This is a genomic window from Mucilaginibacter sp. A5337 (assembly GCF_059690695.1).
The window spans coordinates 1-55,530 of sequence record NZ_JCAWEC010000004.1 but is presented as its reverse complement, the minus strand read 5'-3'; the positions used below and the strand labels follow the sequence as shown (position 1 = coordinate 55,530).

The window sequence follows — 55,530 nt, the reverse complement described above, 5'->3', positions numbered from 1 at the left end:
ATGAGCTTTTTATTTAATGCGGATGGGGAATTTATCAATGGCCAAGATTTGAAACTGCCATTGTAATCTGCTGCCAAAAATCAGGCAAAATTTCGTGATGAAATATAATGGTGATCATTAAGCCGCTTAGTGCACCATAAAAGTGGGCATCATGGTTGATCTGATCGCGTGAGTATTTCGAGGCGTAATGACAATATACAAGATATAACACACCAAATATTACAGCGGGGATAGGAATTGGTATTGGTAATATTACCATCCGGGCCAGTGGGTTATATAATATGGCACTAAAAATAACCGCACTTACTGCCCCTGAAGCTCCAAGACTGTAATAACTGTAATGATCTTTGTGTTTGAGCACAGTAGGCATATCGCTTAAAATTAAGCTCACAGTATACAATATGGCAAATTGAACGTGCCCTAACAGCGGTTCAAGTCCAAAAGCAAAAAAGTAAAACGACAGCATATTGAAAAACAAATGCATCCAATCACGGTGAATAAGCCCGCTGGTGATAATAGTGTGGATATCCTTACCGCGCGAAACGGTATAAGGATGCAGCATCATGCGCCCATAAAGGTTATTGTTTGAAAAGGCTAAGAGCGAGGTAATAATTGTTATTGCGAAAATAGCACAGGCCACCGGGGCCGTTTGTAAATATTCCATTTATTTAAGGTCGAGTTTGGTATTAGTTAAAAGCCTGCCCACCGGGTAGCGCATAAAAGTTTTTTCAAAATAAGGCGAATTGCGGTAAACAAAGAATAATTGCGCACCGGCATTTTTGGCCAGTTGCGGATCTTTTGCTTTCGCATCTTCCAGTTTCTGTTTAATTGAGGGATCTTTTTTTAGCAGATCAGCAGCAATATCTTCAAAAACATAATCTGAAAAATACTCCTTTTCGCCCAGCACCGAATCAAAAAAGTTCCAGGCAAAAAACGAGTCGACACCCTGCGGTTCCAGCGTTTCCATGATATAACGGTTTATTGGCTGATTAGTATACACCACATAATCCCCGGTATAAAATTTAACCGGCATATCCACCGGGTTAAGCTTTACGCCGGTATGCAGATAATGCCCCTCAAATGGTCGCGCAGGTGTTTTCAAATCGGCTATATAATACATTTGTAGATTAAGCGTGGTGTCATGTGCCAGCTGTTTCATCTGCACGCCGTTTAGCTTAAACAAATCAATTACCTTGCCCCAGGCCTGCGGAATTACATAAGCCGCCGGTTTATCGGCAGTGGCTGTAACCTTATAAGTATTAAAATATTTGATGGTTTTGGTGTAAGGTTTATCGCGATCATAATACAGCCTTGGCAATCCGCTCACTCCGCTGGTTTTATGGCCAGCCTCGTAGCCTTTAAAGGTAATGGTATCAACCTTGTCCATATCAACCGCCCAGCTTAATGCAAAAGTTTTTTGATTGGTTACCTGCTCATCGGCTTTGCGTTTCAGTTCACCAATTAGCTTGGCATCGCGTTGATTAATTTCAATAAGATGCTGCATAAAATCATAGGTAGCATACACACGCTTATCAAAAGGTTTAAGCATGTGCGTTTCGGTGATATAGCTGATGATGTTATGCTGGGCTGTAAAACCGGTAGCAAAGCGCGGGGTTTCCAAAAAACTCACAATGCCCGAATCAGGTAAACCCTCTTCACCCGCGCCGTAAGGGATCATTTCATAGCCATTCTTTTTCATTTTGCTGTACAAGTACGGGGTAAGCGTTTTAGTGGTATAATCGGCCAGGATAGGGTTTTGTTTCTCCTTTTGCGTTTCAATCAATGTCATTACGTATTGATAGTCGGCGCCATCACTGGTGTGATTATCTAAGAAGATTTCGGGCTTCCAGGTGGTCAGTATCTGTGTAAAGGCTAATACATTGCGGCTATCGGCCTTTATAAAATCGCGGTTTAAATCAAGATTACGATAGTTACCCCTAAAACCGTAGGCCAATGGGCCATTCTGGCTTACACGGCTCACACCGCGGTTAAGGTTACCGTCTATATTATATAGTGCGATAAGGCAGATCACTACATCTTTTGGGAGTGTATTATTTTTCAGCATATCACGCACCAGCATCATACTGGCGTCAATCCCTTCCGGCTCGCCGGGATGGATACCGTTATTGATTAGTAACACCCGTTTGTTTTGCTTTTTTATAACTGCCGGATCAAATACCTTATCTTTTGAAAGTACAACAAGTGTTAAGGGTTTACCTACATCAGTGGTGCCATAATTGATAAGCTTCATTTGCTCCGGGTACAGCTTATTTAACTTTTGATAGTAATCAATTACCTGGGCATAGGTAGCAGTATAATTTTTATCCTTACTTAACTCAAACGGGGTGAGCTGAGCTTTGGCAGATAAGGTAATAAAACAGGCAATTAAAGCGACGAAAACTATCTTCATGAGTAAATACGTTGCTCAAATATAGTTTAAGAATGCCAATTAGGCGTGCAGGTACACAATAATATTACTGATCGGGAATAGTGCCCCAGCCATCAAACTCACAATCAAATTTATAACCAAGATTACACATCTGACTAATCCATGCTGCAACAACAGCATCTTTCATTTTTATTTTGGTTGTCCATCCGGTGACAATGAATAATTTTTTATCCCCTTCAGAAACGCCGTATTTTACCTGGTAGTTTAAATTGGATAATTCCAGCGCAAATGCCTCCGCTTTTTGATAAGTATTGGTATAAAAGAAAAACTCAAGCATCAGTTCCCTGTCCTCGTCAACATTTAACTCCCTGAGCTTTTCCATAAGTACCGGCAGCATATTAAGCTGCGTCGTCGATTTTTCTTCGAACGCTTCTGTCGATACAAATTGTCCGTTGTCCTTTTTTCCGAAAAAGCTGAATAATCCCATGAGGATATATGTTTTACTTATAATGCAGCTATCTCAGCCTGCACTTTCTTTGGCAAACTTTTAACTACTTCATTATAGGAATGGTCTATCATTTCGCAGAGTTGTTTGCGTGTGAGGGAGCCATTCATTTGCACCGTATTCCACATTTTTTTATTCATATGGTAGCCGGGCTGTACTTCAGGGTGACGTTCACGAAGTTCAACAGCCCATTCGGGGTCGCATTTAACATTGAACCTCTCGCCGGTTTGCAAACCAGTTAATAAAAAGATCTTTTCAGCGATTTTAAAAACCAGGGTATCTTCTCCAAAAGGGAAACCCTCGGTAGCGCCCGGCTTTTGCAGGCAATAGTCACGCAACTCTTCTATGTTCACCGTCTGAAATTTCTGACAAGTTTGGTGTATGATACAGTATTGCCAAAGTTATACTTAAAGCCAAGGGTAAACATGGCAAACTGATCAGGAGCGTTATTTTTAAACTTCTGCGGATTGTCATTATATCCATCCAGTCCCTCACCAAAAGCATAACTATGCTGATAACCGAGCGTTATGGTATAACCTACCTGGTCATAATCATCATATATTTTAAATTCATAACCAAAGCGTAAAGGCACCATAAGGTTAACGCTTTTATCTTTCCCGGGGAAAACATAGGTATTCGGGCCGTTATACAGATAAAGATTGGTACGTTGAATGTCCTTCATCTTGTTGAATATTGCGCCAATTCCGGCACCACCATAAAAATTTTTAATAACATTTAAAAAACCACTGTTATCATAATCAATTATTTCGCCCAACTGCAGGTCGGCATGGAGTACCAGGGCTTTATAATTGTTTTTTGAATAGCGGCCAAACTGATCTTTATCCGGCGTACGCCCACCACCTTCAAGTGTACCAAACTGAAATTCAAGGCTCATAGGTACATAAGGGCTGTAATTATAGGTTAAATTCAGGCTTCCCCCCGGATGCCAAACCTGCTTGTTAAGATCATCAAACCCCCGGCCATAGCTTGCGCCAAAACCAGCACCCCATTCATAATAGTTAAAACCACTTTGCGCTTTCGCCATAACCGAGGCAAAAACCAAAACAAAAAGCAGAAAATGTTTTTTCAATGTATAATTTTAATCAATATTTACAATTGGTGATGGTGTTAGCCGCCTCCTAAATTTTTACTAATATAAAAGCTTTATATGAATTTTAGCTCATTCATTAAGTTCACTGTAGCCGAGCGTTTTTTGCGCTATGTTACCATTGATACACAATCGGATCCCACTTCTGTTTCATTTCCATCAACAGAAAAGCAAAAAGATCTTGGCCGGATGCTGGTTGATGAGTTGTTGGCCATAGGGCTAACCGATGCGCATTTGGATGAGTATGGATATGTTTACGCAACTATACCCTCCAATACTGACAAGCAAGTTCCTGTTATCTGCTTTTGTTCGCACATGGATACTGCGCCAGATTGCAGCGGCAAAGATGTGAAACCCATTGTTCATAAAAACTACCGGGGGCAGGATTTAATATTGCCGGATGACGATACCCAGGTAATCCGCATGGCAGAATATGAAGACCTGAAAAATCAAATTGGCAACGATGTAATAACTGCCAGCGGCACAACACTGCTTGGCGCTGATAATAAAGCCGGTGTAGCCGAAATTATGGATGCCTGCTACCAGCTCATGAACCACCCCGAAATTAAACATGGTGATATCCGTATTTTATTTACTCCCGATGAAGAGGTTGGTCATGGCGTTGATCACGTGGACATCGCCAAGCTTGGCGCGTTTGCCGCTTATACTATGGATGGAGAGAGTGCGGGCAATATGGAGAATGAAACTTTTTCGGCCGATGGTGCAAGGCTTACCATTAATGGCGTAAGCTCACACCCGGGATTTGCAAAAGGCAAAATGGAAAGCGCCATTAAAATTGCCGGCCAAATTATTGCCGCCCTGCCCGATGAGCTTTCGCCGGAGCATACCGAGGGCATGCAAGGCTTTGTGCACCCGGTAGGTATGGAGGGCCACGTTGAAACCGCTACTATCGACTTTATAATCCGCGATTTTGATGAAGCCAAACTTGCAGATCATGTGGAGGTTATCCATAAAACAGCAACCGAAGTGCTAAAGAAATTCCCGGGTTCAACGTTTGATATTGCCGTGAGCCAGCAATACCGCAATATGAAAGGCATACTTGACCAGCACCCGCAAATTGTTGATTATGCCATGGAGGCCATAAACCGCACCGGTTTAACTGCCAAATTATGCAGCATTCGCGGCGGCACTGACGGTTCAAGGCTTTCGTTTATGGGGTTACCCTGCCCCAACATTTTTGCCGGGGAACATGCTTTCCACAGCAGGCATGAATGGGTATCGGTACAGGACATGCAAAAGGCAGTTGAAACCATTTTACACTTGTGCATGATCTGGGAGGAAAAAAGTTAGTATGAAGTCGAAAGTCTTAAGTTCTAAGTCGAAAGTGTGTTTTTGACATCGGGCTTAAGACTAACTGCTTTAACAAAATCGTAATTATTAACACGCAGCTAAATTTAAAAATGTACACGATACGTACCGCTACCATAAATGATGTAGAAACTATCCGCAATATTGCTGATAAAACCTGGTGGGTAACCTACAGCCCTATACTCGAGCGCGAACAGATAGCCTTTATGCTGGGCGAAATTTATTCGACAGAAAAAATAACCAAGCAGGTTAAAGAAAATCAGCAAACTTTCCTCCTGTTGGAAGAAGAAGGTAGACCGGTAGCATTTGCCGCCTATTCCCCCCGCGAAGAAGATTCTGAGATCTACAAACTGCATAAACTTTATTGCCTGCCCGAAACCCAGGGCAAAGGCTACGGTAAGGTATTAATTAACGAGGTAGCAAAAAAAACCAAAGATGCCGGCAAGCAAACGCTTGAACTAAATGTGAACAGGTATAATAATGCCAAGTCATTTTACGAAAAGATGGGATTTGCAGTAGCTTATGAAGAAGATATAGCTATTGGTAAATACTGGATGAATGATTATGTGATGCGGAAAGAACTGTAGTTGATTGCTATTTAGCGGGTAGGGTTTTCAAAAGTTCTTTAGCGGGTACCACTTTGAAACTGCCATCAATTTCGCCAATGATAAGACTTTTACCTTTTTCGGCAGAAGTTTCAACTAATTTTCTTATGGCTATATTCATGCCTTTCAACACTTTGGCTTCCAATTCATTTATATCCATGTTGATATTTATTTTAGTTCTCATTTGCCTGGCTTAAAATTATTTCCCAAACATCGAGTTTAGCTATAGAAGGCTTTGAATTTTCTATGCCTCTTGCTACAAGCTCCGGACCTGTATCCATGTTTTTTATCACCAACCATGTTAACCAGCGGTATATACAAAGATATTAAATTTCTTATTCCCCTGTAGTACCTACGCTCAATCACATCTATAGGAATGTTATGCCCGCCTTCATTCACACGTGTAGCTACCCTTTGCATCGCTATTTGTGGCGAACTTAGCCAAAAGAACAATAAAGTAACTTCGTATCCTTTTTGCCGGGCTTTTTTAACAAAGGAAACATAACTCCGGGTTGAAAGCGTAGTTTCGAAAGCAAAATCAACTTCCCGACTTAGCAATTCGTCAATTCGCTGTAACATGATTCGGCCTGCTTCAAGTGCAACGCTTTCCGGGTTAAAGGGAGAAAGCCCAGCTGCAATATTATCAGCATTTACAAACTCATTGCAGTTAAGCAATTCGGGCAAAACCGTGTAGCTTGCAGTAGTTTTACCGGCACCGTTGCAACCTGCTATGATGTATAAATTGGGCATTTGTTTTAAAATAGTTTCAATTAATCCTCCTTAAATATAGCATACATATGCTTATCCATCACCTCACCATTTTTAATGATCGATCTCCTCAACACGGCCTCCTTTAAATAACCAGCCTTTTCAAGTAGCCGCATAGATGCTGTGTTTTTATCATACACCCCGGCTTCAATACGTATCAGCGGAAAGTACTCAAATGCATAAGTGGTTACCAGTTTTACAGCCGCAGTCACAATACCTTTACCCCAGTATTGCTCACCAAGCCAGTAGCCTATCTCTGCAGTGATGCGGCTTTCATCATTAAACGGTTCAATACCGATACCGCCGCAGGCTTCGCCGTTAATCACTATGGCAAAACTTGTTAATGGTTGCTGATCTTTTACCAGATTCACCCAAAACAAAGCATCATTCAGTGTATACGGATGCGGGAACCTATCGCGCAAAAAAGCTGCTACTTTTGCATTGTCTGCGTGGTGTTGAAGCGATACTTCATCTCCCTGTTGCCATGCCCTCAATAAAAATCCGTTGCCCTGTAGTTCCATTTGTAACAATAAAATGCTTAAAAATAGCAATCATTGGCTAAACTGCTAAATTGCATGCTTTATTGAGATATGAAGAAACTTTTAAGCTTATTGTTCCTGATGCCGGTAGCAGGTGCTTTTGCACAAAAGCTGGACACCCTTACCATCGAAAAAATTATGCGCGACCCGAAATGGATTGGGGTATCCCCCTCCAATGTTCGCTGGGCTAACGATAGTAAAAAGATCTACTTTAAATGGGATGATGATGCTTCGGGTGATGCGCGTTTATATGCTGTTAACCCGGCTGATAACAGGGTGCAAAAGGTTAGCATTGCCGAACAGCGTGATCTGGCACCGGGCGGCGAATGGAATAAAAAGCATACTCAAAAGGTATTCAGTAAAAATGGCGACTTGTTTTTATACGATGTAAAAAGCAATAAAACCACCCGCTTAACCAATACCGTAGGGCAGGAAGACAGCCCTGCTTTTAACGGTGATGAAACAAAGATTATCTATAAAGAAGATAGCAATCTCTTTGCCCTGAACCTGAATGGCGGTAGCCTGGTACAGCTTACCAACTTTGTAAGGGCGGCAAGTGATAAAAAAAACAAGGATAAACCTAACGAGCAGGAGCAGTGGCTCAAAAAACAACAGCTTGAACTGTTTGATATCATCAAAAAAGAAGCGAAAGATGATAAAAAAGACTCAACAGAAACAGCATTACTCAAACCTGATAAATTAAAAGAAATTGCCTTTGGCGAAAAAAGGCTGAGCGCCGTGCAGATCAGCCCCGATGGCCGTTTTATAACTTACAACCTTACCAAACGTGCCGAAGGGGTTCAGAATGCTATCGTAACAAATTATGTTACCGCATCAGGCTTTACCGAGGATATTCCTAACCGCTCAAAGGTTGGCCGGCCTTCATCAACTTCAGAGACTTTTATTTACGATAAGCGCCGCGAGGCCGTTTACCCGGTTATTACATCAGAGATTCCCGGTATTAAAGATCTGCCCGATTATTTAAAAGATTACCCCGAAGAATTAAAAGCCCGCCAAAAGGAAAATGCCGACAGGCCGGTAAATATCGACGGTGTTTTATGGAACCAAAACGGCAGCAATGCGGTGGTTATTATCTCGGCACAGGATAATAAAGATTGCTGGATCATGCGCCTCGACCCGGTAACCGGGAAACTCAACCAGCTTGATCGTCAGCGCGATGAAGCCTGGATAGGCGGGCCGGGTATTGATGATCCCGGAAATACAGGTTTTATTGACGACACCCATTTTTATTACCAAAGCGAGGCCAGTGGCTACTCACATATTTATGTGGTTGATGTAACCAGCGGTGCAAAAAAACAGCTTACCAACGGCAAATGGGAAGTGCAAACCTTACAGCTAAGCAACGATAAAAAAACATTTTACTTTACTGCCAATATAGATCATCCGGGCATAACCCATTTTTACAGGATCCCGGTTGGCGGAGGAACCCCGGTTAAAATTACCGGTATGAAAGGGGGTAACGAGGTAACGCTTTCTCCGGATGAAAAATGGCTGGCCATCAGGTATTCTTATTCCAACCGCCCCTGGGAGTTATATATCCAGGCTAATAAGCCGGGGGCAAAAGCAATCAAGCTAACCAACTCGGTTTCGGCCGAGTACCTGTCGTACCCATGGCGCGACCCGGAGATCATCTCCTTTAAAAACCGCTATGGTACCGATGTTTATGCACGCCTGTATCAGCCAAAAAAATCCGATCCTGCAAAACCGGCCGTAGTTTTTGTACACGGTGCAGGCTACCTGCAAAACGTTACCTATTCATGGAGTTATTATTTCCGTGAGTTTATGTTCAATAACATGCTGGCCGATAATGGATATACCGTACTGGATATCGATTATACCGCAAGCGCAGGCTATGGCAGGGATTTTCGGACCGGCATTTATCGCCACATGGGCGGCAAGGACTTAACAGACCAGGTTGACGGTGTAAAACTACTGGTTGAAAAATATGGTGTAAATCCGAAGCATGTAGGCTTGTATGGTGGGTCATACGGCGGCTTTATTACCCTGATGGGTATGTTTACCGAGCCTGATGTTTTTGCAGCAGGCGGCGCTATCCGCTCCGTTACCGATTGGGCCCACTATAACCATGAGTATACATCGAACATATTGAATGAGCCTTTTACCGACGAGCTGTCATACCGCAAAAGCTCGCCTATTTACTTTGCTAATGGTTTAAAAGGTAACCTGCTGATGTTACATGGCATGATAGACCAAAATGTAAACTACCAGGATATCATTCGCCTTACCCAAAAACTAATAGAATTACACAAAGAAAACTGGGAACTGGCTTCATACCCTGTAGAAGATCACGGCTTTGAAGAACCCAGCAGCTGGACCGATGAGTATAAACGGATTTATAAGTTATTTGAAGGGACTTTGAAGAAATAATTGTTATCATGAAAAAACTACCAATTTTACTCGGGTTGTTTCTTTTTGCATGTTCAACGCAGCCGATACAACAAGCAAAATTGGTCACGATGCCGGCACTGTACCCTGCGAAAAACTACTCAAGCAAACTTTATGACGAACCTTTCTTTAATGAAGAACATTTTAAGTATGTATTAAACAAGCAAAAGGGAGATTCTTTAAAACGTATTTATACATCAGAAACGACAATTACTGACGGTAAAGCCAAACAGTTTTTCAGAAGCGGTGATGTGACCCTCAACAAAGACACGTTGATTTTTATATTGACTGACACTCCTTTCTCAAATGGTCGTTACGAGTTGAGATTTGTTAAATCACCAGGCGTATTTAATGCTAAATACTATCAAACTTTTTCAATTACTGATAGCTCATACAAAAAACCTGTTTTTGAGGTAATAAACAAAAATTTGATCCTTGATAAAGGCACTTACGCAAAGGGCGACCTGCTGAAAGGTAAGTTTTCATTTCAGATAGCGGTATCACATACGTGGGAAAGCAAATATGTCGATACTATATCTGTGTACGGATTTGTAAAAGCAATTGTAAAGTAGCCTTATCTTGCGTTCATCTATAAACAAGCACAAGACTATAATAAATCTAAAATTCATCATAAATTTTTAATTATAATGCAGTTTATAAGATGAGCATTTACAACAAACTGATCAAAGAGCATTATATATCAAATTGGGGAAGCAATTTTGAAGAGAGGATATGGACAAAGGGACCTATCAAAGAATTTGATAATAAACTTACAATTTTAGAATTTAAACCAACAGGCAAGAGGAAAATGTGGACTTATGCAACATGCGGGATGTCGGCATTTACCCATGAAAAGCCTGTTGAATTACATTTGTTCTCCGCTGCTCAGGATAACTCGATATTAGAGTTGTTGACAAGCGTGGTTTACTACCACAATATATATCAAAATTTAAATTTGGGAGATACAATTAATTTCGGCAGGGCCTGGCAGGGAGATTCTGAATGTAGTTACGGCTTCATTTCTTTGCCTTATCTTGATGGACCTGATCTCGAACGGTTTTATCCGGATAATAGCGATAGAGCAATTTTTTGTTATTGGCTTATCCCTATAACACTACAGGAGCGAAATTATAAAATACAAAATGGCTTGGAAGAATTAGAAGAGAAGTTGGAGGAAAGCCAATTTAATTATCTTGATAGTAATAGACGGAGCGTCGTATAATAAAACGTCTAAACTTGCGCGGGCTACAAACAACCGCAAAGACTTACGAAGTTTCAAAAACGTCGTAAGTCTGCAAGCATTAACATTGGGTTACTTAGTCCCTTTGCCTTTTTTATTTTGTGAGGCGTCCTGGGTGTCCTTAACCTCTTTCAAAAGCCGGAGCTTCATAAAAATCACCACTACACCAACAATGATGGCCCCTGCCATTACAGGGTAATTGTGGGTTGTAAGCATCTTATAGGCAACAATAAAGCACAAGGCTACACCCATGGTGTAAAGCACATTGAGCACTAATTTAAAGCCCATTATTAGTACACGTTTAATTCAGGATCAATTTCGGCCTGCCACGCAAGGATACCGCCCCTTAAGTTCGACAGGTTGGTAAAGCCAAGCTGCTCCAGCTGCATAATTGCGGCTGCGCTACGTTTACCGCTGCGGCACATTACTACTACTGGTTTATCTTTACTTATCTTTTCTGATTCTATCACTACGCCGCCGAGCGGTATAAGTTGTCCGCCAAGGTTTGAAGTTTCGTATTCAAAATCTTCCCTAACGTCAATCAGTTGAAAGTCTTCGCCTTTGTCAATTTTTTCTTTTAGTTCCTGTACGGTTATCTCGTTCATGTTAAATGTAATTATAATCCAAAGGTAGTTTTTTTCTTAATCAAATATTTAGGCTTGTTATTTGTAACAATCAAAGTGTATGAGCGTTTCATATATGTTTACACAATAATTACTTAATGAAAAAAGTTACACGCTTTTTCTGGTTCTGTTCAGGAGCACATATCGATACCTTAAAAAAGTACCCTATCGAGCATAATAAGTATGTTGGTATTGGGGCAACTATATTTTTCACCGCTTTGTTTGCGGCTTTATCCGGCGGCTATGCCATGTACTTTGTTTTTAATGGTGATGGTTTTGCTGTAGGCTTTGCTATACTATTTGGTTTGCTTTGGGGAACGGCCATTTTTAATATGGACCGTTACATTGTATCCAGTATTAACAAAGAAGGTACAACCAATCAGCAGATTTTGCAGGCATCGCCGCGTATTTTGCTGGCCATTATGATTGGTATCGTAATATCGCGTCCGCTTGAGCTCAAGATCTTTGATAAAGAAATTCGCCAGAAACTAAAAACCGCCTATTTAAAAGGGCAACGCAGTAAGATTGATACCCTCGAAAAAACCTACATGCAGAAGTATGCCATGGAGCTGGGTAAAAATACCGATCTAAAAAAGGAAAAGGATTCGCTTGAACGGGATATTAACCGCTCACGCTACCAGCTTAACCAGGAAGTTTTTGGCGATAAAACCAACCAAACATCGGGCATCACCGGTTACGGAACTTACGCCAAACAAAAACAATCTGTACTGGAAGAAAAAGAAGCCCGCCTCAAAACTGTTACTGATAATTTAGGGCAGATGGATCAGTACCTGAGCGCTCGTAAGGATTATGAGGGCCTAAACAGTACACGCCTCTTTACCGAACATCAACTGGATAGCCTGGCCAGCATTGCAGGTTTCTCTGACCGTAACTGGGCATTGGGCCAACTCACTTACACGGAAAACGGGAAGCGCGACCTGGATACCTACCTGGCTATCTCATTTATTGGGTACCTTTTTATTTTGTTTGAATGCTTGCCGGTGTTTGTAAAGCTGATGTCGCCCAAGGGACCTTATGATACAGCCATAGCCAAAACCGCTGAAGCCAATATTCATCTGGCCGAACGGGACAAGGAACGGGATATGGCAGTTACGGATAATATTTATGACCATAACCTGGATACGGATATCCAGCGGCGAAAAAAGATCATTACCTCACAATCTGATTATGATTTTGAGCGGCATAGCTATGAGTAAATTATGAATGCGGAGACACATAATTGTGTCTCCCGATCTACAAAGCGTCTCTGTATAGTTCAGAGACGCAATTATGCGTCTCTACGTTATTTTTTGCAATTCCCGGCCTAATCCCTCATCTTGCACAACATATCATCAACCTATGTTTGAGCAATTTTCCCATTCAAACTTTCATCTCATCTGCGATAAGCTTGCTGCTAATGACCCTGATCTTGCCCTGATCATTCAAAATCATGGCTATCCGCCCTTATGGTCGCGGCCCAACAGTTTTGAAACATTAGTGCATATTATTTTGGAGCAGCAGGTATCGCTGGCATCTGCATTATCGGCCTTAAATAAATTAAGGGAACGGGTGCAGCAAATTACCCCAACCCGGGTGCTGCTCCTTACCGATGAGGAATTTCGCGCATGCTATGTAAGCCGGCAAAAAACTATCTACATAAAATACCTTGCCGAAGCCATTGTAAACGGACAAATTAACCTTGCCGAAATGGAACAAATGCCTGATGACATTATCCGCGCCAAACTAACCGCCCTTAAAGGCATCGGCAACTGGACAACAGATGTGTACCTCATGTTTGTGCTGCAACACGCCGACGTTTTCCCTATAGGAGATCTTGCGGCTGTTAACGCGCTAAAAAGGGTAAAAAACTTGCCAAAAGATACATCAAGAGAAGAATTGTTATTGGTAACCGAACAATGGAAACCTTACCGCACCGTTGCATCAATGTTGTTATGGCATTATTACCTGTCGTCGCCACGGCCTCCGAGGACCTAGTAAGCCAACAAGCTCTCCATACTCTCCTGCAGTCTTGCCTTTGCCAAAAACTGATCTTCCAATGCTTTGCTCATCGGGATAGCGGTATCCAAACTGCCGCAGCGCATTACCGGGGCGTCAAGGTATTTAAAACAATGCTCGGCAATGTGGGCGGCAATTTCGGCGCCGAAGCCGTTGGTTAGGGTATCTTCATGTAAAATCAGCACCCGACCGTTTTTTTTAACGCTGGCTTCAACAGCTTCCTGGTCCCAGGGTTGAAGGCTGCGCAGGTCGATGATCTCTATGGATTGATCGGGATGCTTGTCCGCATATTCCAAAGCCCAGTGCACGCCAAGACCAAATGTTATGATAGTGGCTTTATCGCCTTGTTTAATTACATTGGCTTTGCCAATCTCAATCATTACATCATTATCGGGTACATCTGCATTGATGCTGCGGTACAGGTATTTATGTTCAAAATAAATTACGGGGTTAGGATCATCAATGGCGGCAAGCAACAGCGCTTTGGCATCTGCCGGGAAGGCAGGATAAACAACTTTCAAACCGGGCGTTTTGGTAAACCAGGCTTCATTACTTTGTGAGTGGAATGGCCCTGCTCCGGTTCCGGCACCTGCGGGCATCCGGATCACCACGTCAACGCCCTGTGCCCAGCGGTAATGCGTTTTGGCCAGGTTATTAATGATTTGATTAAAGCCGCACGTGACAAAATCAGCAAACTGCATTTCAACTACCGCCTTGTAGCCGTTAAGGGCAAGCCCCATCCCTGCGCCAACAATTGCAGATTCGCAAATAGGCGTATTACGAACGCGGGCTTTGCCAAACTCTTCCACAAAGCCCTGTGTAATTTTAAAAGCTCCGCCGTATTCGGCAATGTCCTGCCCCATGATCACCAGGTTGGGATGTTTGCGCATGGCTTGTTTAAGGCCATCGCTAATGGCATCTATATAGCGCTTATTAGTAACAGGCGAAGCGTTTGGCTGTACAAGCGGGAAACTGTAAGGCTTATACATATCCTGTACCTCAGTGGCTACATCAGGTATAATATCAGCTTCGGAGTAAACCTTTTCAATTTCGGTTTCAATCAATGCCGCAAACTCCTTACGGATCACAGGGATCATGTCCTTTAGCAAAACCCCTTCGGCAAGCAGGTATTTTTCAAAATTTGCTACCGGATCTTTCCCCGCCCACCACTCAAACAAGTTATTGGGCACGTATTTAGTGCCCGATGCTTCTTCGTGGCCGCGCATCCTGAAAGTCATACATTCCAGCAAAACAGGGCGCGGGTTTTCACGAATAGCTTTATTAAGCGTAGTTATGGTGTTATAAACTTCAAGCAGGTTATTGCCGTCAATACGGCGGCCTTCAATACCGTAGCCTATGGCCTTATCAACCAGTTCGCGGCAGTTATACTGCTCATTTGTTGGAGTAGAAAGAGCGTAGCCATTGTTTTCGATCAGGAATATTACCGGCAGCTTCCAAACCGAGGCTATATTGAGTGCCTCGTGAAAATCACCTTCACTGGTAGCACCTTCGCCGGTAAAAACAAGTGTTGATTTCTTTTTGCCCGATAATACATCGGCTAAGGCAATACCGTCGGCCAGTGCAAGCTGCGGCCCCAGGTGCGATATCATACCGATGATCTTATATTCCTGGGTGCCGAAATGAAAAGAGCGGTCGCGCCCTTTGGTAAAGCCCGAAGGTTTGCCCTGCCATTGCGCCATTAAGCGCGAAAGCGGAATGTTTCTTGAAGTAAAAACGCCGAGGTTGCGGTGCATGGGCAAAATATACTCGTCGGTATTCATGGCCAGGGTGCTGCCAACAGCTATGGCTTCCTGGCCAATACCCGAAAACCATTTGCCAATGCGCCCCTGCCTTAGCAGGATCAGCATCTTCTCTTCAACCATGCGCGGGAACAGCAATTTTTTGTAAAATGCCAGCAAAGTATCATTATCGAGGTTTTTCCTGTCAAAAATCATAACGTAAAACTACTGAAGTTTTTAAAACTTTGTATGTTTGATGATACTATCAAAAAACTATGAAGCGCACCTCTGTTTTCATCATTATACTACTGCTCATGATCGGCTTCGCGGCCAGTTCGCAGGATTTTTTCTTATTGCCACATAATTTTTACGTTCATAAAGGCGATAAGCTTAACCTGCATTTACTGAGCGGGAACGAGTTTAAACCTGAAAATGAATTTAAATATGCCACGGCTAAGGCAACCAAGTTTATGCTTTACGAAGGCTCAAAAAAAACAGATCTTTCAAAAATCACTAACCAGGCCGATAGCAGTCTGCTTACTTATGAGCTGCAAAACTCGGGCCTTGCCCTTTTTGAGTTGGTTAGGAATGATGAAACGGAATCGGAAAGGAATAAATTTATCAGGGCGCTTGAAAGCGAAGGGCTTGATAAAATGGCCGAAGAAGCAAGGGCCAGCAGTCAGCAGTATTTTGTTGAAAGGTACCACCAGTCAACAAAAACGCTTATTTCTGTTGATAAGGCCAATGGTAAGGATTTCGATAAACCCCTGGGCGAAGATTACGAAATTGTGATCCAGCAAAACCCTTATAAAGCCGCCTATGGCGATGATGTAACAGCACAGGTGCTTTTTAGGGGTAAACCAATGAAAGACGCTGTTGTAATTCAGTATGTACGTACGATTAACGGCACTATAATTCCGCAAAAATTGTTAAGTGATAGTAACGGTTTGGTGTTTTTTAAACTAAGCCGCGAAGGAGTTTATATGATCAGCTCAACCCATGTTGAGCCATCGCAGGATAAAAAGGCCGATTATGAAAACTGGACTACCACGTTCACTTTTGCCTTCAGTAATACGGATGACGTACCTAATTCATACCGGGAGTTTGGCTTTGGGAACAAACATTAATGAGTAGCAGTTTTAAGTAGCAGCGGCAGTTATTTAACGGAGGGAATGAGTTTTACTCCTGTTGTATAACTGCCGCTGTGCTTCATGTTCCATCAGGGTCTCTCGCAGATTTAAGTTTACCCACAAAATTGTTTTGTCGTTTAATCAGCAAGTGTTTTGTTTTGCCCCTCTGAGGCAAAGGGTATTTCTATCATTTTTTATGCTACAAACCTTTTGCACCTCTGGTGCAGCTATCCTAAGACACCTTTGATTAACACCTAATTATGTTATAAAGCCATGCCGGCCCCAGCGGGGCCACGTGTTTATAGCCTAAAAAAGCAGATTTATGGCTCCGTAGGTGCCCCCTATTGAAATTTCAGATTGGTGATTTTGTGGGTTAACTTAAACTCGCAGAGGACCCTGAGGTTCGCCGCGTTCAAAACATCTAATAGATATTTTGAACAGCGATCTGCATGACGTATACATCAGGGTCCTCTGCGAGAGACCCTGATGGGACGGTGAAGAATATTTTTTATATGTCATCACAATTTTTTTCTGGATTTCCCTGATGGTTACACGCAATGACATAACTGCCGCTGTGCTTTTAAAACTCCACGTGTGCTCTTAGTGAAAACACGTTTACAGGCCCCCTGTCTTTATTATAGGCAGGGTTCAGTAAAAACTGGTATCCTGGTGTAAGCCAGAATTTCTTTTGATAAGCGTTTATTTTATAATCAAGCTCGGCAATAAATTCTGTGCCGTAGTTAAGCTTGCCATCGCCAATGATAAAACCATAACCTCCGGCAGCAAGATAATCGCGATGGGCATTTGAGATACCGTTAGCCACAAAAGCCAGGCCTAATTCGTCATCGCCACGGTTCCATGAACTGCCCTTAAGCACACCGCCAAAGCTTAGCGAGCGGTCAATTTCGGTAAAATACCAGGTTTCGGTTTTACCGTTATTGTAACTCACCTTGGCAAATACCCCAAAATCTTTGGTTAAATACTGGTCGGCACTGATGCCGAAACCATATTTGTGCCTGCCCCAGGCATGGGTAGTATCAACATTAGGTGCAGTCGGACTTAGCGCCAAAGCCTGGCGATAGTCGCCCATTTTACCGTTGTTCCTGAAACCGAGGATCCTGAATGTGCCTTTCTGGCCATTTAAGGTATAGCGCTTTTCGTACTCTAAAGTTTGGGTATTGGCCTTCCCTACTTTCTGATCCCAGATAGCGCCATTAGCAGTGGTGGTCGACATAGTGAAGGCGAAACGCAATGTCCAGTTTGGCTGTCCTAATTCAGTATGTACGCCTAAAACGTAGCCACGGGTGTTGGCCGGATAATCCCATGCTCCGTTATCCATCAAGCTCCAGTTCATGAATTGCGTACGCGGGTCATGACTAAATTCGTTGCCGTCATAAAAATCGGCCATGCCAAATTTACCTACGGTAACCGAAAAATAGCGTTTGCTTTTTAACCCGGCTAACTGGTTGGCATCATCGCTTATGGTATCTTTATCCTTACCCCATTCAAAGTTTTGGGTAAAATATAACCGGGCGATATAGATCTTAGGCTCGGCACCACCTACACGAAAAGTTTCGCCATTGGGAAAGCCTGCTGCTCCCAAAGTTTTGCTCAGGCCGGCTCCACCCGAAAGCTCAGGGTTAAAATATGCTTCAGCACCTTTCCAAAGCCTTGCACCGCCAAAAAGTGTGGTGGTAATAGAGCTTTGCGTTTCCTCGCCGGTAAGCAAGCTGTTATCGCCGGTATAATCAGCATGGAATGATGGTTTGTACTGGGTAATTACCGTTTGCTGGAAATGGAAGTTGAACCGTTGACGTTTAACTGTATCCTGCCCAAAAGTAATGGCAGCAATAAACACGGGTATTATAGTAAATATAAGTTTCTTCATGGGGTATCAAAATTTGGCGCAAAAGTAAGCTTTCGCGTTAACTATGAACCACATTCTTGAAAAAACTGTTTCAAATAATCTTCCATAAAAGCATGTCTTTGCGCTGCAATCGCTTTTCCGGCGGGCGTATTCATCTTATCCTTAAGCAATAGCAGCTTTTCGTAAAAATGATTAATAGTTGGGGCGGTTGTATTTTTATATTCTTCTTTGGTCATGCTAAGGTTTGGCTTAATTTCGGGATTATACAGTTCACGGCCCTTAAAGCCACCATAGGTAAAAGCGCGGGCAATGCCGATGGCGCCAATTGCGTCAAGCCTGTCTGCATCCTGCACTACCGCTAACTCCGGCGAATGAAATGACTTTTGATCAAAGCTGGCCTTGAACGACATGTGCCTGATGATTTGCTGTACATGTTCAATTACAGCAACATCAACATTCATGCTTTGCAGATAGTTACCGGCCGTGCGCGGGCCAATCTCTTCATCGCCGTTGTGAAATTTACTATCGGCAATATCATGCAGCAAAGCAGCAAGTTCAACTACAAGCTGATCAGTTTTTTCTGTTTGGTTGATGAGTTTTGCGTTGGTCCAAACGCGGTGAATGTGCCACCAGTCGTGGCCGCCTTCGGCATTTCTGAGGGTATCGCGTACAAAATCAACAGTAGCGGCAATAAGTTTATCGTGTTCCATCTCCGGCAAAGATACTAAGCAAAAGACGGAACATTAAAATTGTGCATAAAACGTTAAGCCGCAACTGTTTTTTCGGTATTTATAAGTTCAGAAACTTCAATTTCTAAAATAGAAGCAATCTGAAACAGCCTTTCGACGGTTATTTTTGTATAACCTAACTCTATTTTGCTGTAGGCATTTTGCGATATACCTAACTTGGCCGCAAGGTATTCCTGGGTATAATTTAATCCTTCCCTGGTATGCCTGATGTTAGCGGCGATGGCCTTGATCTTAAAATTTAGCATATCTTTCATCCAATTATATTTTAATTCAATTATAACTAACGAGAATAATTGAAGCCCGGATTTCAGATTTTGTAAAAAAATCCAACTCGCCCGCCAGGATACAGGAGATTTTTTTAGGTTTTAATTAAAAGTAAATGCCACCAATGGCCCTATAAGCATGATTACGAAAAAAGTTACGCTTTGGTTTTAACTAAAACTATATTTTTTTCAAAAAAGATTTTTTCAAAAAAAGCGACAGGCCCTAAGATCTGTCGCTTCCAAATATGTTTTATTAATAAACTATTCGCTTAAATCGTAACTAACCGTAACCGAAGGCAATAAAGTAGCCGTTTCAAGCGGTACCTGGTTGTAAGATATGATAGGCCTGCGTTTGCTGTAGTAATCAAATGCGGCCTTCATGGTTGCATTACTGGTATTTGCCGGCGCATTAAAGTTGATAGAAAATGGCAAAATAAAATCATGCAGTTTTTCATGATCAGGAATGATCCATTTATGGTTTGATTTTTTTAGCGCCTCAATGATAGGCACTACCAGTATAGCATCATCGGCATAGTAAACTATGATCTTTTTAATGGTGCCTTTATCATCTGCAGTAAATTTAAACACAGCTGTGCCTGTAGCTTTCTTTTTAATGATCTCGGGCGATACAACGAGGCTGTCTTTAAAAAAGCGGTTCATAATAGGACTACCGCCCTGAAATGGAAATGCTAATTGTGTTTGTGCCTTAACTAATACCGATGATAAAATAAGTGTTATAAATAACAGGATCTTTTTCATTTAATTTTCTTCTTTCGGTTCGCGTTTGCTGCCCTGGTACAGTTCATACTCAAACAGGCGGCAATCAAGCTTACCATTATAAAATTCAATTTTGCGGGCAGCCTTTAAGCCTATTTTCTTGGCTAAATCGGGATTGCCCGTAAAAACGTAACCATTATACCCGAGGCATTTCTTTTTCAGGAAATCGCCCATACGTTTATAGGTGATCTCCAATTTGGTGTGCACACCCAAACGCTCGCCGTATTCAGGGTTAAACATCACTACACCTGTTGCTTCAGGCACCTCGGTATCTTCAAAGTCACAAACGGCAAAATCGATTAAATGTTCTACGCCGGCAGTTTTTGCATTTTTGCGGGCAATGTCAACAGCATCTTCAGAAATATCTGTAGCGATGATTTTAAAGCCGGTTTCTTTTTTGGCTTTATCTTTTAATGCACGGCGCTCTGCAAAAAATACGGTTTCATCATAACCAAGTACGTGCATAAAGCCGTAGTTCATCCTGAACAAGCCAGGATGTTTATCGGTAGCCAGCAAGGCGGCTTCAATAGCCAGGGTGCCCGAACCGCACATGGGGTTAATGAAAGTACTTTTCATATCCCATTTGGTAGCCATAATGGTTGATGCCGCTAATGCCTCAAGCATAGGTGCTTTGCCCGGTATTTTACGGTAACTATGTTTTGCCAGGGTTTCGCCGGATGTGTCCAGGAAAATTTCGGCACGGTCATCCTGCCAGTAAAGGTGCACCAGCGCTTTATTAACCTCGGGGCCAGAGTCGGGCCTGATGCCTTTGATAGATTTGATCCTGTCAACAATGGCGTCCTTTACCTTTACATTGGCAAACAAAGGGGTAAGGATGTGCTCGTTATTTACGTTTGATGATACCGAAAAATAGCCGGTAAAATCGATCAGCTTTTCCCATTCAATGGTTACCAGCTCATCGTAAAGCTCTTTCGGGTCGCGGGCGGTGAAGGTTTTTAACGAATACAGGATCTGGCTTGCGCAGCGCAAATTCAAATTAAGCGGAATGGTATCTGTAACGGTACCTTTTAGTTCGACCCCTGTGGGGAAAACACGCACCGGCTCAAAGCCTAAAGCTTCAACTTCCCGTTGCAGGTAAGTTGAAAGCCTTTTGTTACATGTAATTATGATTTTACTTTCGGTGTGGAAAACTTGCATATTAATTCGGCAAAATTAAGAATTAAAAAGCCCCTATTTTAATTTCTTACTATTAACTTTACATTTTTAAATTATTTGAAGATTAATTATGGAAGTTAAAGGTAAGGTACATGAAGTATCGGCTACCCAGCAAGTAACCGATTCACTTAAAAAACGCGAACTTATACTTGAATATATTGAGAACCCTCAATACCCTGAATATTTAAAGTTTGAGGCTATACAGGATCGTTGCAATTTGCTTGATAATGTAAAGATTGGGGACGATGTAGAGGTTTCTTTTAACCTTAAAGGTCGCCCATGGACGGATAAAATGGGTAAAAAAACCTATTTTAACTCATTGCAGTTATGGAGAATTACTCCTCTTGCAGCTGCTAACAATGCATCAGCTGCTCCGCAATATGCAGCACCATCAGCTGATATCAGCTCATCAGCCGATGATGACGATCTGCCATTCTAAGAACAGAAAAGCATAAGTAATAAAATATTTCAAAAGGCCCTTTATCAGGGCCTTTTGTTGTTTACAAGATTTCATATTACTATATTGATGTAGATCTGTAATAACACCAATCAAATAGGTTATCATATAGCAGCTATCAAAGAACGAGCAAAATAATATGGCAACAACTCAAATTCAAACGCAATCATTGCTCACCTGTCCTTTTTGCGGATATCAAAAGGAAGAAACTATGCCTACTAATGCCTGCCAGTACTTTTATGTATGTGAAGGCTGCCAAACCATGCTAAAGCCGCTTGCAGGGAATTGTTGCGTGTATTGCAGTTATGGAACAGTAAAATGTCCGCCGGTACAGGCTGGCACTTCCTGCTGCCGATAACCTGGCCATACTAAAGTCGTAGAAAACAACACTTTAATGTTAGTTACATTTGTTAAATTTTGTTAAATACAATTTTTGTGTGCGGATTTAGGATAATTTTGTTTGTTTAATAAATGAAGAAAAGGAGCATAGGTTTAATTATTGGCTTAATGAGCTTTGCGCTGTTGGGCGTAATGGCTATGCAATTTTATTTTCTGAGGCAATCATACCAGATGCAATCCGATTCATTCGATCGCCAGGTGAGGGAAGCCATGAATAATGTGGTAGATAAAGTTACACGCCAGGACGCAAACAATTTTTTGAAAACCAAAACCCAGCAAGCAGCCATCAGTACTGATAATGAAGAGCCGGGCATCAGCACAATAAAGGTAACTGGGTTACCCAAAGAAAAAAGGCATTCTACTGCCCGCGAAAAACGGATTGCATTACTGCGCGACAGCCTGCAGCGCATGATTGAGCGTAAAAAAATGGATGATGAGCTTAACGGCTTGTTACAAACCGAGGGTACTGTTGATTTTAAGGTACGTGTTGAAGAATATACTGATGAGTTTGGTGTGGTACACGAACAGCTTACGCCCGAGATTGTACATACCCGCATCACCCGCAGGTTAAGCCGGCCCAAAAAGCTTCATAAATATGATACACTGAGATATGTTTATGTCGACCCTCAGTTCGGCAAGCAAATGATTTCAGTACCACGGATCAATCCGCTTTGGGTGCAGGAGCAAAACCGTAGGCAAAAGGAGCGTCAGGTTCAACAGATCAAAAAAATGCTTGAGACTGATTCGCTTGAAAAAGTGAACAGTGTGGGGACCAAGCCTACAGTTATTGAAAACCTGGCCGAAGAATATCGTAAATCGGGCGAGCCGTTGAATAAGCGAATCAACCCTTTCTGGATAGATTCATTACTCCGTTTTGAGCTTCATAATAAGGGTATTTTTTTACCCTTCAGCTATGAGGTTACAACAGCCAACAGTGATTCACTGATATTTTCAAACGCCAGCGATAGCCAGGGCGAAAAGCTGCCTGTGTTTACCGCAGCAAATACTTACCAAACCCCCATTTTTACTAAAGAAGTGATCAATGATCCGGGCAAGATCAGGCTTTCGTTTCCGCAAAAAAACTCACTGATTTTGAGGAATATGACAGCTACCATGGCCACAACCGGCGGCCTTACCATGGTGTTGATCCTTTGCTTTGGGTATACCATATTTTCGATATTAAGGCAAAAAAAGATCTCAGAAATGAAGATCGATTTCATTAACAACATGACCCACGAGTTTAAAACCCCGGTGTCAACTATTATGATAGCCAGCGAAGCTTTAAGGGATAATGAAATTGCAGAAGACAAAAGCCGGGTAGCCCGTTTAGCCAACATCATATTTGAAGAAAATGCGCGCCTGGGCAGCCATATCGAAAGGGTGTTGAACATTGCCCGTATTGAACGCAATGATTTTAAGCTGGAGAAGAAGCCGGTTGATGTGAACGAAATGGTGAGTATAGTGCTTGATAGTATGGCGCTAAAACTGCAAAAATGCGATGCCAAAACCACACTGCACCTCGATGCCGAAAACGCCTATATCATTGCCGATGAGCTGCATTTTTCAAACGTGTTGTATAACCTGATTGATAATGCTATTAAGTACAGCAACGAAGCACCCGATATAACTATCAGCACATTTATTAAAAATGGACAGGTTGTTATTAAAGTAGCTGATAAAGGTATAGGTATGAGCCGCGATCAGCAGTCAAAAATATTTGAGCAGTTTTATAGGATTCCTACAGGGAACCTGCATAACGTTAAAGGTTTTGGCCTGGGCTTAAGCTATGTTAATACGATAGTTAAACGCCTTAATGGTACCATAAGCGTAAAATCAGAAAAGGAAAAAGGCTCGGAGTTTGAGCTGAAATTTGCGGTAGCGTAATTCTTAAGTCGGAAAGTCCGGGAGCCCGGGAAGTCCGAAAGTGGGAAGCAGCGAAATACAATAACTAAAATAATCTTACGGACTTACGGACTTTTCCGACTTCCCGACTAATAAATATGAAGAAAATACTACTGGTTGAGGACGATGCCAATTTAGGTTTGTTACTGCAGGATTACCTTCAATTGAAAGGTAAGTTTGATGTTGTTTTATGTAAGGATGGTGAAGAAGGCTTGCGCGCTTTTACCAAACAAACTTACGACCTGCTGATACTGGATGTGATGATGCCTAAAAAAGATGGTTTTACACTTGGCAAGGACATTCGTAAGATCAATACCCAGGTACCTATTATTTTTGCCACTGCCAAGGGTATGATAGAGGACAAAACCCAGGCATTTAATTTAGGTGGCGATGATTATATAACAAAACCCTTCCGTATTGAAGAGTTACTGTTGCGTATTAATGCCTTATTAAAACGTACGGATAACCCGGGCAAAAAAGAAGAGGAAAAACAAACCTCCTTCAAAATTGGGAAATATACCTTTGATTACACTACGCAGATGATTATGACTGCAGATAATCAGCAAAAACTATCAACCAAGGAGGCTGAACTGCTGCGTTTACTGTGTGTGCATAAAAACGAGGTACTTACCCGCGAGGAAGCGCTGTTGAATATCTGGCATGATGATAATTATTTTAACGGCCGCAGTATGGATGTATTTTTGAGTAAGATCCGCAAATATCTGAAAGACGACGCTAACGTAGAGATCATCAACGTACATGGGCGCGGGTATAAGCTGTTGATTAACTAATTACCCGATACGTAATCATCCTTCTCCTGACATATCCTCACCAAAATGGATGATGTTACCGTTATTGTCTAAAATACTAAACTCTTTTGTTTTCCAGGGCCGTATTTGCAAATCAGCATTGGGATGCACTATGCCCAGCGGCTTATATTCAGCATATAGCTTATCAACCTCCATTACAAAAATATAACAGCCAGTGTTTTGAGCAATTTCCGGATTGCTGCAAGGCCACAAATGAATAAACAGGTTATCGCGGTGCATAATGAGGTAGCCGTCCCAGCTTGCATTAAAAGTAAAGCCCAGCTTTTCGGTATAAAACTTAACGGTTTCTTCTTCATTTAATGAAGCTAAAACTGGTATTGCGGTTTTCAGCATAAAAGAGCTTATATTTTATAAAATTACAAAGATCATTTGCTCCTGTATATCTTTTTGGGTAATTATCCAGGAGTTGAATTCAATTGCTTAATAGGTAATTATTGGCTTTTGTGCCATGCTTGTTTTAACTCATGCGTAATAAATATAAAACAAACGCAGCATTATTTTAATGTAACATGATTAATACACATGTATCGATGTATAAAAGGGATCGCATTTGGTAATTAACTCGAAGTCACGTAATTTCCATTTTTAGAAAAACCTAAATGGTAAAAAAATTACTCCTGGCCTTAGTTATCACCTGGGGCATAATAGCAAACGATAATGTTTCTGCGCAAACGGGCATCGATAGCACCGGTTTAAGCTTCGCAGTTGCTAAATACAATACTGCCATAGGTCAGCAATCGCACTTGTATAACGGACCGGAATATGAATTTTATGATCCGCTAATAAAAGGCAACGCCTATGTTTTTGACAACAAGGTATTTACCCCAGGTTCGGTTAGGTACGGCGCTGCTGTTTACAGCGATGTCCCAATGTTATATGATCTTAATAAGGATTTAGTAGTAGTACTGCTGTATAACCACTTTACCAAATTTTCATTACTAAGTGAGCGGGTACATGAATTTTGGCTGCTTAACCATCATTTTATCCGCATCAATACTGATTCGACAGGCAAAGCTGCACTTGCTACCGGTTTTTATGATCAATTATATCCGGGGCGAAAAATCGGGATTATAGTAAAAAGGGCCAAGAGCATCCAAACCAGCACCGGCAGTAATACAGTGGAATCTTATTTTAGTGAAACAAAAGGCTACTATGTTAAAAAAGGGGGAAACTATTTTAGTTTCAGTGGGAAAAGCGGGCTGTTAGATATTTTTAAGGATAAGAAAAAGGAGCTGCGGCAATATATAAAGGCAAATAACATTGACTTCCGCGAAAACTTTGAACAGGCTATAGTTAATGTGGCTACTTATTACGATCAATTAACTAATTAATGTATCGCGCTATGTTGTTAATGCATGGCGAAGGTGATATTGCATTGAATGTATACGGCAGGAAAATAAAATAACCGGATGAAAAAAATTTACTTTCTAAGTTTTTGCTTTTTGATTTTAATTAAACTGTGCCACGCCCAGCAGGGGCGGGGAAAATCAATCAGCGTAAACTTTCAGCAAGCTACTATTGAACAGTTTGTAACAGAACTGGAAGCCAAATCAGGCTTTCATTTTTTTTACGACCCAATGCAGTTTGACAGTTTGAAGGTAACCCTGCAAGTAACGGATAAACCTATTGAAGCTATATTGGGCCAGGCCTTCAAAAACACCGGTTTTAGTTTTGCCATCACCAAACAGCAGCAGGTATTTTTAACCAAAGGGCGCGAAATACAAACCGGGCTGGCAATTGGTTATTTTGGTATCACAGCTGCCAATGCAACCGCAGCCAATATGAGTGTTTCGCCTGCCAATGCCGATCCTGATAAAGATAAGAAGATCCCTGAAGCAACTACCGAAAATAAGCTGTATGAAATAGGCCTTAAAACCAATACCATTGAGGCGGGCACGGCAACACTTTCCGGTTACGTGAAGGAAGCTAAATCCGGCGAATCAATAACCGGGGCCAGCATTTATGTCACCAATACAAAAACAGGGGTAGCTACCGATCAGTTTGGTTATTTCACCATCAAATTACCAAAAGGCAGGCAGGTTTTAAGTGTAAGGGGTATCGGCATGCGCGATACCCGCAGACAGATCATCCTTTACTCGGACGGTAAGATCATTATTGAGATGCAGGAGCAGGTAACCAGCCTTAAAGAAGTAAAGATCTCTGCCGAAAAAGTGGCAAACGTACGCAATGTGCAGTTGGGTGTAAACAGGCTTGATATTAAGAGTATCAAACAGGTACCTACCGTATTTGGCGAGGCCGATATATTAAGGGTGGTGCTTACCCTGCCCGGCGTTCAGTCGGTAGGTGAAGCTACAACGGGCTTTAACGTTCGCGGTGGCTCGGCCGATCAGAACCTCATCCTGATGAATGATGCCACTATTTATAACCCATCACATTTCTTCGGCTTCTTTTCATCATTTAATCCCGATATAGTTAAGGATATCGAACTTTACAAAAGCAGTATCCCGGAAAGATTTGGCGGGCGTTTATCGTCGGTATTGGATGTAACTAATCGCGAGGGAAATAAGAAGAAATTTACCGGTTCGGCAGGTATTGGTTTAATCACCAGCAGACTTAATGTTGAAGGGCCTATCATCAAGAATAAAACCTCGTTTTCATTCGGCGGCCGTACTACTTACTCCGACTGGCTCCTTAAACTCCTGCCCGATGCCTATAAGCATAGTTCGGCCTCGTTTTATGATCTCAATCTTGACATAAGCCACCAGATAGATGATAAAAATAACCTGTATTTAACCAGTTATATAAGCAAGGATAAATTCAGGCTCAATAGTGATACTGCCTACAGTTACAGCAACAGGAACATCAACCTTAAATGGAAGCATAATTTTAACAATAAACTATTCAGCGTTATCACCGCCGGTATAGACAGGTACCAGTATGATGTTTCAAGTGCCGATAACCCGGTGAATGCTTACAAGCTCAATTTTGACATCAACCAAAGCAATTTCAAAACAGATTTTACTTATTATCTTAATCGTAAAAACACTGTCGACTTTGGTTTAAGCTCCATTTATTATAAACTCCATCCGGGCAGTTTTCAGCCGCTTGGCAATCAATCATTGGTAGCCCCCGATGTTGTAGCCACGCAGCAGGCGCTTGAAAGCGCCCTGTACCTTGGCGATAAGTTTGATGTAACCGATAACCTGTCGATAAGCGGCGGTGTTAGGTATTCTATCTACAATTTCCTGGGGCCGCAAACGGTTTATAACTATGCGCCTAACCTACCTAAAACAAGCGCCAACCTGTTGGATAGTACCAATTATTCGAGCGGAAAATTTATTAAAACTTATTCGGGGCCCGAGATCAGGCTTTCGGCAAGATATCAATTAGGCGATAACCTATCCATAAAAGGAGGTTATAATACATTAAGGCAGTATATCCACCTGTTATCAAACACAACAGCCATATCCCCTACCGATGTTTGGCAACTGAGCGATCCTAATATCAAACCCCAATATGGCGACCAGGTATCGTTAGGCCTTTACCATAATTTGAAATCAAATACCATCGAAACATCGGTTGAGGTTTATTATAAGCGATTAAGGGATTACCTTGATTACAAGAGCGGGGCCAACCTGGTATTAAACCATCATATTGAAACCGATGTGATAGGTACACAAGGTAAAGCATATGGCATTGAGTTTTTGGTAAAAAAAGCAACAGGTAAAGCCAACGGATGGATCAGCTATACTTATTCGCGCACTTTTTTAAGGCAAAATGATCCTAATGCCGGTGATTTGATTAATGGAGGTGCTTATTATCCTGCAAATTTTGATAAACCGCATGATTTTAATTTTATTGGCAACTACAGGTTTTCCCACCGGTTTAGTGTTTCTTTAAACCTCACTTACAGTACAGGCCGGCCCATTACGCTACCTATTGCCAAGTATGAATATGGTGGCTCTGAACGGGTGTTTTATTCGGACAGGAACCAGTACCGCATCCCGGATTACTTCAGATCGGATTTTTCAATGAACATTGAAGGAAACCATAAGGTACATCAGTTAACACATAACTCATTTACAATAGGGGTATACAACTTAACCGGAAGGCAAAACGCATATTCGACATTCTTTACAGAGCAGGGCGGGGCCATTAACGGCTACAAGCTATCCATATTTGCTAAACCTATTCCGTTTATTAATTATAATATCAGGTTTTAATCGAAAGAGATGAAAGGAAAACGATATATATTGATTTTATTGTTGCTGGCAGGCATTTACAGTACCTGCAAAAAGCCATATAATCCTAAAATTGTGGATTCGCCCAATCACTACCTGGTTGTTGAGGGAGTGATCAATAACGGTAACGACTCAACCATTATAAAATTAAGCAGAACGGTTAATATCTCAGGCAATGTAAACACGAGCGGAGTTGATAACTGCACGGTATCTGTTGAGGCCGAGGGGGGAACAGCATATTCGCTTACACCGCAGGGAAACGGGGCTTATGTTACGCCGGGGCTTAACCTGGATGCATCAAAAAAGTACCGGGTGCATATTATTACCAACGATAGTAAAGAATATGCATCAGATTATGTCGAGGTAAAAAAAACACAGCCTATTGATAGCATTGGATTTTACATTAAAAATGGTGATGCGCAGGTTTACGTAAACACACACGATGCTACAAATAGTTCCCGTTATTATCGCTGGAACTTTGAAGAAACATGGAAGTTTCATTCAAAGTATCAGTCGTCATATATGGTTGACCCGGTAAAAAAAGAAGTTGTTGCAAGGCCATTCAGCGAGAGTAGTTATTATTGTTTCGCCGGAGATAAGTCGACTACTATCGTAATAGGTTCATCGGCTAAGCTAACGCAGGATGTAATATTTCAGCAACCGTTAACAACTATAGCTTCAACATCCGAAAAAGTTGAAATGCGTTATTCCATTTTACTAAAACAGTATGCCTTAACAAAAGAGGCCTACCAGTTTTGGGAAAATATGAAGAAAAACACAGAGCAATTAGGGAGTATATTTGATGCCCAGCCATCGCAGTTAACCGGAAATATTCATAACCTTAAAGACCCGGCCGAGCCCGTTATTGGCTATATCAGTGTAACTAATATTCAATCAAAAAGGGTATTTATAGATAATTCAGATCTTCCTCGCGGTTGGGTACCGAAATACCCTTATGATTGCGGCCCGCCGGATACTGCATTGTTTTTTAATCCGAAAACGCATCAAAACGATGTGCTAAGCATGATCATTAACGGTAGCGGGATTCCTATAACTGATGTTTCGCAGCAAAATAGTACAATTGGCTATACCTATTCATCAATTGAATGTACCGATTGCAGGATCAGGGGACGGGTACAAACCCCTACTTTTTGGATAGAGAGATAATAAAATCATGAATGATGCCATGAAAATAAATCAATAAGGTTTGGTTATGAAAGAAATTAAAAAACTTGCTATTGTTCCACTGCTTTCAGGCATGTTACTATTATCATTGAACGGGGTGGCACAAACTATAAACCAAATCTCCGAGAGCTTTAATAAATACAGCCAGGCTACTGTACAGGAAAAGATTTTTGTACATACCGATAAAAGCGCTTATATCACCGGCGAAATTTTATGGTTTAAGATATATAATATTGATGCTGCTTATCACAAGCCATTGGGCCTTAGTAAAGTTGCATATATTGATGTGTTGGACGATAAGCAAAATGCTGTTGTACAGACTAAAATAGAAATAAAAAATGGCTTTGGGAATGGTTCGGTTTATGTACCGATATCGGCAAGTAATGGTACTTATAAGTTAAGGGCATATACCAACTGGATGAAAAATTTCAGCCCTGATTATTATTTCGAAAAAAGTATAACCATTATTAATCCTTTAAAATCTCCCGAAGCCACAGTTAAAGCACAACCATTGGATTACGATGTTCAGTTTTTCCCGGAAGGGGGAAACCTGGTTGCGGGCATCAGCAGTAAAGTTGCTTTTAAAGTTACCGCGTTGGATGGTAAAGGACTAAGCGAATACAGGGGCTTTATCGTCGACCAGAAAAATGATACAGTAGCGAGGTTTAGTCCCTTGAAGTTTGGCATTGGCAGCTTTTTATTTACCCCGATAGCCGGAAATGATTATAAAGCTATTATAAGGTCAGGTAATAATACTGCCGTTACTAAGGAGCTGCCGGCCGTTAATAACGAGGGCTATGTAATGACGGTGAAAGATGCAGGCAGCACGCAGATAGAGGTTATAGTAAAAGGCATAGGTGTTGAAACCGGCGAGCTATATCTTTTTGCACAAACGAGGCAGTTGATTAAAGCAGGTATTTCGGCACCATTTAATAACGGAACGGCAACCTTCATGCTTGATAAAGCTAAACTGGGCGAAGGTGTATCTAACATAACAATTTTCAATAGCGCAAAGCAACCGGTATGTGAAAGGTTATATTTTAAGCGACCAAAGCAAAAAATCAGCATTGATGCCGCAGCCGATCAGCCTTTATATGCGCAACGTAAAAAAGTAAATGTGAGCATTGCAGCTAAAGATCTGTCAGGCCAGGTAAAACCCGCCAACTTGTCAATGTCCGTTTATAAGCTTGATTCGTTGCAAAGTACAGATGGCGGCGAAATATTCAGTTACCTGTGGTTAAGATCGGATTTGCGGGGAAATATTGAATCGCCGGATTATTATTTCAAAAATACAGGTGAAGAGGTGGATGCTGCCCTTGATAATCTCATGCTATCACAAGGCTGGCGAAGGTTTCAATGGAATAATGTGCTTGCTAACAAGCCGGCAGCATTTAATTTTTTGCCGGAGTATGACGGCCACCTGATTACCGGCAAACTCACCAATACACAGACAGGTAGCGTTGCCAAAGATATTGTGGCTTATTTAAGTGTTCCGGGAAAACGGGTACAGTTGTATGCGGCAAAAAGCGATTCGGCAGGGAGGTTAATTTTTAATACAAGGCAACTTTATGGCCCGGGCGAGATAGTAGTTCAAACCAATTCGGAACGGGATTCAATTTATCACATTGATATTTTAAGCCCATTTTCTGAACAGTACTCAAAATACCCGGCATCAAAACTTAGCCTTACCAGGGGCATGCAACGTGCCATTGAAGAGGGGAGCCTTGGCACACAGGTTCAAAACATTTATTGGGCTAATAAGATCAAGCAATTTTATGAGCCGCAGGTTGATAGTTCAGGCTTTTTTACAACACCCTATAAAACATATCTTTTGGATAATTATACCCGCTTTACCACCATGGAAGAAGTGTTGCGGGAGTATGTAAGGGAAGTATGGGTAAACAGGTCACAAAAGCGCTATCATATTAAGGTACTTAATGGCAATGGTTTTTTAGATAGCGATCCCTTGGTCATGCTTGATGATGTGCCGGTGTTTAATATCGATAAGGTGATGGCTATCGATCCCTTAAAAGTTCGTAAGCTCGAAGATGTTCCCTACCGGTACTATTGGGGGCCATCGGTTTATGAAGGGATCTTAAGCTTCACAACCTATAAAGGCGATCTTGGTGGTGTTGAGATAGATCCACGGGCTGTGGTGCTTGATTACGAAGGCCTGCAACTGCAACGCGAGTTTTATTCGCCGGTATATGACACGGAGCAAGCGGCTAAAAGCAGGATCCCGGATTTCAGAAATTTGCTTTATTGGGCGCCTGAAATCGGCACCCCGGCCCAGGGCAAAGGTGAGCTGTCGTTCTATACATCTGACCAAACAGGGAAATATATAGGTGTTGTACAGGGAATTACAGCAGAAGGCGATGCCGCAAGTCAATATTTTGGCTTTGAAGTGAAGTAAGTGTTTTAAAACTTCCATGAGCCGCGCCTTATATTCTCTTAATTTCAAACTGATTATCAGCACATTGGAACTAATCAAGAAAGGCAAACAAATCAAAAAAGCCATTAATCACCCCATTAATGAACTTTTTTAAAAAACAATTTGCGTAGAATAAAATGGTTTGTATATTTGCACACCCAAACGGAGGAGTGGTAGTTCAGCTGGTTAGAATACATGCCTGTCACGCATGGGGTCGCGGGTTCGAGTCCCGTCCATTCCGCTGAAAACTTAAAAGCCTTACTGAAAAGTAAGGCTTTTCTGCGTTTAAACCCTTTTTAAGCGGTTTCTCACAAAAAAGCGTATCAAATAAAATCAATTATTTACAGCCTTGTAGGGTACCATTTCGGGTAACACCGAATGTGCCGAAATTTGTTACCCTCAGTCCTTTGCAATGTGCTATTAATCAGCAATTTGAGGGAAGGATGATTAAAATCATTCATTAAAAATAATTGAGTATGAAAATCAATGAAAGGGTATCATTATTAGTTATGCTGGAGAAATCCAGATTAACCACCGATGGCAAGGCTCCTATTTTTATTCGGCTTACCGTTGACGGCAAGCGCGCGGAAATGTCTTTGGGGCAAAAAGTAAATCAAAAAAACTGGAATCAGGAAACAGGCTATGTGCGGGGGGCATCTATTGAAGCAAGACTGATTAATAACGCCATCGATGCCGCAACGTTAAAGGTCAGGCAGTTGTATGATCAGTTATGTATCAATGAAGAGTATGTTTCCGCGAATATGGTTAAGCAGGCTTACCAGGGAAAACGCGAAAGAGAAAAAACGCTGATGGAAGTTATCGATTTTGTGATTGATAGAGTTAAATTAAAGGTAGCAGGGGACAAACGCTCCCCCGCCACACTTACCAAATGGAACACCGCTAAAGATAAAGTGGTTTCATTCCTTCAATTCGAGTATAAAGCTAAAGACATACCACTCAGTAAAGTCAAAATGTCCTTTGCGGAGGATTTTGTAGATTACCTTACACTTAAAGAGCACATTGGCAATAATACCACCATGTGTTACTTGAAGAAAGTCCGTTCTGTGCTAAAAACAGCTGTTGAAAGGGAATGGCTAAATAGGAATACTTTAAGTTCCTACCAATGCTCTTATATAGAGCCTGAAAAGGATATCCTTGACGAAAAGGAGCTGTTCACTCTTTATGAAAAGAAGATGGCCGTAGAGCGACTGGAAGACGTAAAAAACGCTTACCTGTTTATGTGCTTTACCGGCTTTGCCTATAAAGATGCCAGTAAATTAACCCGTGAGCATATAGTTGATTTTTTTGACGGGGAGGAATGGATTGTAAAGAACAGGCAGAAAGTTACCAAAGCAATATGCAGGGAAAGTGTTCCGTTATTGCCAATAGCCAAAGAGATCATCGAAAAATATAAAGACCATCCCTACTGTCTACAAAACAATGTGTTACTGCCCATCAGCAGCAATCAAAAATACAATGCCTATCTAAAAGAAGTCGCTGATATCTGTGGTATCAATAAAAATCTGACCACCCATACCGCCAGGCATACTTTTGCCACAACAGTTACGCTGGCTAATGGTGTTCCTATTGAAACAGTAAGCGCTATGTTAGGACATAAATCAATTAAGACAACACAGATCTATGCCAAAATAGTAGCCCAAAAAATCAGTACTGACATGAGTGACTTAAAGAAGAAGCTCATGATCAAAATGCCTAATCTGCAAAAACTAAATGAATTAGTGGCTTAATGAATGAAGAAAGCTGCGATGGAAAACAATAAAGCCCCGGGATTGCCGGGGCCTTAATTCTTAAACTTGATTACGTTTTTATCGCTAAAAAGAGGCTTTATCAAGCATTACGAAACAAAATTACATAATTTTATAGTCAAAGACAATAGCGAATTGAAATATCATAAACTTGAACACTTTGTATCTAAACCGAGATTAGACCGGTTTTTAAATGCTTGTGGTAACTCAAAATCAAAGGCGCAAAAACTATATATAATAAATCTTAGGGTATCCCAAGAAGCGTACCCGCTCTTAAACCTTTTTGAAATTTTTCTAAGAAATGCAGTCAACGAGAAAGTCTCAGCTTATTTCACAGATACTGACTGGATAGTTAATCAGAAAAGCCGGTTTATGAGTAATCCTTCATTAGCCCCATCCCGGTATCAAATGCGAAATTCTGTTCAAAAGGCAGAAAATACAATAATAGCGAAGGGGGCAGTAGTAACCTCGGGTAAGGTAATTGCCGAACAGACATTTGGTTTTTGGACCAGCCTGTTTGAAAATCACCATTTCAGATTAGTAGGTGGTGCTCCATTAAATAGTTTTCCGCTAAAGCCAGCCGCTGTTAACCGTAGCGTTATGGCAACCAAACTGAATGAGATTAGACTGTTTAGAAACCGTGTTTACCACAACGAACCCATATGCTTTCTAAATAATATGATTGATTTTGCTCATGTTCAAAGAATAATCCAAACGATTTACGATTTACTAAGCTGGATAGAACCAGACCTGGTAACCTACGTGAATTATTTTGATAATATCAATAGCAAAATTGCTGCGGGAATGGCTCTATAAGTGGCCTGTTTTAAATATTTAACATCGCCAAAAATGTGCTTTTTTAACGTTGAAACTTTTTTTATTACCTAATGACAACAGGGTCAATAGGATAATGTTCAGTTATCATTTATTAGACCTCACGGTAAGGCCATGGAGAAATTCATGCGAGGGTGTTTTTCGGCTAAAATCTTTTTTTGTTTCTCAAGGTTGACCTGGGTGTATATCTGGGTCGTTATGATCGAACTGTGGCCAAGCAAAGATTGAATGTATTTAATATCCACGTCGTTTTCCAGCAACAAGGTAGCGAAAGTATGTCGTAAAATATGCGGTGTGGCCAGAAAACGGCATTATCTGTTCAGTGGCTCCTGTTGTTTGATTTATCTTATCATAACCTTTAAAACGCAGAAAGGTTTTAAGCCTTTGAAAGAGGTCAGGCCGATGAAAATCTGGCAGCGACGCTGTAAATTTTTCAGTTTTAATTCCATTTCTGGCTTTGGCATTTCACTTGTAGTATTACTGCTGAACAACCGTTCTTTAAGTTTAATGAATAAATGGTTTGATCCTTTTAAAAACAATTAAAAGAAAAATTATGACATTGGTTAAATTTAATCCTGAAAAAAGAAACAGTTCACTATTACCAGGTTTTAGTGATGTTTTCGATTCTATTTTTAATGACACCTTTTTTAATAACCGTATGGTAACCCGCGTACCTGCTGTCAACATCAGCGAGACGGAAAACAACTATCACGTGGAACTGGCTGCACCGGGTCTGAAGAAAGAAGATTTCAAACTAAACCTGGAACGTAACGTACTGAACATTGCAGTTGAACAAACCGTCAGTCAGGAAGACAACCAGAAAAATTACAGCAAACGCGAATATAGCTACAACTCGTTCGTGCGTTCCTTTACGCTGCCAGAAAGTGCGGATGACAGCCAGATCAACGCGAGCTATACCGATGGTATCCTCCGCATCGATATTGCCAAGCGCGAGGAAGCAAAAAGCCTGCGCAGGCAGATCGAAATAAAATAATCGACTCCATCATATATCCGGAAAGGCTGCCGTCATGGCGGCCTTTTTCAGGATATACTAAGAAGTCAGTTTAATTATAGTGGGACTTTAAATTTAAAGTTATTCGATTTAACCGCTTTGCTGACGCCCAAATACGCGGCCGGATGGCTACTTTTAACAGGACAGCATCTGATATGTGCCAGCGTTAAAAAAGCAAGTGCTCCTCTTGCAATGGCTCCTTCATTTATAAACCGCTATGAAAACACAATTCTATATTTTATTAAGCCTGAAGACGCCGCGCGGCTTTGTCGACTATGGACAGTACTTCTTCGGTGACGACCGCGGTACCGCCTATGAATTATTCGGGCAGTTAAAAGGTAACCAAAATCTAAAAGATTCTTGCCTTTTACATATTGACCTGATGGAAACCGTCGATGAACTGCCGGTAAAGGTCAAAACCATCTGTTGCACACTACATGAATTGGCTTACAATTGTAAAATGATCGCGAGAGAGATTTTTCGCTTAAAGACCCTGGAGGAAATGGAATGATGGATAAGTTATTTTTATTTAGAACACTGATCGTCTCCATGATGATCTGCTTGTTGATCTTTGACGTACTGCGGATAATGAGCCACTCGGCTAATACCTTTCCCGAGCATAAAGAGCTATTACTGACCGGGATTTTATTATGGATTGTCTCTGTAATTATTAATCAAGGCAGTAATGACGACGATTGGGCAGGAGAGATTTAGGCAAATTTGGCCGATTAAAACTCGCAGCATACGGTAAAGGCTAATATTTGTATAGCAATGAAGTATCCCGAAGGCACAGCCAACAGGTTATGGTATCCATGTCCTGTGTCAGGATCGTCATTGCCGGCATTCATGCATTAACCTATTTATCATTTGACGTAAAAAAAAAATTAACTGAATACTTCCTGCACTTTCCTGATTGTAGCTCCTAAATCAATCCCTTCATTCAAAACGCCCCTGAATAAATTGCCCGTCTCTTTTGGCGGGGCGATGGAATTATGAATGAAAATTACCTATTAATCCACAGTTTAACTGGACTATCCAAACGGACTTTTTAAAGATTTTTCACGGTACTCCTAAAATCACAATGGCATGATTTTTTATACTATTTAAATACATCAATCAGAAAAACTATGAAATCATTATTGTATATCATCGCTGTCATCCTGATCATAGGATGGGCGATCGGCGTATTTGCTTATTCGGCAACCGGTTTAATTCATGCCTTGCTTGTTATTGCCATTATCGCACTTTTGTTAGGTATTATCAGGAGATCCACCCCTGTCGTGTAAATGCACCATCCATTTTATATGGATTTGCGGGCAAAATTATGGAAATCTGCTTTCGTATATACCGATAGAAATGGCGTTAACTTCTGTTAACGCCATTTCATTTTCGAAACGTGCCTGTACGTGAATGCTTCTACTTCTGTGAATAAGTCACATTTTCCAGCAATTCATCGATTTCAAAATCACTACTTCGCCCCAATAATGTAAAGGTTTCTGAAATAATTTCCGTAGTGTAACGCCTAATACCTTCTTTATCTTCAAAAGAACGTGTACGGCATTTACCTTCTACATATATCAGTTTTCCTTTATGGAGTGGTCTGTGGCCCGCTTCCGCCAGTGACCGGCACATCACGATGGTGTGCCATTCTATATGTTCTGTCTTAACACCGTTTTTCATAATAATCTCGGACGTGGCAAGCGGAAAACTTAAAACGGCGATATTGTCTTGTAAATATCTTAATTCCGGGTCTTTTCCTAAATGGCCGACCAGGATAACTTTGTTGACTCCTGACATAGCTTTTGAATTTAAGGTTATTTCAATTTCCCCAATGTGATAACACCAGTTACCGCATTGGGTTTTAAACAATTAGCCTTCTTGATATTCTTTAAAGCTGAAATTGAAATCTCAAAGTTCTGCTCGTCAGCCTCTATACCTCATTGAACACCTCTGATCTAAATTAATGACACATATAGTTGATTTTAGTACAATTATTAAATTAAAAAGAAATAATTTTAAGTATAGATAGCTAAAATGTAAAATATTTTTACTCATATATCCACTACTGGAATAATATTGGAGGTGATTTATTCAGATTATTTTGCCGCTCCCGCCCGCTTTCTGCCGCCGCCAATTTTACTCATTTATCAAAGAATGAATCTGTATGATGCAAGCAGTAATTTTTCATAAATCAGGCAGCATTGCCAATAAAGAGAGTTTATGCAAATAGTTGATCTGCCATTCCGGGCTAAAATTGAAAAAGTAATTTGAAGGAAAAAACATTTGACCGATATGGAAACGAAAACAAAAAAGCCACAAAAACAGGATCGCCAGCCGGGTATTGAAGCGGAGATGGATCCGAAACCGGAATATATTAAGGATAGTTACAAGGCCGCCGGCAAACTCCAGGGCAAGATAGCCCTGATCACAGGTGGTGACAGCGGCATCGGCCGGGCTGTCAGCGTCCATTTTGCCGAAGAAGGTGCGGATATAGCCATCGTTTACCTCGATGAAGATAATGACGCCGAAACAACCAAAAATTTGGTGGAAGCCGCGGGCAGAAATTGCCTGCTTATCAAAGGAGATGTGAAGGATGCTGCCTTTTGCAAAAACGCGGTCGAAAGGACCGTTAAGAAATATGGAAAGCTGAATATCCTCGTCAATAATGCAGGAATGCAATTTCCACAAAAAGATGTCAAGGCGATTGACCCCGAGCAGTTGGACACCACTTTCCGCACCAATATATTTGCTTATTTCTACTTCGCTGAGGCAGCAGTGGTGCATATGCATGAAGGTGATAGTATTATCAATACCACCTCGGTAACCGCTTACCGTTCCTCTCCTTCGCTGATTGATTACTCTTCGACTAAAGGAGCTATTACAACCTTTACGCGCTCACTCGCAACAAATCTTGTTGAAAAAAAGATCCGTGTAAATGCTGTTGCTCCCGGGCCGGTATGGACACCCCTGATCGTATCCACCTTCGATGAGGAAAAGATCAAAAGTTTTGGAAGTGAAACAGCCATGAAACGGGCTGGACAGCCTTCGGAGCTTGGACCTGCCTATGTTTTTCTGGCTTCGGATGATGCTTCTTTTATAACGGGCCAGGTCATCCACGTAAACGGTGGTGAAGTAGTCAACGGATAAGGTTATATAATCAACGGAATCGTTTATACTATGAATAACAATTAAATCAAAAAAATGGCAAAGTATTCAGAAAAGGCACAGGACAAGGTCCACAAAGCCTTACATGAGGAAAAAGAAGGAACACTAAAAAGTGGCAAAAGCGGTAAAAAAGTAACGTCCAGAAAACAAGCTGTGGCAATCGGATTGTCGGAAGCCCGCAAGGAAGGCGCTAAGGTTCCAAAAAAGAAATCATAACAAAATACATCCTACACTACCATGAACGAAGAACATAAAATCACCCGGCGGCAAGCGGTCGCCGGGTTAGGTGCCACTTTAGCTGTCGCGGCAGTAACACCTGTCTTCGCAGCAGGCGGTAAAACAAACAGTATAATGGAAGCAAAAGCATTAGAAGATCCGATCACCAAATACCCCAAGCCGCCTTTTGAAGGCCAGTCACAGCCCTGGCCAGGCTTAGCCAGTAAAATGAACCCCAAACCGGATCACGGCGAAAAAAGCTATAAAGGTTCGGGACGGTTAGCTGGTCGCAAGGCGTTGATCACCGGTGGCGATTCGGGGATGGGACGAGCTACCGCCATAGCCTACGCCCGTGAAGGTGCTGATGTGGCGATCAATTATTTCCCGACAGAGGAAGAAGATGTCAAAGAGGTGATCGCATTGATCAAAGCTGAAGGCCGAAAAGCCATCACAATTCCTGGCGATCTGCGTGATGAAGCTTTTTGCAAAAAACTCGTAGACGAGGCGGTTAAGGGTTTGGGCGGTTTGGATATTGTAGTAAATAATGCAGGGAGGCAGCAAAGCAACCAGTCTATTTTGGACATTTCTACAGAACAGTTTGACTGGACGATGAAAACCAATATTTATGCTCCTTTTTGGATCATTAAAGCGGCTTTGCCGCATTTACAGCCAGGCTCGGTTATCATCGGTACCACTTCTGAACAGGCTTACGATCCTTCACCCGATCTGTATGATTACGCGCAAACAAAGGCTGCGACAATGAATTATGTCAAGTCGCTGGCAAAACAATTAGGGCCGAAAGGCATCCGTGTAAATGGTGTCGCACCCGGACCGATCTGGACACCGTTACAGGTTAGTGGCGGTGCCAGCCAGGAAAAGCTGAAGCAGTTCGGCGGACAAACACCATTGGGCAGACCCGGACAACCCGCAGAACTGGCCTCTATCTATGTACAATTGGCTGCCTCAGATGCCAGTTACGCAACCGGACAGATCTATGGTTCATCCGGCGGCTCGGGACAGCCTTAATACATAGCGGCTCGCCTGGCCATGATCCAGGCATCGATCCAATTTAAAGAAATTACTAAATCATTTATCAAAAACAAATATCATGGAAACACAAACCGCACAGACTACCGATTCAAAACTCAGGGAGTTTTTTGTCGATCAATTAGAAGACTTGCTTTGGGCAGAAAAAAAACTGGTTAAAACCTTGCCGAAATTGCAGGAAGCCGCTACATCCGCCGAACTGAAGGATGCCTTCGGCAATCACCTCACACAAACTCAAAACCATGTTACCCGGTTGGAACAGGTCTTTGGTCTGATTGGCGAAGACGTGGACACCACCAAATGCGCGGCGATGGCCGGTATTGTTGACGAAGGCGAAGATATTATAGATGAAACCGAAGAAGGCACCGCGCAACGGGATGTAGGTTTGATCTTCGCCGGACAAAAGGCAGAACATTATGAGATCGCCACATACGGCGGCATGGTCACACTGGCTAAAACTTTAGGATATAATGATGCGGCCGACCTCCTGGTCCAGACCCTGGAGGAAGAAAAGGAAGCAGACAACCTGCTGACCCAGATCGCTGAAAATAATATCAATTACCAGGCAAGCACCGAACCCAAAGAAGACAAGGGATTTTTTTCCTGATCTTTTTACAGCGCCTGTCATCAGGCAGGCGCTGCCGAACGCAAATGGAAAACAAGGGTGAAATGAAAGCGTATTTAGGAAACATTTAAAAATTAGCTTATGCCATGGTATAACGGAAACTACCCGCCATCTTATAAGAACCAACCTAAGAAAATCAGGGAAAAGGCAACGGAGATCGCCAATGAAGTGTTGCGAATAACCGGCAATGAAGGGGAAGCAATAGCGACTGGTTTAAAGCAGGCGCGCGCTCATTTTGCAAAAGAAAAAAAGAAGAACAGTGATAGCTGAATCACATCAGGCTGTTATTTTTCTAACTAATTATTAAAACAAACTTCATGAAAGCATTACTTATAAACTGTACGCTCAAACGCCATCCAGATTTTTCCAACACAGGCGCATTGGCTGACAAGGCGGCAAGCCAGCTTCGTGAGCAGGGGTTTGAAACGGAGATTATCCGCCTTAATGATTACCAGGTACTTACCGGTAATTCTTCTGATGAAGGAGGGGGTGACCAATGGCCGCTTATCCTGGAAAAGATCAAATCCTGCCAAATTTTTATTATCGCCACGCCCATCTGGATGGGACACCTGGCCTCGACCGCTCAAAAAGTGATTGAACGGTTAGATGCTATTTTCCGGGACGAAGAACTGAGCAATCAAGAAAACGGACAATATATGCCCTATAATAAAGTAGGCGGCTGCCTGGTTACCGGCAACGAAGACGGTGCCCATAGCTGCGCCGCGCAAGTACTCTGGGCTTTGCAGGAAGTGGGCTTTACAATTCCACCAAATGTTAACGCCTATTGGGTTGGTATGGCCGGAGGAGAAAAAGATTATGTGGAAGCTGGCGGCGAACGGTATTTATATACCAATAAAACCTTGCGTTATATGACCGCAAACCTGGCCTGGTTTGCCAAATTATTAGCCGCTAACCCTATCGGTACCAATCTACTGGAAGAGGATAAAAAAGCGGAAGCAGAAAGCGACAAGCAAGAAGGTTATTATCAACGATACTAAAATCATTTACTGATAAACTATACTTCTATGACTACGAAAACAAAAAAAACAGTAAACAAATGGTCTGCAGATGTTACAGAGCACAGCGATGCGATGGATCTGGAGAAAGATATTTTTAAATCCGGAGATCCGGATAAGATCGCGGCATCAGTAAAACATTCGGCGGAGACAAGCAAACGGCGAAAATCTTCGCCTTATCAAAGCGCGATGTCTATGCTGACCTTTTACGAGAACCGGGCCGGGAAGAACTTAAACGCAGACGAAAAAGACACGCTGGAAAAAGCAAAGGATAAGCTGAGGGAGTTATTCGGTAAGGACGATAAGTGATAAGTAGTAGTCGGTCTGTATACGGAATTTATGATTGTTGGGAAAAGACCTGATGCTTGCGCCAAATGTCTGTATATCCAAACCATTTTCAGAGCCAGATCGTTAAATATAAATGGCGGAAAGCAAAATCATCGTTTGCAGTAAACTCATAGCTCAACGAGGGCTGACTATCGCTTTTGCAGAAAGCGCGACAGCGGGCTGGCTCTGCTCCGAATTTGCGCTGACCGAAGAATCTGGTAAAGTGCTTAAAGGGGGCATTGCCTGTTATGACGCGAGTTTGAAAGTCAGTTTACTAGGTGTACCACAGGAACTCATTGATAAATACTCGCCGGAATCGATGGAAGTGACACGGGAGATGGCTTGCCGCTTAAAAACAATAATCGATTCGGATATCCAGGTAACCGTTACCGGCCTGACCACTCCCGGCGGCAGCGAAACACCGGAGAAACCGGTCGGCACCATGTTCGTTTTTGCTTTGATCTGTGGTCGTGAAGCCAGCTTCCGTCAAGTGTTTTCCGGTTCCTGTGAGGAGGTCATTCATCAGACCATCGAGGCGACCGCTGAACTTTTGATCGCGGCGCTAAGCAAAACTTAAACAAAAAAGGGATACCTTCCGGTATCCCCTGAAAGATCACAATTTGCTTCTTTTATTCTACTTCAGCGGCAGCGGCTTCATTCACATAATTTTCGGCTACTTGGGTCAACAGGGTATCGGCATTTTTTTCTTCAGCTAAGGTTTCGTCAAACAGGTTCTGCGCTTCACTATAGCCCAGGGTTCCGGCTAAGGTGCGCAGGGTACCATAAGATGCGATCTCGTAATGTTCTACCTTTTGAGCAGCAGAAATAATAGCTACATCCCTTACTTCTGTGCCTTTGTCTGTATCGGACAGTAGTTCAGTAGCTTCGTTTAGCAGGCCTTCCATGGCCAGGCATTTCTTAGCCACTGCTTTTTCACCGATCGAAGCGAAAGCGCTTTCCAGACGGGTCACATGGTTCTTGGTTTCTTCCAGGTGGTTGCTAATGGTTTGTTTAAGGTCTTCCGAGGTCGCTCCCTTGATCAGTTTCGGCAAAGCGGAGGCTAAATGTTTTTCCGCCCAGTAGATGTCCTTGATCTCATCAATAAATAATTCTTTCAGCGCACTTTCAGCTTCTGGTGTGCGGCTGGCTGCTGCTGCAGACTTTTTGTTGCTTTTTGTAGGCATGATTGTAGATTTTATTTTGGTTAAAACTATAGTGAACAACGCTGTTGTTAAAAAAAACAAGAAGCGTTCCAAACTCCCTGAAAAATCAGAACAATTTTCATTTTTTCCGGATTGCGCTGATCTCGCCGTTTCTTTCCATATAAACTTTTTCAACCCCCTCCATATCTTCGGTTAGCGCTGACTTCCGGACACCCTGCATGATATCTTCTTCACACACTAACCCTTTTTCCATATGGCTTTTAATGAACTTTCCCTGATCAAATAGCAGGATTTTATCGCCTTCCACAAAGCGGCCGAATGCCTTATGATGAACGATCAGCCAGCCAAAGACCCGGTGCAGGAAAACAATCACAAAACAGCAGACGATTACCGGTACAAAAGCTGATGCACCCACAACCGCCCGGCTCATGATGGCTCCCAGTGAAATGGTAATAATGTTGTCGAGCGGCGTCCGCACGCCAAACGAGCGGCGTCCCGAGACGCGGATGAGCAGGAAGGCAATTATAAAAATGACTACGCCTCGACTGCTCATCTGCAGGGCATTGAGGTCTTTGCCCTCACCAAAAATTTTTAACAGCAGTTCCATAGCAATTGATTTGATTCTTATTTAATTCATTTACCGCAGACAGCTGCGGGCTTCTTTAATTCCGCAGCCGGCTTACGGTTAACGAGCCAGGCGGTAATTTACAGTGATGCCAGCATGACCGGTATGAGCAGCTGCTTTATTTCTTCACTCACTTAATAATTTGGCGGCCTGCGGGGCGTTTAGCCTCGCAGTCACGTTAAATTTCTTGCTCGCCTGTTCGTTATAATTTTTGAAAAAGGCTTCGAGCTGGTCAATGAGAACCTGTGGCAGTTCCTCCAGTGTATGGATGTCCGAGTATAACAGGGAAACATCCGGGATGCCGATAAAACGGTCATTCCGTACCTTGTGCCCGTTCCGTTCGGTTTGCTCTGCTTTTAGCCCACCGATGATCCGGCAATCTACCAGGCAACCGGGGAAAGCGGAACATTCGGAGATCACGATGATATCCAGCGGGTCGCCGTCCTCACCTTTGGTTCCCGGGATCATCCCGAAATCAAAGGGAAAGACAAGTCCGGCGGGCAGGATCTTATTCAGTTTAAAACGTTTTTCCGCCGGATCATAGTCGAACTTCTGGTTCGATCCCTTCGGACATTCGATCATCGCGGTAATTATAGTCGGCTTCTTCATGGCTCAGGTCTTTTTAATCGGCCTCCGTGTCTGTGACTTTCTTTTCTGGTTTTCTGCAGCAGCATCTATTGAATGCGTACGGGTCAGATCATTTTCCTTTTCTGCCAGATCGGACAACCGGATATAAAATTTATAAAGATGGTCCAGTTCTTCCTCGGTCAGATCCTCGATATTGACCATGCGGTTACTGGTGCCCTCGTGCGAAGCTAATAATTCATTTAACTTCAGGTGGATGGCTTTGGAGTCCTTATTCTGCGACTTCTGAATTAAAAACACCATCAGAAAGGTAATGATCGTCGTGCCGGTATTGATGACCAGTTGCCAGGTTTCCGAGTAATGAAATAACGGTCCCGTAACTGCCCAGATGAGCACGGTGGACGTAGCGATGATAAATGCCGCGGAACTTCCCGTGGCAGCTGTGGCCCAGTTGCTGAAACGTTCGAACAAATTCGTCTTTTTTTTCATAAGGCTTTCCATTTGATATGAATTTTGCTGTCACCGGGAATGGTAAATTCCAGGTGCCCTTCTTTTGTTTTTTTCCCTTTAACAGGTTCGTTACCGTCGTTCAATATCACCGTAAATTCCGGCATTTTGCCTTTATCCGTTTTAACCAGCATCAACCGGCAATGAAGCCGAGCATCTCCCGCCAGCCTGAATCTGGCCGGACGGTGTTTTTTTGGCGAAAAGCCATAAGTGGGATAATCGGTGTAGATCATAAAGGGCTCATCTTCCACCTGCGTATAATGGCGCGGCAGGATACCGAAAGCATTTCCCGCGCCGTAAACCTCCTGCCCAACTTCGCCGGACTGTTCCCAGCCATCATGCATGTCTTCCAGGGCGATCCATAGGCTTGCGTCTACCTCGCCGGTCTTTACCTCATCGGATAACATTTCTTTGGGCAGCATTGTCGGGTAATAATACACGGCACGGTCTACCAGATACCGGATATATTCAGCCATCAGTAATCGGAGCGACGGCAGGATCTCGACACCCTCCGCCTGCCTCAGGTAATCATGAAAGGCACAGAAGACTTCCTGCTCCTCGTAAACCGCCGTATAGGGCGCATCGTTCAACGGGAACAGGGCAAAAAAAGATGGAAAATTCCGACCGTAGCCATAATTGCAGTCCCAGAGTTTTACGTTCCTGAACACATTAGCCAGGCATAAATAACTGAGCTCTTTATATACTTCTTTTTGGGTGATCTTATACAGCCGTAATAAGGCACCTGCCGAGAAGGAGGTATTATTCGCCTGGTAGAATAAGTCAAAACCTAAACCTTGCAGTTTTAAAGCGCCTCTTTCAGCTTCGGCCAGATAACGTTTGTTGCCTGTCAGTTCCCAGGCCTGCAGCATCACATGTGCATACAAACCCGGCACATCCTTTTCACCGCCTTTTCCAGGTTGTGTTTCCGCTTTGATCACCTCGAGCGTATCCATTTTATAAAACACCGGCCACCTGTAATTGAAATGACGGGCCACCTTTATTGCGAATTCCAGCGAATCCAGGAACAGCTTTTCGGCAACTTTATCCCCTTTGAGCGCTAAGCGTGACAAGTTCAGCAGCGGGTGATGCAGATACCAGGAATCCATAACCATTGGCTTTTTGTGTTCTTCTTCGCCTTCCATCTTATCGGCCACTTTAGGGTGCCAGCGCATGATCGTGCCAAATTCCTCATTATAAAAAGCGGGCAGGCCTTCCTTGATCTTTTTCATCACTTCCAGCTGGCCATCGCTCCATTCTACATAATCCAGCAAAGGCAGGAGTACTGCCAGTTGTACCATGATCTCGGGTGGTGTTGCATAATCACAGACATAAGCATTCAGGTAATGATTTCCGTTCACCTGTGACCAGCAACCCGGGCTTTCGGTCAGGTCAGTTAAACCTTTTTGTAAAGTTTCAGGCCAGTTTTTATAAGTAGTGGCGGGTTTTGGCAATTCCAGATAAACTGCCGCTAATAAATCAAGATACTGGCGTACCATGGCTCCCTCATCTGCAGGTACTTCTTCAGAAAAGACGATAAACGCGTCACTCAGGGCATACGTTTTCCCGGCTTCCAATGGTTTATTTTTCAAAGTAGGTGGCAGGGCAAATCCAATTTCCGGCCATTCACCACCCACCGTATCACCGGCCGAGGTCTCGGTCTGCTGGTTATAGTCCGCCAGTGCGGTCAGATTCTGTAGGTAAAGCACAGAACCCGCCTTCGGCCGGGTCAGGCTAAAATAGAGCTGTCCGGAACGTGTGCCTACCTGGCTGACTTTGATCTCACCTTCAGCTATCTTATCGCTGCTAACTGCGCCCAGCGGCACGATATCCCTCGGCCAGAAAGGGAACAAGATCGGTGCTGCCGCTCTCAGTGTTGTCGTAAAACGCAGCACGGGGATTTCTCCAACCGGTAACCGGACAACAGCCTCGTATTCCCCCATCAGGGAGGCGATCCGAAAAGTAATGTTTTGATCCTTCTCCATGACTTTCCTGAGTTCCAGCTGATCGTTGGGTGAATAAGCAAGCCGGAAAGCGATCCGGCTGCCTTTCGGCCAGGCTACAACCATCCAGCAGGAGTCATCAATCAGATAAACTTTAAAGGCATAACCTACTGCCTGCTGTTCATAAACAGCGGTCAGGCCGGGACTGTTCAATTTTGAATTAACAGCCAATAGCCAGGCTGAGGTTGCATTCATGGTAAAAAAAATAATCTTTCAACAATTGGCATAATTACGCTGCAAACGCTTGCGGAAAGCGCTTAAAAGGTAGTACAACAACTATTTTCAGTTAAATATTGTTTTTATATTTCTTTATAAATTATTTAATTAATTAAAAACATAATATCAACTCCTGTAGTTTTATCATTATACATTTACCTAAAACAAATAATATTATGTTTCACCATGTAAAAGACCTTCAATTCAATGCCCGGGTATCTCGTCCCGATCCGCGTTTTGCGAACCTGTTATTGGAGCAATTCGGCGGCGAAAACGGTGAGCTGGCCGCTGCCATGCAATATTTCACCCAGGCCTTCGGCGCGAAAGTTCCGCACCCGGATAAATACGATATGCTGATGGACATCGCCACCGAAGAATTCAGTCACCTGGAGATCGTGGGCGCTACCATCCAGATGCTGCTGAAGGGTGTGAACGGCGAACTCAAAAACGCTGCTGATAGTTCCGAAATCATGCAGGTATTAAACGGCAAGGCCGCTAAAGAGGATATTATCCACGCAGCGGTATTTGCTAATCCGCAGTTTGGCATCATCACCGGAGGCGGCGTCACCCCGCGTAACAGCCAGGGCATTCCCTGGTGTGCTTCCTACATCCACTCCAACGGCGACCTGACCGTAGACCTGCGCAGCAACCTGGCTTCTGAATCACGGGCCAAGCTCGTTTACGAGCATTTGATGAAATTTACAGAGGATCCGTACATCCACGAAACCTTATCCTTCCTGATGACCCGGGAGGTTACACACTATAAAATGTTTGAGGCAGCTTTGAACAGCATTCAGCCTAATTTTCCGCCGGGAGTATTGGCTGCCGATCCCCGCTACCTGCAAAACGTTTACAACCTTTCCGACGGTACCGTTCGCGGGCCGTGGAATGAGGGTGAGATCAAAGGCATGGGCAAAGAATTTAATTACGTCGAAGACCCCATTGCGCAGGTACAGGAAACAGAAGGCCAAACGAAATTGCCGGATGATTTCAGCGCGGAAGTAAAAGAAAGCGAAAAACTCAATAAAAACATGAGCAAGATCAAAAGCGCTGAAGTAAAAAATGCAGAACCAAAAGGTGTCGCTCAATGGAGTGCCTATGGCGCTGAAAAGGTACAAGCATAATGGATGAGCACCTATTTTTGAAAGGACAGCGTGTGATCACTCCTTCAGGTGAAGGCGAGGTTGTTGACGCTATTGGCGATAAGATCGTCGTCAGGCTGGATACCGGATCAACAGAAACTTATCCCTCGGACGACATACAGGATAATAGCAGCGCAGGGTGAACATAAAAACATAACCATGAAAAAAATCATTGTGCCGGTGGCCATCCTCATGATGGCCGCCTTATTTACAAGCTGTACCGCCATCGCAGGTATTTTCAAAGCCGGCGCGGTGGTGGGTATTATAGCAGTCGTGATCGTGATCGCCATTATCATATGGATCATCTCGCTGTTCAGGGGGAAAAGCAACTAAGTAAAAAAATGAAAGAGCACTTACAACGTTTTAAAACTGCGCAGGACCGTGATTATGATACCGCGCTGGCGGAAATCAAAGACGGCCACAAGCAAGGCCACTGGATGTGGTATATCTTCCCGCAGATCGCAGGTTTGGGCGTGACCGAAATGTCACGTTTTTACGCCATAAAAGATATAAAGGAAGCGGGAGACCTGCTGATGGACCCGGAACTCGGGCTGCGGCTGACGACTATCTGTAAAGCGCTGCTGGAATTGGAAACAAATGACCCGCATGCTGTTTTCGGTAGCCCCGACGACCTCAAGCTTAAGTCGTCAATGACCCTATTTGATGCTGTGCCCGCGACCTTCCCGGTTTTTAGCCGTGTACTGGACAAGTTCTATCATGGCGAACGCGATGAAAGGACGCTGGAAATACTTGGTATAAAATAGCTTGACGATAAAAGAGATACAAATTAACAAAACACCCACCATGAAAAAGCTCATGTACATCAGCCTGATCGCAGGTGTCGCCTGTATGGTACAGGCCTGCAGCGGCAACAAGGACAGCAAAGCCAGCGCAGACAGCGCGAATACAGCAAAAGCTGATACGGCCAAAAAGGATTCATCCGCATCAGCAGTCGACAAGGACGATGCGAAATTTGCCGTGGCGGCAGCTAATGGCGGTATGGCAGAAGTCGAGCTCGGTACACTCGCCCAGCAAAAAGCTGCCAACCAAAAAGTTAAAGATTTCGGTGCCATGATGGTCAGCGACCATAGCAAAGCCAACGAGGAAATGAAGGCCCTTGCAAAATCCAAAGTGATCACCTTGCCAACAACGATAGATAGTGACGAACAAAAGGTGAAAGATAATCTTTCTTCAAAATCAGGCGCGGACTTTGATAAAGCCTATGTTGATAATATGATCGAAGATCACAAAAACGACATCAAAGAATTTGAGGATGCCATTAAAAACCTAAAGGACCCGGATTTGAAAGCATTTGCGGTGAAGACATTACCAACCTTAAAAATGCACCTCGACGCGATTCAAAAGATCCATGACAGCATAAAATAAACCATAGCGGGCGGCCTTTTTTATTTCCTGCGGTAGGTCGATGGTCGGCAGCGTTGCTGAAGAACTTTCGATGCTAATAAGAAACCAATTGTTCCAGTATCGCATTGATGGAAAAATGCGCGCCGCACACGAACTCATCTGCCGCGCCATAGTACATCGTCAAGCGGTCACCATCAATCAGGTGCCCGTTGGTAAAAACAACATGCCCAAAAAAGCCGCTTAATTCATATGGTTCCGTAGGCACCATAATGGGTTCAACGGTACGTGAAATGATCTTCGAAGGGTTATCCAAATCCATCAGGAAAGCACCCAGGCAATACTGGTGCTCCGTATTTGCACCGTGATAAATTGCCAGCCAACCCTGCCCGGTACGGATCGGTGCCGCTCCGGCACCGACGCGTGCGCTGTCCCAAAAACCAGGCCGGGTCTTGATCAGGCATTGATGGTTTCCCCATTGCCTGCCGTCGGAAGATTCCGCCAGCCAGATATAATTGCCGCCAATCTCTTTGCTGCTCGGCCGGTGCAGGCAATAATATTTACCGTTGATGGTTTCTTCAAAGATGGCGCAGTCTTTATTATGCGGCGGCAGGATCATGCCCGCATTTTCAAAGTGTTGCCAATCTTTGGTGGTTTGCAAACCTACGCCAACACCACTATCAGAGACTGCGGTATAGGTCAGATAATAAGTATCACCTATCTGGCTCACCCGGCAATCTTCGATGCCGAATCTTTCCAGGTAGCCTTGTCCAAATATGGGAGCATAGTCTCCCAACTCGGTGAAATGCACACCATCATCACTGGATAATAAACGTAAATGTGAGATTGTGGTCAGGTAATCCAGGCCTTTATAACTGATTACCCGAGCATCGATGGCGATCAGGTCGGGATCGTTTAAAGGTACTTCGATGATCTCGGTATTCCCAGTCGCGTTCAGGGCGGGGAAAAATAGTACGCCTTCCTTTTGCACAGCACCTTCCGCTACCCTGACCAGAAGCCATATTTTCCCCCCGTAACGGAATACGCCCGGATTCAGCAGACTAATGATTTGTAAACCACCAACGCTGGGCGCAAGGTCTTTAGGTAATAACAAAGGATTTTCCGGGAAACGTTGGGCCAGATCCGTCCTGCTTTTTTCCGCCTCATCGATGATCTGTAACATGATTTGCTCTTTTTAAGATTTGATAACCGATCCCGGCGAAGACTGCAAAGACCAGGTGAGCCGGAACGAGTTGCAGGTAATATTTATTAAAACTTAACGAAGGCGGCAGCGGGTGCATTTTAAATGTGGCTTTCCAGACCACGACCGCCAGCAAGCCACTTAAGCCACCCAGCCAAAGGTTCGTTTTCAGATCAGGTTTTAATTTTCCGCGCCGCCAAAGCTCCACATAGACTAGTGCAAAAAGCAGGCCTACCCCATAATGACCGAGCCAGCCTAAAGCCAGACTCTGCTGCTTGTCCAGTTTCGGAATGAGACGGCCAGCCAGTTGTCCGAGGCGCTCCGGTTCGCTGAAGTTTTCGCCATCGGCCAGCGAGATGAGGTAGCTGAACAGGGTCATGAAAGTTGTACCGGTAATTCCGCCGGCTAATATTTCCTTAGTTTTCATCGCTGCTGATCTTGGGTAGGTTTTTGGTTGCCGGTCCTGTCAATACATTTCCGTCAATATCATAACGTGCACCGTGGCAGGGGCAGTCCCAGCTTTTTTCTTCACCGTTCCAATTCACGATACACGCGGCATGGGTACAAACCGGACTGAGCGCGTGGATGGCTCCTTTTTCATCCCGGTATGCCGCTATCTTCTCACCGTCTACTTCCAGCACCTTGCCGGTACCTCGCTGAAGCCGTTTTAATGAATCCGTTTCGTGGATATGAAACCTGTCTGCTATAAAGTGGTAAGCTACATCCACATTTTCTTTAACAAATTCGCTGAAGCTATCCACTGGTTTGATCCGTGAAGGACTGAACAAGTCCTGATATCTATTGGGCCGTCTCCTGACCAGGTCGCTGAGTATTTTGCCGGCGATACTGCCCAGCATCATCCCGTTACCGTTATAGCCGGTTGCGCAGTAAATACCGTCCGCCGCCAGCGGCATCTGTCCGATATAAGGAAGGCCGTCCACAGGTACATAATATTGTGATGACCAGCGGTATTTAACCGACGACACGTTATAATATTTCCGGATATATTTTTCCAGATCGGCAAAGGCTTTTTCCGGGTCGGCATGACCCGTTTTATGATCATTACCACCGGCGATCAAGAGTTTTTCCCCGTTAAGTACCTGTGTCCGGAAATAATGATAAGGTTCCTGCATATCGTAAACCAGGGCATCCGGATAAGTATCCGTTTTTAATTTCAGGCCCAGTACATAACTGCGGTAAGGGGCGCACTCAAAATTGAACAGGTTGATATTGGGCGGCATATGCGTGGCGTAAACCACCGTTTTAGCCCTGATAACACCTGTTGGCGAACGCGCGGTATGTACGCCATTGTCAGTTTCGATACCGGTTACCAACGTGTTTTCCAAAACTATACCACCTGCTTCCTGGTAAGCTTTTTGTAAACCCCGCAAATATTTTAACGGGTGAAACTGTGCCTGCCTATCGAAAACCAGGGCCTTTAAATATTCTACCGGTGTGGGCACTTCTTCTGTATAGTGTACAGGCACACCTACTTTTAAGGCACCATTGTAGATCTCGTCGAGTTGTTTGGCCTCGTCCCCGGTTTCTGCATACAGGTAGCCAGGATTGATTTCGTAATCGCAATCAATCTGGTAAGTATCAATGTTGGATTTAATGGTCGTGAAACCTTCGTTGATCGCATCCGCGAAAAGTTGCGCTCCTTCTTCGCCGAAAGCGCTCGCTACTTCCGCATAAGTAGTATCCGCGAAGGTATTGATGTGGGCGCTGGTCCCACCGGTAGTTCCAAATCCCGGTTTATGCGCTTCGGCGATCACTACTTTTTTTCCTGCTTTCTGAAGAAACAGTGCCGTTGTGATACCGGTAATGCCGCCACCTACGATCAGCGCATCATAAATGGCGGTGGTATCAAATAAAGCTTTCGAAATTATGGTCGCTGCGCCATACTGCCAGGGAGCCTGCAGTGCTCCATCGCGGGCTAATACGGTATTCGTTGTCTTTCCCATAATTCTATTACAAAAATCAGCATCACTCTGTTTGGCAATAGTTTACCTATTTATCAAACAAATCCGCTCGTATACCCGATCTTTTATAACCCGGCGACAATGGGTGTCAGGGCTTAATCGTTTAGGCTAATATCAATTTGTTAAAAAGTGTTAAAGCTATTTGATTTTTTTGGGCTGCATTTTTTCTTTGAGCCGTCAATTTTTAAACATTAAACCAATTATCGAAAAAAGCATTTTTTGAAAGCTATCATTAACCATTTTAGTTGTTAGATCATGTCACCCCAATTCACCACCACGCGTTTCAGCGCAGCGCGCAGCTTTACATTTCTTTTATTATTTCTAACATCCACCTTCGCATCACAGGCACAACAACCAGTCACCTGGCCGGCTGGCAAGTCGGGCTTTACCGCCAAACTGATGAACATCGAGGCCGCAACCAATGAAACCTTCCGTTACAGCACGACGCTCCATAACGGCTCGGCCAGCGCCAAGATCTACGAACTTAAAACCGATATTCCCTTTGGCTGGGCAATCGCTTATAAAGTGGACGGTAGCCAGGTAACTTCCATTAATATGGATGCCGGCAAAACCCAGGATATCGCCATCGAGATCAATGCCACGGCTACCGCCTCCCCGAAAAAATACAGGGTTCCGATCAGGGCAGTATCCGGTTCCGATACCCTATCACTGAATCTGGAAGCCGTAGTTAAAGGCTCCTACAACTTGACACTAAGCACACCTACCGGAAGATTAAGCGACGAAGTAACCTCGGGCAGCCAAAAAGAGGTGCAGCTGACCGTCAAAAACACCGGCACGCTGCCGTTGAATGACCTCCAGGTTACCGCACAATTGCCTACCGGCTGGGAATCTACTTTTGAACCCGCGAATATCAAACAACTGGAAGCCGGGAAAACCATCGATGTTAAAGCGATTGTAAAAGTGCCGGACAAAACCATTGCCGGTGATTATGCTGCCAACTTTACAGCGACTAACAGCAATACCAACTCACAGATCGCCTTCCGCCTGGCGGTCAAAACGTCCTTGCTTTCCGGCTGGATCGGCGTTTTGGTCATTCTATTGGCCATTGGCATCGTTTATTACCTCATTCGTAAATATGGCAGAAGATAAAATAGCCAATCCATTTTTTACCAATGAAAGATCCTATTATACAATTAAAGGGCTTAACCAAACAGTATGGCGCTGTTAAAGCGGTAGATGGTTTAAATCTTGATATCGACAAAGGTGAGATCTTTGGATTGCTGGGACCTAATGGCGCTGGCAAAACCACCACCATATTGATGATGCTCGGGCTTACCGATCCTACGAGTGGTACCGCTTTTGTTTGCGGGCACAATGCAACTAGCAACCCCATCTCAGTTAAGAAAAAAGTGGGCTATATGCCCGACAATGTCGGTTTTTATGATAATATGACCGCGCTGGAAAACCTGGTGTATATCGGCAGACTGAACAGCATACCTGAAAATGAACTAAAAAAGCGTTCGGCCGAAGTGCTGGAGATTGTGGGCCTTGCTGCAGACCAACATAAAAAGACTTCGGCTTTTTCCCGTGGCATGAAACAGCGGCTTGGTTTGGCCGATGTGCTGATCAAGAACCCAGAGGTCATCATCCTGGATGAGCCAACGCTTGGTATAGACCCAACAGGCGTAAAAGACTTTTTGGCGCTCATCAAACAGTTGAGCCGGCAGCAGGGACTTACCGTTTTACTCTCATCGCACCATTTACACCACGTCCAACAGGTGTGCGACCGGGTTGGGATTTTTGTGAAGGGCCAATTGCTGGCACAGGGAGATATCGGCGCGCTGTCCGGTCAACTATTCGGCACCGACAGCCATGTCACTTCTATCAGGGTAGCACAACCCGTTTCACAACCCTGGCAGCAGGAGCCGGAACTCCAGGCATGGGAAGCCATTACCCAGATTCGCATCCACGAAAATGAACTGGAATTTACCAGCAGCCGCGATGTAACTGCCGCTCTTGTTCGCTTTCTGGTTGGAAAAGGCTACGATGTGATCGGTGTCAATCAAAAAAATTATGGACTCGACGATATTTACCAGAAATATTTTGAATCAAATAGTACTAA

Annotated in this window: 64 protein-coding genes and 1 tRNA gene (1 of these 65 only partly in view); 38 read left to right on the top strand and 27 right to left on the bottom strand. The window is 43.2% G+C overall.

Going from position 1 to position 55,530, the window contains the following annotated elements; genetic code table 11:
- Positions 1–66, top strand: the 3' portion of a protein-coding gene (locus AC59JO_RS14080) for a hypothetical protein (protein WP_497306023.1). The gene continues 951 nt to the left of window position 1, outside the view; only the last 66 of its 1,017 coding nucleotides appear in the window; its start codon lies beyond the left edge, outside the window; its stop codon occupies positions 64–66.
- Here the strand turns inward: AC59JO_RS14080 and AC59JO_RS14075 are convergent.
- The 5 genes from AC59JO_RS14075 to AC59JO_RS14055 all read right to left on the bottom strand — a co-directional run bounded on the left by AC59JO_RS14075 (position 35) and on the right by AC59JO_RS14055 (position 3,984).
- Entirely contained in the window at positions 35–664 is a 630-nt protein-coding gene (locus AC59JO_RS14075; protein ID WP_413670051.1) for a rhomboid family intramembrane serine protease, read from the bottom strand. The genes AC59JO_RS14080 and AC59JO_RS14075 overlap by 32 nt on opposite strands.
- Positions 665–2,410: a M14 family zinc carboxypeptidase gene (locus tag AC59JO_RS14070; RefSeq protein ID WP_497306021.1), complete on the bottom strand. Its 1,746-nt coding sequence runs from the start codon at positions 2,408–2,410 to the stop codon at positions 665–667.
- Positions 2,411–2,474: 64 nt separating this feature from the next.
- Positions 2,475–2,876 carry a ribonuclease E inhibitor RraB gene (locus AC59JO_RS14065; protein ID WP_413670053.1) on the bottom strand — a complete coding sequence of 134 codons (402 nt, stop codon included), beginning with the start codon at positions 2,874–2,876 and terminating at the stop codon, positions 2,475–2,477.
- A 17-nt stretch (positions 2,877–2,893) separates the two neighbouring features.
- Positions 2,894–3,247 (bottom strand): MmcQ/YjbR family DNA-binding protein, encoded by a 354-nt coding sequence (locus AC59JO_RS14060; RefSeq protein ID WP_413670054.1) that lies wholly within the window; start codon positions 3,245–3,247, stop codon positions 2,894–2,896.
- The gene (locus tag AC59JO_RS14055) at positions 3,244–3,984 is read right to left on the bottom strand and encodes a hypothetical protein (protein ID WP_413670055.1); all 741 of its coding nucleotides are present in this window, start codon (positions 3,982–3,984) and stop codon (positions 3,244–3,246) included. Before AC59JO_RS14055 ends, AC59JO_RS14060 begins: the two co-directional genes overlap by 4 nt.
- Positions 3,985–4,062: 78 nt before the next feature.
- Here AC59JO_RS14055 and pepT point away from each other — a divergent pair, with 78 nt between their 5' ends.
- Together pepT and AC59JO_RS14045 are read left to right on the top strand one after the other, a co-directional pair.
- Positions 4,063–5,313: a peptidase T gene (gene pepT, locus AC59JO_RS14050; protein ID WP_413670056.1), complete on the top strand. Its 1,251-nt coding sequence runs from the start codon at positions 4,063–4,065 to the stop codon at positions 5,311–5,313.
- A 110-nt stretch (positions 5,314–5,423) separates the two neighbouring features.
- Complete coding sequence (locus tag AC59JO_RS14045) at positions 5,424–5,918, top strand: GNAT family N-acetyltransferase (RefSeq protein ID WP_413670057.1); 495 nt, start codon at positions 5,424–5,426, stop codon at positions 5,916–5,918.
- A 7-nt stretch (positions 5,919–5,925) separates the two neighbouring features.
- Here the strand turns inward: AC59JO_RS14045 and AC59JO_RS14040 are convergent, their stop codons facing one another.
- From AC59JO_RS14040 to AC59JO_RS14030, 3 genes are read right to left on the bottom strand one after another with little or no spacing between them, the layout of a single operon-like run.
- Positions 5,926–6,120: a DUF8506 family protein gene (locus tag AC59JO_RS14040; RefSeq protein WP_413670058.1), complete on the bottom strand. Its 195-nt coding sequence runs from the start codon at positions 6,118–6,120 to the stop codon at positions 5,926–5,928.
- Positions 6,121–6,155: 35 nt separating this feature from the next.
- Complete coding sequence (locus AC59JO_RS14035) at positions 6,156–6,686, bottom strand: ATPase (RefSeq protein ID WP_497306018.1); 531 nt, start codon at positions 6,684–6,686, stop codon at positions 6,156–6,158.
- A 20-nt stretch (positions 6,687–6,706) separates the two neighbouring features.
- Positions 6,707–7,225, bottom strand: a complete 519-nt coding sequence (locus AC59JO_RS14030; RefSeq protein ID WP_497306016.1) for a GNAT family N-acetyltransferase — start codon at positions 7,223–7,225, stop codon at positions 6,707–6,709.
- Between the two features lie 69 nt (positions 7,226–7,294).
- On the opposite strand from AC59JO_RS14030, the gene AC59JO_RS14025 reads away from it, so the two are divergent.
- From AC59JO_RS14025 to AC59JO_RS14015, 3 genes are all read left to right on the top strand, one after another.
- A complete protein-coding gene (locus tag AC59JO_RS14025) occupies positions 7,295–9,652 on the top strand; it encodes a S9 family peptidase (RefSeq protein ID WP_497306014.1) in 2,358 nt (785 codons plus the stop codon).
- Positions 9,653–9,660: 8 nt separating this feature from the next.
- The gene (locus tag AC59JO_RS14020; RefSeq protein WP_413670062.1) at positions 9,661–10,242 is read left to right on the top strand and encodes a hypothetical protein; all 582 of its coding nucleotides are present in this window, start codon (positions 9,661–9,663) and stop codon (positions 10,240–10,242) included.
- An 89-nt stretch (positions 10,243–10,331) separates the two neighbouring features.
- The gene (locus tag AC59JO_RS14015) at positions 10,332–10,892 is read left to right on the top strand and encodes a suppressor of fused domain protein (protein WP_497306012.1); all 561 of its coding nucleotides are present in this window, start codon (positions 10,332–10,334) and stop codon (positions 10,890–10,892) included.
- Between the two features lie 90 nt (positions 10,893–10,982).
- Here the strand turns inward: AC59JO_RS14015 and AC59JO_RS14010 are convergent, their stop codons facing one another.
- A complete protein-coding gene (locus AC59JO_RS14010) occupies positions 10,983–11,198 on the bottom strand; it encodes a DUF6358 family protein (protein WP_091208892.1) in 216 nt (71 codons plus the stop codon).
- 2 nt (positions 11,199–11,200) lie between these two features.
- Complete coding sequence (locus tag AC59JO_RS14005) at positions 11,201–11,515, bottom strand: rhodanese-like domain-containing protein (protein WP_091208895.1); 315 nt, start codon at positions 11,513–11,515, stop codon at positions 11,201–11,203.
- Between the two features lie 116 nt (positions 11,516–11,631).
- On the opposite strand from AC59JO_RS14005, the gene AC59JO_RS14000 reads away from it, so the two are divergent.
- Both AC59JO_RS14000 and AC59JO_RS13995 read left to right on the top strand, forming a co-directional pair.
- On the top strand, positions 11,632–12,750 hold the full coding sequence (locus AC59JO_RS14000; protein WP_091208897.1) for a DUF4407 domain-containing protein: 1,119 nt from the start codon (positions 11,632–11,634) through the stop codon (positions 12,748–12,750).
- A 142-nt stretch (positions 12,751–12,892) separates the two neighbouring features.
- Positions 12,893–13,528, top strand: coding sequence for a DNA-3-methyladenine glycosylase family protein (locus tag AC59JO_RS13995; protein ID WP_413670065.1), 636 nt, complete (start codon positions 12,893–12,895; stop codon positions 13,526–13,528).
- Here AC59JO_RS13995 and AC59JO_RS13990 read toward each other — a convergent pair.
- Positions 13,525–15,504 carry an alpha-ketoacid dehydrogenase subunit alpha/beta gene (locus tag AC59JO_RS13990; protein WP_413670066.1) on the bottom strand — a complete coding sequence of 660 codons (1,980 nt, stop codon included), beginning with the start codon at positions 15,502–15,504 and terminating at the stop codon, positions 13,525–13,527. The genes AC59JO_RS13995 and AC59JO_RS13990 overlap by 4 nt on opposite strands.
- A 59-nt stretch (positions 15,505–15,563) precedes the next feature.
- On the opposite strand from AC59JO_RS13990, the gene AC59JO_RS13985 reads away from it, so the two are divergent.
- The gene (locus AC59JO_RS13985) at positions 15,564–16,415 is read left to right on the top strand and encodes a DUF4198 domain-containing protein (RefSeq protein ID WP_413670067.1); all 852 of its coding nucleotides are present in this window, start codon (positions 15,564–15,566) and stop codon (positions 16,413–16,415) included.
- Positions 16,416–16,998: 583 nt separating this feature from the next.
- Here AC59JO_RS13985 and AC59JO_RS13980 read toward each other — a convergent pair.
- The 5 genes from AC59JO_RS13980 to AC59JO_RS13960 form a co-directional block, all read right to left on the bottom strand.
- A complete protein-coding gene (locus tag AC59JO_RS13980; RefSeq protein ID WP_497306008.1) occupies positions 16,999–18,306 on the bottom strand; it encodes a carbohydrate porin in 1,308 nt (435 codons plus the stop codon).
- A gap of 41 nt (positions 18,307–18,347) precedes the next feature.
- Complete coding sequence (locus AC59JO_RS13975) at positions 18,348–18,995, bottom strand: HD domain-containing protein (protein WP_413670069.1); 648 nt, start codon at positions 18,993–18,995, stop codon at positions 18,348–18,350.
- A gap of 53 nt (positions 18,996–19,048) precedes the next feature.
- Positions 19,049–19,288, bottom strand: a complete 240-nt coding sequence (locus tag AC59JO_RS13970) for a helix-turn-helix domain-containing protein (RefSeq protein ID WP_413670070.1) — start codon at positions 19,286–19,288, stop codon at positions 19,049–19,051.
- 270 nt (positions 19,289–19,558) lie between these two features.
- Positions 19,559–20,056 carry a hypothetical protein gene (locus AC59JO_RS13965; protein ID WP_091208919.1) on the bottom strand — a complete coding sequence of 166 codons (498 nt, stop codon included), beginning with the start codon at positions 20,054–20,056 and terminating at the stop codon, positions 19,559–19,561.
- The gene (locus tag AC59JO_RS13960; protein ID WP_091208922.1) at positions 20,057–21,232 is read right to left on the bottom strand and encodes a THUMP domain-containing class I SAM-dependent RNA methyltransferase; all 1,176 of its coding nucleotides are present in this window, start codon (positions 21,230–21,232) and stop codon (positions 20,057–20,059) included. It lies immediately after the preceding gene.
- 88 nt (positions 21,233–21,320) lie between these two features.
- On the opposite strand from AC59JO_RS13960, the gene AC59JO_RS13955 reads away from it, so the two are divergent.
- The 4 genes from AC59JO_RS13955 to AC59JO_RS13940 all read left to right on the top strand — a co-directional run bounded on the left by AC59JO_RS13955 (position 21,321) and on the right by AC59JO_RS13940 (position 24,799).
- A complete protein-coding gene (locus AC59JO_RS13955; protein ID WP_413670071.1) occupies positions 21,321–21,689 on the top strand; it encodes a DUF3127 domain-containing protein in 369 nt (122 codons plus the stop codon).
- 157 nt (positions 21,690–21,846) lie between these two features.
- Positions 21,847–22,065: a GDCCVxC domain-containing (seleno)protein gene (locus AC59JO_RS13950; RefSeq protein WP_497306004.1), complete on the top strand. Its 219-nt coding sequence runs from the start codon at positions 21,847–21,849 to the stop codon at positions 22,063–22,065.
- Positions 22,066–22,178: 113 nt separating this feature from the next.
- Entirely contained in the window at positions 22,179–23,990 is a 1,812-nt protein-coding gene (locus AC59JO_RS13945) for a sensor histidine kinase (protein WP_413670073.1), read from the top strand.
- A 116-nt stretch (positions 23,991–24,106) separates the two neighbouring features.
- Positions 24,107–24,799: a response regulator transcription factor gene (locus tag AC59JO_RS13940; protein ID WP_413670074.1), complete on the top strand. Its 693-nt coding sequence runs from the start codon at positions 24,107–24,109 to the stop codon at positions 24,797–24,799.
- 15 nt (positions 24,800–24,814) lie between these two features.
- Here AC59JO_RS13940 and AC59JO_RS13935 read toward each other — a convergent pair whose 3' ends face one another.
- Positions 24,815–25,171, bottom strand: a complete 357-nt coding sequence (locus AC59JO_RS13935) for a bleomycin resistance protein (protein ID WP_413670075.1) — start codon at positions 25,169–25,171, stop codon at positions 24,815–24,817.
- Between the two features lie 266 nt (positions 25,172–25,437).
- Here AC59JO_RS13935 and AC59JO_RS13930 point away from each other — a divergent pair, with 266 nt between their 5' ends.
- The 7 genes from AC59JO_RS13930 to AC59JO_RS13900 all read left to right on the top strand — a co-directional run bounded on the left by AC59JO_RS13930 (position 25,438) and on the right by AC59JO_RS13900 (position 35,238).
- Positions 25,438–26,169, top strand: coding sequence for a hypothetical protein (locus tag AC59JO_RS13930; RefSeq protein WP_413670076.1), 732 nt, complete (start codon positions 25,438–25,440; stop codon positions 26,167–26,169).
- A gap of 78 nt (positions 26,170–26,247) precedes the next feature.
- Positions 26,248–29,022 (top strand): TonB-dependent receptor domain-containing protein, encoded by a 2,775-nt coding sequence (locus AC59JO_RS13925; protein ID WP_497306001.1) that lies wholly within the window; start codon positions 26,248–26,250, stop codon positions 29,020–29,022.
- A 9-nt stretch (positions 29,023–29,031) separates the two neighbouring features.
- Positions 29,032–30,207, top strand: coding sequence for a DUF4249 domain-containing protein (locus AC59JO_RS13920; protein ID WP_497305999.1), 1,176 nt, complete (start codon positions 29,032–29,034; stop codon positions 30,205–30,207).
- A gap of 46 nt (positions 30,208–30,253) precedes the next feature.
- Positions 30,254–32,638: a hypothetical protein gene (locus tag AC59JO_RS13915; protein ID WP_497305997.1), complete on the top strand. Its 2,385-nt coding sequence runs from the start codon at positions 30,254–30,256 to the stop codon at positions 32,636–32,638.
- Between the two features lie 185 nt (positions 32,639–32,823).
- A tRNA-Asp gene (locus AC59JO_RS13910) sits at positions 32,824–32,897 on the top strand.
- A gap of 235 nt (positions 32,898–33,132) precedes the next feature.
- The gene (locus tag AC59JO_RS13905) at positions 33,133–34,404 is read left to right on the top strand and encodes a site-specific integrase (RefSeq protein ID WP_497305995.1); all 1,272 of its coding nucleotides are present in this window, start codon (positions 33,133–33,135) and stop codon (positions 34,402–34,404) included.
- Between the two features lie 66 nt (positions 34,405–34,470).
- Positions 34,471–35,238 (top strand): hypothetical protein, encoded by a 768-nt coding sequence (locus AC59JO_RS13900; RefSeq protein ID WP_497305993.1) that lies wholly within the window; start codon positions 34,471–34,473, stop codon positions 35,236–35,238.
- 119 nt (positions 35,239–35,357) lie between these two features.
- Here AC59JO_RS13900 and AC59JO_RS13895 read toward each other — a convergent pair whose 3' ends face one another.
- A complete protein-coding gene (locus AC59JO_RS13895; protein ID WP_497306726.1) occupies positions 35,358–35,543 on the bottom strand; it encodes a tyrosine-type recombinase/integrase in 186 nt (61 codons plus the stop codon).
- A gap of 266 nt (positions 35,544–35,809) precedes the next feature.
- Between AC59JO_RS13895 and AC59JO_RS13890 the strand changes: the two genes are divergently transcribed.
- From AC59JO_RS13890 to AC59JO_RS13880, 3 genes are all read left to right on the top strand, one after another.
- A complete protein-coding gene (locus tag AC59JO_RS13890; protein ID WP_497305991.1) occupies positions 35,810–36,250 on the top strand; it encodes an Hsp20/alpha crystallin family protein in 441 nt (146 codons plus the stop codon).
- 235 nt (positions 36,251–36,485) lie between these two features.
- Positions 36,486–36,779 carry a hypothetical protein gene (locus AC59JO_RS13885; protein ID WP_497305989.1) on the top strand — a complete coding sequence of 98 codons (294 nt, stop codon included), beginning with the start codon at positions 36,486–36,488 and terminating at the stop codon, positions 36,777–36,779.
- 616 nt (positions 36,780–37,395) lie between these two features.
- On the top strand, positions 37,396–37,554 hold the full coding sequence (locus AC59JO_RS13880) for a lmo0937 family membrane protein (RefSeq protein WP_497305987.1): 159 nt from the start codon (positions 37,396–37,398) through the stop codon (positions 37,552–37,554).
- Between the two features lie 130 nt (positions 37,555–37,684).
- Here the strand turns inward: AC59JO_RS13880 and AC59JO_RS13875 are convergent, their stop codons facing one another.
- Entirely contained in the window at positions 37,685–38,065 is a 381-nt protein-coding gene (locus AC59JO_RS13875) for a single-stranded DNA-binding protein (RefSeq protein ID WP_497305985.1), read from the bottom strand.
- A gap of 495 nt (positions 38,066–38,560) precedes the next feature.
- Between AC59JO_RS13875 and AC59JO_RS13870 the strand changes: the two genes are divergently transcribed.
- From AC59JO_RS13870 to AC59JO_RS13835, 8 genes are all read left to right on the top strand, one after another.
- The gene (locus AC59JO_RS13870) at positions 38,561–39,415 is read left to right on the top strand and encodes an SDR family oxidoreductase (RefSeq protein WP_497305983.1); all 855 of its coding nucleotides are present in this window, start codon (positions 38,561–38,563) and stop codon (positions 39,413–39,415) included.
- Between the two features lie 54 nt (positions 39,416–39,469).
- Positions 39,470–39,649 carry a DUF6496 domain-containing protein gene (locus tag AC59JO_RS13865; protein ID WP_090463211.1) on the top strand — a complete coding sequence of 60 codons (180 nt, stop codon included), beginning with the start codon at positions 39,470–39,472 and terminating at the stop codon, positions 39,647–39,649.
- Positions 39,650–39,670: 21 nt separating this feature from the next.
- A complete protein-coding gene (locus AC59JO_RS13860; protein WP_497305981.1) occupies positions 39,671–40,675 on the top strand; it encodes an SDR family oxidoreductase in 1,005 nt (334 codons plus the stop codon).
- Positions 40,676–40,757: 82 nt separating this feature from the next.
- Positions 40,758–41,303 carry a YciE/YciF ferroxidase family protein gene (locus AC59JO_RS13855; RefSeq protein ID WP_243483826.1) on the top strand — a complete coding sequence of 182 codons (546 nt, stop codon included), beginning with the start codon at positions 40,758–40,760 and terminating at the stop codon, positions 41,301–41,303.
- Between the two features lie 99 nt (positions 41,304–41,402).
- Complete coding sequence (locus tag AC59JO_RS13850) at positions 41,403–41,591, top strand: DUF2188 domain-containing protein (RefSeq protein WP_497305979.1); 189 nt, start codon at positions 41,403–41,405, stop codon at positions 41,589–41,591.
- Between the two features lie 47 nt (positions 41,592–41,638).
- Positions 41,639–42,319, top strand: a complete 681-nt coding sequence (locus tag AC59JO_RS13845) for a flavodoxin family protein (protein WP_243483831.1) — start codon at positions 41,639–41,641, stop codon at positions 42,317–42,319.
- A gap of 27 nt (positions 42,320–42,346) precedes the next feature.
- Positions 42,347–42,646 (top strand): DUF3175 domain-containing protein, encoded by a 300-nt coding sequence (locus AC59JO_RS13840; protein WP_090463195.1) that lies wholly within the window; start codon positions 42,347–42,349, stop codon positions 42,644–42,646.
- Positions 42,647–42,758: 112 nt separating this feature from the next.
- A complete protein-coding gene (locus AC59JO_RS13835; RefSeq protein WP_497305977.1) occupies positions 42,759–43,241 on the top strand; it encodes a CinA family protein in 483 nt (160 codons plus the stop codon).
- A gap of 52 nt (positions 43,242–43,293) precedes the next feature.
- Here the strand turns inward: AC59JO_RS13835 and AC59JO_RS13830 are convergent, their stop codons facing one another.
- From AC59JO_RS13830 to AC59JO_RS13810, 5 genes are all read right to left on the bottom strand, one after another.
- A complete protein-coding gene (locus AC59JO_RS13830; protein WP_243483838.1) occupies positions 43,294–43,848 on the bottom strand; it encodes a YciE/YciF ferroxidase family protein in 555 nt (184 codons plus the stop codon).
- A gap of 97 nt (positions 43,849–43,945) precedes the next feature.
- The gene (locus AC59JO_RS13825) at positions 43,946–44,434 is read right to left on the bottom strand and encodes a DUF421 domain-containing protein (RefSeq protein WP_243483840.1); all 489 of its coding nucleotides are present in this window, start codon (positions 44,432–44,434) and stop codon (positions 43,946–43,948) included.
- Positions 44,435–44,578: 144 nt separating this feature from the next.
- Positions 44,579–45,061, bottom strand: a complete 483-nt coding sequence (locus AC59JO_RS13820) for an inorganic diphosphatase (RefSeq protein WP_497305974.1) — start codon at positions 45,059–45,061, stop codon at positions 44,579–44,581.
- A 3-nt stretch (positions 45,062–45,064) separates the two neighbouring features.
- Positions 45,065–45,526 carry a low affinity iron permease family protein gene (locus AC59JO_RS13815; RefSeq protein WP_497305972.1) on the bottom strand — a complete coding sequence of 154 codons (462 nt, stop codon included), beginning with the start codon at positions 45,524–45,526 and terminating at the stop codon, positions 45,065–45,067.
- Entirely contained in the window at positions 45,523–47,739 is a 2,217-nt protein-coding gene (locus tag AC59JO_RS13810) for a hypothetical protein (protein ID WP_497305970.1), read from the bottom strand. Before AC59JO_RS13810 ends, AC59JO_RS13815 begins: the two co-directional genes overlap by 4 nt.
- 197 nt (positions 47,740–47,936) lie before the next feature.
- Here AC59JO_RS13810 and AC59JO_RS13805 point away from each other — a divergent pair, with 197 nt between their 5' ends.
- From AC59JO_RS13805 to AC59JO_RS13785, 5 genes are read left to right on the top strand one after another with little or no spacing between them, the layout of a single operon-like run.
- A complete protein-coding gene (locus AC59JO_RS13805; RefSeq protein WP_497305968.1) occupies positions 47,937–48,884 on the top strand; it encodes a manganese catalase family protein in 948 nt (315 codons plus the stop codon).
- Complete coding sequence (locus tag AC59JO_RS13800; RefSeq protein ID WP_243483848.1) at positions 48,884–49,045, top strand: hypothetical protein; 162 nt, start codon at positions 48,884–48,886, stop codon at positions 49,043–49,045. Before AC59JO_RS13805 ends, AC59JO_RS13800 begins: the two co-directional genes overlap by 1 nt.
- A 16-nt stretch (positions 49,046–49,061) precedes the next feature.
- Entirely contained in the window at positions 49,062–49,235 is a 174-nt protein-coding gene (locus AC59JO_RS13795) for a hypothetical protein (RefSeq protein ID WP_183566016.1), read from the top strand.
- Between the two features lie 8 nt (positions 49,236–49,243).
- Positions 49,244–49,666 (top strand): DUF1810 domain-containing protein, encoded by a 423-nt coding sequence (locus AC59JO_RS13790; RefSeq protein WP_497305965.1) that lies wholly within the window; start codon positions 49,244–49,246, stop codon positions 49,664–49,666.
- A 40-nt stretch (positions 49,667–49,706) separates the two neighbouring features.
- Positions 49,707–50,288, top strand: a complete 582-nt coding sequence (locus AC59JO_RS13785; protein ID WP_497305963.1) for a DUF4142 domain-containing protein — start codon at positions 49,707–49,709, stop codon at positions 50,286–50,288.
- 73 nt (positions 50,289–50,361) lie between these two features.
- On the opposite strand, the gene AC59JO_RS13780 is transcribed toward AC59JO_RS13785, so the two are convergent.
- The 3 genes from AC59JO_RS13780 to AC59JO_RS13770 are packed head-to-tail and all read right to left on the bottom strand — an operon-like array spanning position 50,362 to position 53,429.
- Positions 50,362–51,447, bottom strand: coding sequence for a glycoside hydrolase family 130 protein (locus tag AC59JO_RS13780; RefSeq protein WP_497305961.1), 1,086 nt, complete (start codon positions 51,445–51,447; stop codon positions 50,362–50,364).
- Positions 51,428–51,892: a hypothetical protein gene (locus tag AC59JO_RS13775; RefSeq protein WP_497305959.1), complete on the bottom strand. Its 465-nt coding sequence runs from the start codon at positions 51,890–51,892 to the stop codon at positions 51,428–51,430. Before AC59JO_RS13775 ends, AC59JO_RS13780 begins: the two co-directional genes overlap by 20 nt.
- A complete protein-coding gene (locus AC59JO_RS13770) occupies positions 51,882–53,429 on the bottom strand; it encodes an FAD-dependent oxidoreductase (RefSeq protein ID WP_497305957.1) in 1,548 nt (515 codons plus the stop codon). The genes AC59JO_RS13775 and AC59JO_RS13770 overlap by 11 nt, the downstream gene beginning before the upstream one ends.
- Before the next feature lie 273 nt (positions 53,430–53,702).
- On the opposite strand from AC59JO_RS13770, the gene AC59JO_RS13765 reads away from it, so the two are divergent.
- Together AC59JO_RS13765 and AC59JO_RS13760 are read left to right on the top strand one after the other, a co-directional pair.
- Positions 53,703–54,557, top strand: coding sequence for a COG1470 family protein (locus AC59JO_RS13765; protein WP_497305955.1), 855 nt, complete (start codon positions 53,703–53,705; stop codon positions 54,555–54,557).
- A gap of 23 nt (positions 54,558–54,580) precedes the next feature.
- A partial coding sequence (locus AC59JO_RS13760) for an ABC transporter ATP-binding protein (protein ID WP_497305953.1) occupies positions 54,581–55,530 on the top strand: 950 nt, incomplete at its 3' end.

Excerpts from the sequence above, each read along its gene's own strand:
- AC59JO_RS13860 (WP_497305981.1), top strand. The coding sequence starts at position 39,671 with ATGAACGAAGAACATAAAATCACCCGGCGGCAAGCGGTCGCCGGGTTA.
- AC59JO_RS13975 (WP_413670069.1), bottom strand. The coding sequence starts at position 18,995 with ATGGAACACGATAAACTTATTGCCGCTACTGTTGATTTTGTACGCGAT.
- AC59JO_RS14040 (WP_413670058.1), bottom strand. The coding sequence starts at position 6,120 with ATGAGAACTAAAATAAATATCAACATGGATATAAATGAATTGGAAGCC.
- AC59JO_RS14005 (WP_091208895.1), bottom strand. The coding sequence starts at position 11,515 with ATGAACGAGATAACCGTACAGGAACTAAAAGAAAAAATTGACAAAGGC.
- AC59JO_RS14065 (WP_413670053.1), bottom strand. The coding sequence starts at position 2,876 with ATGGGATTATTCAGCTTTTTCGGAAAAAAGGACAACGGACAATTTGTA.
- AC59JO_RS13970 (WP_413670070.1), bottom strand. The coding sequence starts at position 19,288 with ATGAAAGATATGCTAAATTTTAAGATCAAGGCCATCGCCGCTAACATC.
- AC59JO_RS13965 (WP_091208919.1), bottom strand. The coding sequence starts at position 20,056 with ATGAAAAAGATCCTGTTATTTATAACACTTATTTTATCATCGGTATTA.
- pepT (WP_413670056.1), top strand. The coding sequence starts at position 4,063 with ATGAATTTTAGCTCATTCATTAAGTTCACTGTAGCCGAGCGTTTTTTG.
- AC59JO_RS14075 (WP_413670051.1), bottom strand. The coding sequence starts at position 664 with ATGGAATATTTACAAACGGCCCCGGTGGCCTGTGCTATTTTCGCAATA.
- AC59JO_RS13930 (WP_413670076.1), top strand. The coding sequence starts at position 25,438 with ATGGTAAAAAAATTACTCCTGGCCTTAGTTATCACCTGGGGCATAATA.
- AC59JO_RS13810 (WP_497305970.1), bottom strand. The coding sequence starts at position 47,739 with ATGAATGCAACCTCAGCCTGGCTATTGGCTGTTAATTCAAAATTGAAC.
- AC59JO_RS14030 (WP_497306016.1), bottom strand. The coding sequence starts at position 7,225 with ATGGAACTACAGGGCAACGGATTTTTATTGAGGGCATGGCAACAGGGA.
- AC59JO_RS14000 (WP_091208897.1), top strand. The coding sequence starts at position 11,632 with ATGAAAAAAGTTACACGCTTTTTCTGGTTCTGTTCAGGAGCACATATC.
- AC59JO_RS13995 (WP_413670065.1), top strand. The coding sequence starts at position 12,893 with ATGTTTGAGCAATTTTCCCATTCAAACTTTCATCTCATCTGCGATAAG.
- AC59JO_RS14035 (WP_497306018.1), bottom strand. The coding sequence starts at position 6,686 with ATGCCCAATTTATACATCATAGCAGGTTGCAACGGTGCCGGTAAAACT.
- AC59JO_RS13855 (WP_243483826.1), top strand. The coding sequence starts at position 40,758 with ATGGAAACACAAACCGCACAGACTACCGATTCAAAACTCAGGGAGTTT.
- AC59JO_RS13790 (WP_497305965.1), top strand. The coding sequence starts at position 49,244 with ATGAAAGAGCACTTACAACGTTTTAAAACTGCGCAGGACCGTGATTAT.
- AC59JO_RS13875 (WP_497305985.1), bottom strand. The coding sequence starts at position 38,065 with ATGTCAGGAGTCAACAAAGTTATCCTGGTCGGCCATTTAGGAAAAGAC.
- AC59JO_RS14045 (WP_413670057.1), top strand. The coding sequence starts at position 5,424 with ATGTACACGATACGTACCGCTACCATAAATGATGTAGAAACTATCCGC.
- AC59JO_RS13945 (WP_413670073.1), top strand. The coding sequence starts at position 22,179 with ATGAAGAAAAGGAGCATAGGTTTAATTATTGGCTTAATGAGCTTTGCG.
- AC59JO_RS13935 (WP_413670075.1), bottom strand. The coding sequence starts at position 25,171 with ATGCTGAAAACCGCAATACCAGTTTTAGCTTCATTAAATGAAGAAGAA.
- AC59JO_RS13940 (WP_413670074.1), top strand. The coding sequence starts at position 24,107 with ATGAAGAAAATACTACTGGTTGAGGACGATGCCAATTTAGGTTTGTTA.
- AC59JO_RS13835 (WP_497305977.1), top strand. The coding sequence starts at position 42,759 with ATGGCGGAAAGCAAAATCATCGTTTGCAGTAAACTCATAGCTCAACGA.
- AC59JO_RS13815 (WP_497305972.1), bottom strand. The coding sequence starts at position 45,526 with ATGAAAAAAAAGACGAATTTGTTCGAACGTTTCAGCAACTGGGCCACA.
- AC59JO_RS13840 (WP_090463195.1), top strand. The coding sequence starts at position 42,347 with ATGACTACGAAAACAAAAAAAACAGTAAACAAATGGTCTGCAGATGTT.
- AC59JO_RS13950 (WP_497306004.1), top strand. The coding sequence starts at position 21,847 with ATGGCAACAACTCAAATTCAAACGCAATCATTGCTCACCTGTCCTTTT.
- AC59JO_RS13825 (WP_243483840.1), bottom strand. The coding sequence starts at position 44,434 with ATGGAACTGCTGTTAAAAATTTTTGGTGAGGGCAAAGACCTCAATGCC.
- AC59JO_RS13830 (WP_243483838.1), bottom strand. The coding sequence starts at position 43,848 with ATGCCTACAAAAAGCAACAAAAAGTCTGCAGCAGCAGCCAGCCGCACA.
- AC59JO_RS14070 (WP_497306021.1), bottom strand. The coding sequence starts at position 2,410 with ATGAAGATAGTTTTCGTCGCTTTAATTGCCTGTTTTATTACCTTATCT.
- AC59JO_RS13870 (WP_497305983.1), top strand. The coding sequence starts at position 38,561 with ATGGAAACGAAAACAAAAAAGCCACAAAAACAGGATCGCCAGCCGGGT.
- AC59JO_RS13980 (WP_497306008.1), bottom strand. The coding sequence starts at position 18,306 with ATGAAGAAACTTATATTTACTATAATACCCGTGTTTATTGCTGCCATT.
- AC59JO_RS14015 (WP_497306012.1), top strand. The coding sequence starts at position 10,332 with ATGAGCATTTACAACAAACTGATCAAAGAGCATTATATATCAAATTGG.
- AC59JO_RS13915 (WP_497305997.1), top strand. The coding sequence starts at position 30,254 with ATGAAAGAAATTAAAAAACTTGCTATTGTTCCACTGCTTTCAGGCATG.
- AC59JO_RS14020 (WP_413670062.1), top strand. The coding sequence starts at position 9,661 with ATGAAAAAACTACCAATTTTACTCGGGTTGTTTCTTTTTGCATGTTCA.
- AC59JO_RS13920 (WP_497305999.1), top strand. The coding sequence starts at position 29,032 with ATGAAAGGAAAACGATATATATTGATTTTATTGTTGCTGGCAGGCATT.
- AC59JO_RS13765 (WP_497305955.1), top strand. The coding sequence starts at position 53,703 with ATGTCACCCCAATTCACCACCACGCGTTTCAGCGCAGCGCGCAGCTTT.
- AC59JO_RS13990 (WP_413670066.1), bottom strand. The coding sequence starts at position 15,504 with ATGATTTTTGACAGGAAAAACCTCGATAATGATACTTTGCTGGCATTT.
- AC59JO_RS13780 (WP_497305961.1), bottom strand. The coding sequence starts at position 51,447 with ATGTTACAGATCATCGATGAGGCGGAAAAAAGCAGGACGGATCTGGCC.
- AC59JO_RS13960 (WP_091208922.1), bottom strand. The coding sequence starts at position 21,232 with ATGCAAGTTTTCCACACCGAAAGTAAAATCATAATTACATGTAACAAA.
- AC59JO_RS13805 (WP_497305968.1), top strand. The coding sequence starts at position 47,937 with ATGTTTCACCATGTAAAAGACCTTCAATTCAATGCCCGGGTATCTCGT.
- AC59JO_RS13865 (WP_090463211.1), top strand. The coding sequence starts at position 39,470 with ATGGCAAAGTATTCAGAAAAGGCACAGGACAAGGTCCACAAAGCCTTA.
- AC59JO_RS13770 (WP_497305957.1), bottom strand. The coding sequence starts at position 53,429 with ATGGGAAAGACAACGAATACCGTATTAGCCCGCGATGGAGCACTGCAG.
- AC59JO_RS13785 (WP_497305963.1), top strand. The coding sequence starts at position 49,707 with ATGAAAAAGCTCATGTACATCAGCCTGATCGCAGGTGTCGCCTGTATG.
- AC59JO_RS13955 (WP_413670071.1), top strand. The coding sequence starts at position 21,321 with ATGGAAGTTAAAGGTAAGGTACATGAAGTATCGGCTACCCAGCAAGTA.
- AC59JO_RS13885 (WP_497305989.1), top strand. The coding sequence starts at position 36,486 with ATGAAAACACAATTCTATATTTTATTAAGCCTGAAGACGCCGCGCGGC.
- AC59JO_RS13925 (WP_497306001.1), top strand. The coding sequence starts at position 26,248 with ATGAAAAAAATTTACTTTCTAAGTTTTTGCTTTTTGATTTTAATTAAA.
- AC59JO_RS13890 (WP_497305991.1), top strand. The coding sequence starts at position 35,810 with ATGACATTGGTTAAATTTAATCCTGAAAAAAGAAACAGTTCACTATTA.
- AC59JO_RS13775 (WP_497305959.1), bottom strand. The coding sequence starts at position 51,892 with ATGAAAACTAAGGAAATATTAGCCGGCGGAATTACCGGTACAACTTTC.
- AC59JO_RS13850 (WP_497305979.1), top strand. The coding sequence starts at position 41,403 with ATGCCATGGTATAACGGAAACTACCCGCCATCTTATAAGAACCAACCT.
- AC59JO_RS13880 (WP_497305987.1), top strand. The coding sequence starts at position 37,396 with ATGAAATCATTATTGTATATCATCGCTGTCATCCTGATCATAGGATGG.
- AC59JO_RS13905 (WP_497305995.1), top strand. The coding sequence starts at position 33,133 with ATGAAAATCAATGAAAGGGTATCATTATTAGTTATGCTGGAGAAATCC.
- AC59JO_RS13820 (WP_497305974.1), bottom strand. The coding sequence starts at position 45,061 with ATGAAGAAGCCGACTATAATTACCGCGATGATCGAATGTCCGAAGGGA.
- AC59JO_RS14010 (WP_091208892.1), bottom strand. The coding sequence starts at position 11,198 with ATGGGCTTTAAATTAGTGCTCAATGTGCTTTACACCATGGGTGTAGCC.
- AC59JO_RS13800 (WP_243483848.1), top strand. The coding sequence starts at position 48,884 with ATGGATGAGCACCTATTTTTGAAAGGACAGCGTGTGATCACTCCTTCA.
- AC59JO_RS13985 (WP_413670067.1), top strand. The coding sequence starts at position 15,564 with ATGAAGCGCACCTCTGTTTTCATCATTATACTACTGCTCATGATCGGC.
- AC59JO_RS13845 (WP_243483831.1), top strand. The coding sequence starts at position 41,639 with ATGAAAGCATTACTTATAAACTGTACGCTCAAACGCCATCCAGATTTT.
- AC59JO_RS13795 (WP_183566016.1), top strand. The coding sequence starts at position 49,062 with ATGAAAAAAATCATTGTGCCGGTGGCCATCCTCATGATGGCCGCCTTA.
- AC59JO_RS14025 (WP_497306014.1), top strand. The coding sequence starts at position 7,295 with ATGAAGAAACTTTTAAGCTTATTGTTCCTGATGCCGGTAGCAGGTGCT.